The 57,671-nt window shown below is 35.0% G+C and carries 56 protein-coding genes (1 of these 56 running past the window's edge); 23 read left to right on the forward strand and 33 right to left on the reverse strand.

Features of this window, described 5'->3' with window-relative positions; translation table 11 throughout:
• Positions 1 to 172 precede the first annotated feature (172 nt).
• From HNS38_RS05065 to HNS38_RS05100, 8 genes are all read right to left on the reverse strand, one after another.
• Positions 173 to 2,182 (reverse strand): PAS domain-containing hybrid sensor histidine kinase/response regulator, encoded by a 2,010-nt coding sequence (locus tag HNS38_RS05065; RefSeq protein WP_172282312.1) that lies wholly within the window; start codon positions 2,180 to 2,182, stop codon positions 173 to 175.
• A gap of 300 nt (positions 2,183 to 2,482) precedes the next feature.
• Positions 2,483 to 2,812, reverse strand: a complete 330-nt coding sequence (locus tag HNS38_RS05070; RefSeq protein WP_172282314.1) for a hypothetical protein — start codon at positions 2,810 to 2,812, stop codon at positions 2,483 to 2,485.
• 3 nt (positions 2,813 to 2,815) lie between these two features.
• Positions 2,816 to 4,222 (reverse strand): Gfo/Idh/MocA family protein, encoded by a 1,407-nt coding sequence (locus HNS38_RS05075; RefSeq protein WP_172282316.1) that lies wholly within the window; start codon positions 4,220 to 4,222, stop codon positions 2,816 to 2,818.
• A 100-nt stretch (positions 4,223 to 4,322) separates the two neighbouring features.
• Positions 4,323 to 4,877 (reverse strand): hypothetical protein, encoded by a 555-nt coding sequence (locus tag HNS38_RS05080; RefSeq protein WP_172346104.1) that lies wholly within the window; start codon positions 4,875 to 4,877, stop codon positions 4,323 to 4,325.
• Between the two features lie 13 nt (positions 4,878 to 4,890).
• Entirely contained in the window at positions 4,891 to 5,511 is a 621-nt protein-coding gene (locus HNS38_RS05085; protein WP_172282320.1) for a hypothetical protein, read from the reverse strand.
• Between the two features lie 18 nt (positions 5,512 to 5,529).
• Complete coding sequence (locus HNS38_RS05090) at positions 5,530 to 8,244, reverse strand: DEAD/DEAH box helicase family protein (protein ID WP_172346105.1); 2,715 nt, start codon at positions 8,242 to 8,244, stop codon at positions 5,530 to 5,532.
• A gap of 52 nt (positions 8,245 to 8,296) precedes the next feature.
• Entirely contained in the window at positions 8,297 to 9,097 is an 801-nt protein-coding gene (locus HNS38_RS05095; RefSeq protein ID WP_172282324.1) for a bifunctional 2-polyprenyl-6-hydroxyphenol methylase/3-demethylubiquinol 3-O-methyltransferase UbiG, read from the reverse strand.
• A 52-nt stretch (positions 9,098 to 9,149) separates the two neighbouring features.
• Positions 9,150 to 10,124: a T9SS type A sorting domain-containing protein gene (locus HNS38_RS05100; RefSeq protein WP_172282326.1), complete on the reverse strand. Its 975-nt coding sequence runs from the start codon at positions 10,122 to 10,124 to the stop codon at positions 9,150 to 9,152.
• Positions 10,125 to 10,537: 413 nt separating this feature from the next.
• Between HNS38_RS05100 and HNS38_RS05105 the strand changes: the two genes are divergently transcribed.
• Positions 10,538 to 11,866 carry a trehalase family glycosidase gene (locus HNS38_RS05105; protein ID WP_172346106.1) on the forward strand — a complete coding sequence of 443 codons (1,329 nt, stop codon included), beginning with the start codon at positions 10,538 to 10,540 and terminating at the stop codon, positions 11,864 to 11,866.
• A gap of 229 nt (positions 11,867 to 12,095) precedes the next feature.
• Here HNS38_RS05105 and HNS38_RS05110 read toward each other — a convergent pair whose 3' ends face one another.
• A complete protein-coding gene (locus HNS38_RS05110) occupies positions 12,096 to 12,590 on the reverse strand; it encodes a DUF4149 domain-containing protein (RefSeq protein WP_172282330.1) in 495 nt (164 codons plus the stop codon).
• Positions 12,591 to 12,769: 179 nt separating this feature from the next.
• Between HNS38_RS05110 and HNS38_RS05115 the strand changes: the two genes are divergently transcribed.
• Complete coding sequence (locus HNS38_RS05115; protein ID WP_172282332.1) at positions 12,770 to 14,701, forward strand: M1 family aminopeptidase; 1,932 nt, start codon at positions 12,770 to 12,772, stop codon at positions 14,699 to 14,701.
• Positions 14,702 to 14,707: 6 nt separating this feature from the next.
• On the opposite strand, the gene HNS38_RS05120 is transcribed toward HNS38_RS05115, so the two are convergent.
• A complete protein-coding gene (locus tag HNS38_RS05120; protein WP_172346107.1) occupies positions 14,708 to 15,205 on the reverse strand; it encodes a hypothetical protein in 498 nt (165 codons plus the stop codon).
• A gap of 130 nt (positions 15,206 to 15,335) precedes the next feature.
• On the opposite strand from HNS38_RS05120, the gene HNS38_RS05125 reads away from it, so the two are divergent.
• Positions 15,336 to 17,348, forward strand: a complete 2,013-nt coding sequence (locus tag HNS38_RS05125) for a trehalase family glycosidase (protein ID WP_172282336.1) — start codon at positions 15,336 to 15,338, stop codon at positions 17,346 to 17,348.
• Between the two features lie 86 nt (positions 17,349 to 17,434).
• Here HNS38_RS05125 and HNS38_RS05130 read toward each other — a convergent pair whose 3' ends face one another.
• Positions 17,435 to 17,827, reverse strand: coding sequence for a hypothetical protein (locus HNS38_RS05130; protein ID WP_172346108.1), 393 nt, complete (start codon positions 17,825 to 17,827; stop codon positions 17,435 to 17,437).
• A gap of 485 nt (positions 17,828 to 18,312) precedes the next feature.
• Positions 18,313 to 19,308 (reverse strand): aminodeoxychorismate synthase component I, encoded by a 996-nt coding sequence (locus HNS38_RS05135; protein ID WP_172282340.1) that lies wholly within the window; start codon positions 19,306 to 19,308, stop codon positions 18,313 to 18,315.
• 93 nt (positions 19,309 to 19,401) lie between these two features.
• Here HNS38_RS05135 and HNS38_RS05140 point away from each other — a divergent pair, with 93 nt between their 5' ends.
• Positions 19,402 to 20,022, forward strand: a complete 621-nt coding sequence (locus HNS38_RS05140) for an aminodeoxychorismate/anthranilate synthase component II (RefSeq protein WP_172282342.1) — start codon at positions 19,402 to 19,404, stop codon at positions 20,020 to 20,022.
• Between the two features lie 2 nt (positions 20,023 to 20,024).
• On the forward strand, positions 20,025 to 20,573 hold the full coding sequence (locus HNS38_RS05145; protein ID WP_216663637.1) for a GNAT family N-acetyltransferase: 549 nt from the start codon (positions 20,025 to 20,027) through the stop codon (positions 20,571 to 20,573).
• Positions 20,574 to 20,600: 27 nt separating this feature from the next.
• Here the strand turns inward: HNS38_RS05145 and rfaE2 are convergent, their stop codons facing one another.
• The 3 genes from rfaE2 to panD are packed head-to-tail and all read right to left on the reverse strand — an operon-like array spanning position 20,601 to position 22,456.
• The gene (gene rfaE2 / locus HNS38_RS05150; protein WP_172346109.1) at positions 20,601 to 21,098 is read right to left on the reverse strand and encodes a D-glycero-beta-D-manno-heptose 1-phosphate adenylyltransferase; all 498 of its coding nucleotides are present in this window, start codon (positions 21,096 to 21,098) and stop codon (positions 20,601 to 20,603) included.
• On the reverse strand, positions 21,070 to 22,068 hold the full coding sequence (locus HNS38_RS05155; RefSeq protein ID WP_172282348.1) for a lysylphosphatidylglycerol synthase transmembrane domain-containing protein: 999 nt from the start codon (positions 22,066 to 22,068) through the stop codon (positions 21,070 to 21,072). Before HNS38_RS05155 ends, rfaE2 begins: the two co-directional genes overlap by 29 nt.
• 37 nt (positions 22,069 to 22,105) lie before the next feature.
• Positions 22,106 to 22,456: an aspartate 1-decarboxylase gene (gene panD / locus HNS38_RS05160; RefSeq protein ID WP_172282350.1), complete on the reverse strand. Its 351-nt coding sequence runs from the start codon at positions 22,454 to 22,456 to the stop codon at positions 22,106 to 22,108.
• A gap of 163 nt (positions 22,457 to 22,619) precedes the next feature.
• Between panD and HNS38_RS05165 the strand changes: the two genes are divergently transcribed.
• From HNS38_RS05165 to HNS38_RS05175, 3 genes are all read left to right on the forward strand, one after another.
• The gene (locus HNS38_RS05165) at positions 22,620 to 23,993 is read left to right on the forward strand and encodes an MFS transporter (RefSeq protein ID WP_216663638.1); all 1,374 of its coding nucleotides are present in this window, start codon (positions 22,620 to 22,622) and stop codon (positions 23,991 to 23,993) included.
• Positions 23,994 to 24,045: 52 nt separating this feature from the next.
• A complete protein-coding gene (locus HNS38_RS05170) occupies positions 24,046 to 24,744 on the forward strand; it encodes a type 1 glutamine amidotransferase (RefSeq protein WP_172282356.1) in 699 nt (232 codons plus the stop codon).
• Positions 24,745 to 25,111: 367 nt separating this feature from the next.
• Positions 25,112 to 25,303: a cold-shock protein gene (locus HNS38_RS05175; RefSeq protein ID WP_172282358.1), complete on the forward strand. Its 192-nt coding sequence runs from the start codon at positions 25,112 to 25,114 to the stop codon at positions 25,301 to 25,303.
• 76 nt (positions 25,304 to 25,379) lie between these two features.
• Here HNS38_RS05175 and HNS38_RS05180 read toward each other — a convergent pair whose 3' ends face one another.
• From HNS38_RS05180 to HNS38_RS05205, 6 genes are all read right to left on the reverse strand, one after another.
• Positions 25,380 to 26,255, reverse strand: a complete 876-nt coding sequence (locus tag HNS38_RS05180; RefSeq protein ID WP_172282361.1) for a radical SAM protein — start codon at positions 26,253 to 26,255, stop codon at positions 25,380 to 25,382.
• Between the two features lie 239 nt (positions 26,256 to 26,494).
• Positions 26,495 to 27,292, reverse strand: coding sequence for an SDR family NAD(P)-dependent oxidoreductase (locus tag HNS38_RS05185; protein ID WP_172282363.1), 798 nt, complete (start codon positions 27,290 to 27,292; stop codon positions 26,495 to 26,497).
• An 89-nt stretch (positions 27,293 to 27,381) separates the two neighbouring features.
• Positions 27,382 to 28,044: an oxygen-insensitive NAD(P)H nitroreductase gene (gene nfsB / locus HNS38_RS05190; RefSeq protein ID WP_172282365.1), complete on the reverse strand. Its 663-nt coding sequence runs from the start codon at positions 28,042 to 28,044 to the stop codon at positions 27,382 to 27,384.
• A gap of 31 nt (positions 28,045 to 28,075) precedes the next feature.
• Positions 28,076 to 28,735, reverse strand: coding sequence for a peroxidase-related enzyme (locus HNS38_RS05195; protein WP_216663639.1), 660 nt, complete (start codon positions 28,733 to 28,735; stop codon positions 28,076 to 28,078).
• Between the two features lie 21 nt (positions 28,736 to 28,756).
• Positions 28,757 to 29,620 (reverse strand): DUF4437 domain-containing protein, encoded by an 864-nt coding sequence (locus HNS38_RS05200; protein ID WP_172282369.1) that lies wholly within the window; start codon positions 29,618 to 29,620, stop codon positions 28,757 to 28,759.
• A 26-nt stretch (positions 29,621 to 29,646) separates the two neighbouring features.
• On the reverse strand, positions 29,647 to 29,943 hold the full coding sequence (locus tag HNS38_RS05205; RefSeq protein ID WP_172282371.1) for a putative quinol monooxygenase: 297 nt from the start codon (positions 29,941 to 29,943) through the stop codon (positions 29,647 to 29,649).
• 262 nt (positions 29,944 to 30,205) lie between these two features.
• Here HNS38_RS05205 and HNS38_RS05210 point away from each other — a divergent pair, with 262 nt between their 5' ends.
• From HNS38_RS05210 to HNS38_RS05230, 5 genes are all read left to right on the forward strand, one after another.
• Positions 30,206 to 31,060 (forward strand): AraC family transcriptional regulator, encoded by an 855-nt coding sequence (locus HNS38_RS05210; protein ID WP_172282373.1) that lies wholly within the window; start codon positions 30,206 to 30,208, stop codon positions 31,058 to 31,060.
• A 443-nt stretch (positions 31,061 to 31,503) separates the two neighbouring features.
• Positions 31,504 to 33,027: a carbon-nitrogen hydrolase family protein gene (locus HNS38_RS05215; protein ID WP_172282375.1), complete on the forward strand. Its 1,524-nt coding sequence runs from the start codon at positions 31,504 to 31,506 to the stop codon at positions 33,025 to 33,027.
• 31 nt (positions 33,028 to 33,058) lie between these two features.
• Positions 33,059 to 34,465, forward strand: a complete 1,407-nt coding sequence (locus HNS38_RS05220; RefSeq protein WP_172282377.1) for an arginine decarboxylase — start codon at positions 33,059 to 33,061, stop codon at positions 34,463 to 34,465.
• Position 34,466: 1 nt separating this feature from the next.
• A complete protein-coding gene (gene speB / locus HNS38_RS05225; RefSeq protein ID WP_216663640.1) occupies positions 34,467 to 35,324 on the forward strand; it encodes an agmatinase in 858 nt (285 codons plus the stop codon).
• Positions 35,317 to 36,291 (forward strand): deoxyhypusine synthase family protein, encoded by a 975-nt coding sequence (locus HNS38_RS05230; protein ID WP_172282379.1) that lies wholly within the window; start codon positions 35,317 to 35,319, stop codon positions 36,289 to 36,291. The genes speB and HNS38_RS05230 overlap by 8 nt, the downstream gene beginning before the upstream one ends.
• 76 nt (positions 36,292 to 36,367) lie before the next feature.
• Here HNS38_RS05230 and HNS38_RS05235 read toward each other — a convergent pair whose 3' ends face one another.
• The 3 genes from HNS38_RS05235 to HNS38_RS05245 all read right to left on the reverse strand — a co-directional run bounded on the left by HNS38_RS05235 (position 36,368) and on the right by HNS38_RS05245 (position 41,286).
• On the reverse strand, positions 36,368 to 39,385 hold the full coding sequence (locus HNS38_RS05235; RefSeq protein WP_172346111.1) for a PAS domain S-box protein: 3,018 nt from the start codon (positions 39,383 to 39,385) through the stop codon (positions 36,368 to 36,370).
• Positions 39,386 to 39,395: 10 nt separating this feature from the next.
• Positions 39,396 to 40,166: a molybdate ABC transporter substrate-binding protein gene (modA, locus tag HNS38_RS05240; protein WP_172275927.1), complete on the reverse strand. Its 771-nt coding sequence runs from the start codon at positions 40,164 to 40,166 to the stop codon at positions 39,396 to 39,398.
• A gap of 205 nt (positions 40,167 to 40,371) precedes the next feature.
• Positions 40,372 to 41,286 carry a glutaminase gene (locus HNS38_RS05245; RefSeq protein WP_172346112.1) on the reverse strand — a complete coding sequence of 305 codons (915 nt, stop codon included), beginning with the start codon at positions 41,284 to 41,286 and terminating at the stop codon, positions 40,372 to 40,374.
• A gap of 393 nt (positions 41,287 to 41,679) precedes the next feature.
• On the opposite strand from HNS38_RS05245, the gene HNS38_RS05250 reads away from it, so the two are divergent.
• Positions 41,680 to 42,054, forward strand: a complete 375-nt coding sequence (locus tag HNS38_RS05250; RefSeq protein ID WP_172275931.1) for a T9SS type A sorting domain-containing protein — start codon at positions 41,680 to 41,682, stop codon at positions 42,052 to 42,054.
• A 245-nt stretch (positions 42,055 to 42,299) separates the two neighbouring features.
• On the opposite strand, the gene HNS38_RS05255 is transcribed toward HNS38_RS05250, so the two are convergent.
• The 3 genes from HNS38_RS05255 to HNS38_RS05265 form a co-directional block, all read right to left on the reverse strand.
• Positions 42,300 to 42,902 (reverse strand): hypothetical protein, encoded by a 603-nt coding sequence (locus HNS38_RS05255; protein ID WP_172275921.1) that lies wholly within the window; start codon positions 42,900 to 42,902, stop codon positions 42,300 to 42,302.
• A 219-nt stretch (positions 42,903 to 43,121) separates the two neighbouring features.
• Positions 43,122 to 44,357: an S-adenosylmethionine:tRNA ribosyltransferase-isomerase gene (locus HNS38_RS05260; protein WP_172346113.1), complete on the reverse strand. Its 1,236-nt coding sequence runs from the start codon at positions 44,355 to 44,357 to the stop codon at positions 43,122 to 43,124.
• Between the two features lie 20 nt (positions 44,358 to 44,377).
• Positions 44,378 to 44,629 (reverse strand): hypothetical protein, encoded by a 252-nt coding sequence (locus tag HNS38_RS05265; RefSeq protein ID WP_172275935.1) that lies wholly within the window; start codon positions 44,627 to 44,629, stop codon positions 44,378 to 44,380.
• Between the two features lie 253 nt (positions 44,630 to 44,882).
• Here HNS38_RS05265 and HNS38_RS05270 point away from each other — a divergent pair, with 253 nt between their 5' ends.
• Positions 44,883 to 45,812, forward strand: coding sequence for a riboflavin kinase (locus tag HNS38_RS05270; RefSeq protein WP_172275937.1), 930 nt, complete (start codon positions 44,883 to 44,885; stop codon positions 45,810 to 45,812).
• Complete coding sequence (locus tag HNS38_RS05275) at positions 45,805 to 46,599, forward strand: MBL fold metallo-hydrolase (protein ID WP_216663641.1); 795 nt, start codon at positions 45,805 to 45,807, stop codon at positions 46,597 to 46,599. The genes HNS38_RS05270 and HNS38_RS05275 overlap by 8 nt, the downstream gene beginning before the upstream one ends.
• Here the strand turns inward: HNS38_RS05275 and HNS38_RS05280 are convergent.
• From HNS38_RS05280 to HNS38_RS05290, 3 genes are read right to left on the reverse strand one after another with little or no spacing between them, the layout of a single operon-like run.
• Positions 46,596 to 47,693, reverse strand: coding sequence for a cytochrome-c peroxidase (locus HNS38_RS05280; RefSeq protein ID WP_172275939.1), 1,098 nt, complete (start codon positions 47,691 to 47,693; stop codon positions 46,596 to 46,598). The two genes, HNS38_RS05275 and HNS38_RS05280, sit on opposite strands and share 4 nt — an antisense overlap.
• Positions 47,690 to 48,715 carry a cytochrome c peroxidase gene (locus tag HNS38_RS05285; protein WP_216663642.1) on the reverse strand — a complete coding sequence of 342 codons (1,026 nt, stop codon included), beginning with the start codon at positions 48,713 to 48,715 and terminating at the stop codon, positions 47,690 to 47,692. Before HNS38_RS05285 ends, HNS38_RS05280 begins: the two co-directional genes overlap by 4 nt.
• Positions 48,716 to 48,722: 7 nt before the next feature.
• On the reverse strand, positions 48,723 to 49,688 hold the full coding sequence (locus tag HNS38_RS05290; RefSeq protein ID WP_172275941.1) for an MbnP family protein: 966 nt from the start codon (positions 49,686 to 49,688) through the stop codon (positions 48,723 to 48,725).
• A gap of 385 nt (positions 49,689 to 50,073) precedes the next feature.
• On the opposite strand from HNS38_RS05290, the gene HNS38_RS05295 reads away from it, so the two are divergent.
• Positions 50,074 to 50,562: a dihydrofolate reductase gene (locus HNS38_RS05295; RefSeq protein ID WP_172275943.1), complete on the forward strand. Its 489-nt coding sequence runs from the start codon at positions 50,074 to 50,076 to the stop codon at positions 50,560 to 50,562.
• A 106-nt stretch (positions 50,563 to 50,668) separates the two neighbouring features.
• On the opposite strand, the gene HNS38_RS05300 is transcribed toward HNS38_RS05295, so the two are convergent.
• Positions 50,669 to 50,911: a hypothetical protein gene (locus tag HNS38_RS05300; protein ID WP_371742896.1), complete on the reverse strand. Its 243-nt coding sequence runs from the start codon at positions 50,909 to 50,911 to the stop codon at positions 50,669 to 50,671.
• Between the two features lie 143 nt (positions 50,912 to 51,054).
• Here HNS38_RS05300 and HNS38_RS05305 point away from each other — a divergent pair, with 143 nt between their 5' ends.
• Positions 51,055 to 51,723 (forward strand): hypothetical protein, encoded by a 669-nt coding sequence (locus tag HNS38_RS05305; RefSeq protein ID WP_172275947.1) that lies wholly within the window; start codon positions 51,055 to 51,057, stop codon positions 51,721 to 51,723.
• Entirely contained in the window at positions 51,723 to 52,595 is an 873-nt protein-coding gene (locus HNS38_RS05310) for a nucleotidyl transferase AbiEii/AbiGii toxin family protein (RefSeq protein WP_253916188.1), read from the forward strand. The genes HNS38_RS05305 and HNS38_RS05310 overlap by 1 nt, the downstream gene beginning before the upstream one ends.
• Positions 52,596 to 52,613: 18 nt before the next feature.
• Here HNS38_RS05310 and HNS38_RS05315 read toward each other — a convergent pair whose 3' ends face one another.
• Complete coding sequence (locus tag HNS38_RS05315; protein ID WP_172275949.1) at positions 52,614 to 53,045, reverse strand: NUDIX hydrolase; 432 nt, start codon at positions 53,043 to 53,045, stop codon at positions 52,614 to 52,616.
• A 243-nt stretch (positions 53,046 to 53,288) separates the two neighbouring features.
• Here HNS38_RS05315 and HNS38_RS05320 point away from each other — a divergent pair, with 243 nt between their 5' ends.
• From HNS38_RS05320 to HNS38_RS05335, 4 genes are all read left to right on the forward strand, one after another.
• The gene (locus HNS38_RS05320; RefSeq protein WP_172275951.1) at positions 53,289 to 55,358 is read left to right on the forward strand and encodes a prolyl oligopeptidase family serine peptidase; all 2,070 of its coding nucleotides are present in this window, start codon (positions 53,289 to 53,291) and stop codon (positions 55,356 to 55,358) included.
• Between the two features lie 294 nt (positions 55,359 to 55,652).
• A complete protein-coding gene (gene gap / locus HNS38_RS05325; protein WP_172346114.1) occupies positions 55,653 to 56,666 on the forward strand; it encodes a type I glyceraldehyde-3-phosphate dehydrogenase in 1,014 nt (337 codons plus the stop codon).
• A gap of 54 nt (positions 56,667 to 56,720) precedes the next feature.
• Entirely contained in the window at positions 56,721 to 56,942 is a 222-nt protein-coding gene (locus HNS38_RS05330; protein WP_172275955.1) for a hypothetical protein, read from the forward strand.
• Positions 56,935 to 57,225: a type II toxin-antitoxin system RelE/ParE family toxin gene (locus HNS38_RS05335; protein WP_172275957.1), complete on the forward strand. Its 291-nt coding sequence runs from the start codon at positions 56,935 to 56,937 to the stop codon at positions 57,223 to 57,225. Before HNS38_RS05330 ends, HNS38_RS05335 begins: the two co-directional genes overlap by 8 nt.
• 42 nt (positions 57,226 to 57,267) lie before the next feature.
• Here HNS38_RS05335 and HNS38_RS05340 read toward each other — a convergent pair whose 3' ends face one another.
• Positions 57,268 to 57,671, reverse strand: the end of a protein-coding gene (locus HNS38_RS05340) for a tetratricopeptide repeat protein (RefSeq protein WP_172346115.1). 1,261 nt of this gene lie beyond the right edge of the window; the window shows 404 of its 1,665 coding nt (coding positions 1,262–1,665); its start codon lies beyond the right edge, outside the window — the gene reads right to left on this strand; it ends in the stop codon at positions 57,268 to 57,270.

A 57,671-nucleotide genomic window follows, 5' to 3' on the forward strand; every position in this document is an offset into this window, starting at 1 on the left:
AAATTTTGAGCAACAAATTGAAAGAGCTTTTTGCTTAAGTTAACGCTAATGCCCAAAGGTGCTCAGGTGAACGAGTATTCTTTGATTATCAGTGGTTTTTGTTCAGGATGTATAATACGCTTGAAAGAATATTAAAACGATTTCATTTTGAAGGAAACTGATTTTGTAATACTTATTTCTTCATGTGTTTTATAATCATTTGTCTTAAATCATTAGCTTTTATGGGTTTTGAAATATAATCGTTGCAACCAATAGAGATGAACTTTTCTTTATCACCTTGTATAGCATATGCCGTTTGTGCGATGATGATAATTTCTTTATTAAATTCCCGAATTTGTTTAGTGGCTTCATAGCCGTTAATCTCTGGAAGCTGAATATCCATTAAAACCAAATCAATTTCTGAATTTTTAACACAAGCCATAACTGCTTCGGTTCCTGTTCTTGCATAATAGATATTTTTTGCTAATTTCCTCACACTTATTGTAATAAGTTCTTCAGATTCTTTGTCGTCCTCAACTATTAAAATGTTCAAGCGCTTGTTAATATTTAAATGTTTTGCTGTAGTAGTTTCATTTTTGTCAGACTCTTCTATTATTTGGCTTTTTTGAATTGGAAGAGTAAAATAAAAGGTGCTTCCTTTTTTTGCATGTTCTCCATCAGATTCCACCCATATTTCTCCACCTAACAATTCCACATAAGCTTTAGAGATGGATAAGCCTAAACCTGCACCTTGAATGGCAAATCGATTGCTAATATCTGCTTGTATGAATCTTTCGAATATTGCTTTTTGTCTCTCTTTAGGGATCCCAATTCCCGTGTCTTTAACATAAAACTCCATTTTAGAAATCGCTTTATCTTTTTTTACTTTATAACCAAATTCTATGGAGCCTTCTTCGCTATATTTAATAGCATTTTTAACTAAGTTGGTTAAAATAGCAAATACTTTTTCTCGGTCGGTATTTATTATAGATTCACTGTTTTCTAATTCATTTTTAAACGAAAGGTGCAAGCCTTTTTCTTCTACCTCAGGTTTAAAGAAAGTATAAATATATTCTATTTGCTCATTGATGTTGGATTGATGGTTCTCTACTTCCATTAATCCAGCTTCAAGCTTTGAAATATTGACAATATCGTTGATGATATTAAGCATGCGCCCTCCACTTTTCTCTATAATGCCAATATACTTTTTTTGCTCTTCTCCACTTAGGTTAGGTTCTTTAAGTAATTCTGCAAAACCAAGAATACCATTCATTGGAGTACGTATTTCATGGCTCATATTGGCCAAAAATGCTGATTTTAACCTTTCGCTTTCTTCCGCTTTTTCTTTTGCTTTTTTAAGCTGGTCCATATTTTGGGCTAATAAAACATCTGCATTTTTCTTTTCAGTAATGTCCTTAGCCATAGAAATAACAAGCCTTCTGCCATCATTAAATATTCCTAAAGGTGAAGAACTAAAATCCCATACAATTTTATTTCCTTTGGTGGTCAAGATTTCATACTCCCCCTCCTCCACTTTTTTATTTAGATGGTATAGATTGTCAATATAATCTTTAATGTTTTTGCTTTTTTGCCCATAGGCTTTTTTTGTCCAATCATAAATCGTTGGGATTTCAGCATGTGAATATCCTGTTAATTCCGTCCAAGCTTCGTTTATGGTAATCACCTCGCCATCGTCTGCATGAATCATAATTGGAAAGGGTGATGCCATAATAGCTCGCTTTAATTTTCTTTCCCCTTCTTCGGCATCTTCTTTAGCTTCTATCAATTTTTTATTATTTCTGACGAGTTCTGCGTTTTGTGAATTCACCAAATCATTGATGTCATTTTTTTGAGCGATTTCAGTTTTTAGCCATTTTCTAATTAATAACATGAGAATAACCAAAGCGGTGATTAAATTAATGATTTTTGGGAAAAAAACATTTTGAGGTTGGGCTAAATAATTGAAAACACCAATAGGTATAAGACCTGAGAGTGAAGTATACCAAGCACCAAAGTAAAGGCTTTCAAAAAGAGACCGAAATGCATCTAGTGCTAAAATAATCAACAATAGCCTCAGTAATTTATCTGATGACGCTAGGGCTCTAGTTTTCTTAAAATAGAACACAAATATATATGCCCAAACCAATATGAGCGCCCAATAAATAATAGGTGTTAGATATTTGAAAAAGTCGGCTGTGCTCATATTTGTATTTTTGTCTATTATATATAATGACTGATTTTATAATATGCCAATTGGGTGCAAATAAAATTTAGCCAGAGAGAATAAGAAAAAGATATTATTCTAAATTATTGCATTATCAACCATTGCTATCAAAGATAATGAAAAGCTATCGTTTTACCAAATTTACATATGTATCAGTAAAACAGGCAGATAAAATCATGATATTATGTAGGCAAGAGTTTTCAATATGATAAAACTATAATTAGCATTTCCTCTCCTATAGGGGTGTTTTTAAATGGAGGAGGCCATCTAGATAATATATCAGCATGGTTTTTTCCATGAGGCTCCGGGTTTAAGATTTCTCATGACCAAGAAGTAATCAAAAGTAGTTCCATTATGCATATCATATTTTTGATCAGAAGCATTCGCCACCAGAAGCATTGGACTTAGGTATTTATATAGGCCCATTAGGGTATAAAGTGGTGAAGCCAAAAACTGACTTATGGGAAGGACGATAAACAAGCTAAAAAAACCTAAGAAACTCATTTTCATGAGGAGAATCCAAAGAATCATCAAGCCCATCATTAAAGAAAACATGATGAAGGACAATACCCATTGAAGAATGATATTCTGCTGATAAAATGGATTCATAAACTAGAGTTTCACTGGCATCATCTTCTTATTTTTTCGACTCTTTTCAGCCATAAATCCCATGACATGACTTTCCACGGAAGCATCTATGGTGGAGGTGAGTAGATCTGGATTTTGTTCTTTTACCGCTTTTATCCAATCGGTAACCAAAGCCCAGTCGCCACCACCATGACCACTGTTTTTATAATTCTCCACATCTTCCACATGAATATCCCATCTGTTTTTTTCTCCGGTGAGGAAATCGGTATGAACAAACTCATCCATATCACCAACGATATCACCCATAGAACCCATAATTCTTGTCCTACGTCCATGATAAGAAGTGAAAGCTTCCATGGAGAAATTGGCAGTTATACCCTCCTCAAATTCCATGGAACTCACATAATGATCGGGCTGGTCGTTATCCATATGATAAACGCAGCGTCCATAATTGGTGGTTTTCAATTGCTCTAATATAAACTCTTCTTTGTCATGTTCCTCCTCAGGAAAATCGAAGACATGAATATAAGTTCGGTCGCGATAATAAATTTTAAGAGCAGAGTATGGGCATTGACTTTCGACAGCACATCCATCGGTACATCTAGTGGTACTTCCTTCTGGAGCATTAGATTCCTTAAACCATTTTAAATTGCCATAGGCTGCAATACTGGTACAAGGTTGGCCAACCAACCAACGGAGGATATCCAAATCATGACAAGATTTCCCTAAAATGATAGGAGTAGTTTCTTTGGAATTATGCCAATTTCCTCTCACATAGCTATGCGACATATGAATATGTTGAATAGGTTCCAAATGCTGAATACTGATCAACTCACCTAGAACTCCAGAATCCACCATCTCTTTAAGCTTGATGAAATAGGGAGCATATCTGAGCACATGACAAACTGCTACGATTCTCCCTGTTTTATTGGCCAAAGCCAAAATATCTCGACATTCTTTCTCGGTGGGTGCAATGGGTTTTTCTAGAAGTATATCATAACCCATTTCCAAGGCTTTCATGCAAGGGCCATAATGCAAATCATCGGGAGTGGTGATGATGATGGCATCTGCGAATTTGGGTCTTTCGAAAACATGTTCCCAGGTTATGAATCTATTATTATCTGGAATATTGTGTTTTTTAGCATAACGCTCATTTCTAATGGGAATAGGTTCTGCCACTCCAATAATATCTAATTCTTTAGGAAAGGCTGTTGCATAATTCCCATAAACATTGCCACGAGCTCCTGCACCTAGGGTAATGGCAGTGATAGGATCTGTTGCCTCTGCATCGCCAAAAGGACGAATAGAAAGGGTTTTTTCATTGAATTCGTTTGCAGCAATAGCGCTTAAAGATGTTGCCATCAAAGGTAAGGCACCAGCACCTAATAGCATATTTTTAAGGGCTTGTCTTCTGTTGAGCTTGTTTTTCATTTGGCGCGATTTAGTATCCCAGTAGCAGGGAGATTAGGATGGTAAATATAGGAAATTTGAAGGTGTGGTGGATAAGTGATTTTACTATTATTGAAGACTATTATTGTCTTTTTTCATAAAGCTTAATAGCTTTTAGGTAGTTTTTGGCTCCTTTGGGACTTAGGTCGTAAATAAACCCATTGAGTCCTGGATAGACTCTGCCAACCCAGGCTACAAGACTATCCCGCCTAGGTTCCCATTTTTCAATATTGAAGTATATATATTCCAGAGTGTGAATTTTTGATATCTTATTTTTGTCGAATTCAAACCATACTTTGCATATTACTGCGGAATCTTGTAAAAAATCAATGCGTTTGCCTATTTTTGATTGTATGGTGAAAATGGAATCTTTATGATTTTGTATCTCCATCAGCTTATGTTTTGCATTAAACACAGAATCCCATTGAAATTGCTCATGAAAACCTTGTATTCCTTTTGTTAAAACAAAATCCATTTCCATGGTGATTAGACTATCGGATAAGAGACAAGAAATGCGATTGAAATCCCCAGAATTTAGGGCTTGGTAATAGGCTTTAATCAGGTCCTCCTCAGATGATTTCTTGTTTTTAATGGAGCAAGAAAAGGACATAAAAACGACAGCTAGTAATAATAGCATTTGTTTCATAGTTTTAGTTCTCCATATAATAAACAGTTTCCAAAAACTTTCCAAGGGGCTTTTCTTCTTCGGAGCTCATTTCTTTAATAACACCTCCCACAGTGATTTTTTCAGCGGGTAATTGTTCCGAGCCTCTCGCATGGGCAATAAAAAAGGATTCTAAGGAGGATTCATCTCTAAGTTCATAAACATCGTATTGATCGATGAGAGGAATCATAGAGAAAGTAGTGACTTCTCCAGTGCTGATGGGCATCATGATAAAACCCATGAAATCAGTTTTTGAATCGGTGAGTTTAGGAATGCCAGTAATGATAGCGTTGGACGAGAGTTGAGCCTTTTTATTGGCTTCAGAAGCTTGCAGATGCTGAGCTTTGTGTTTCTGATATTGTTTCTGTAGTCCGTCATCTAATTGAGACAAAACTCCTGCTTCCTCCTTTTCACTCAAAGCACTAATCGACATCTCTAGAAAAAGAATACTCTGCTGCTTGGATCCAAATATCCCTCCTACTTTTCCGAGCTCCGCCTGACTAATAATGCCATCCTCTGCTTTTGTTAGAATATTATAGAATCTCCCTCCATTATCTAAGGATTTGAGGGCGGTATTTATGTTTTGATATGGGATTAGTTTTTTCATGGTTTTGTTATTTACTATTTACCTCCACTTGTTAATTCGCTCTGTTTTATCTTCAAATTCCGAGGATAAAGAATTTATTCTGGATTGAAGCAAGATTTTTCTGCCTTCAATGGTTCTGGAGTAGATGAGTTCACAGGAACCCACAAGCCGCTTCCATTGTCTCTCAAAATACTCAGCTGTTTTTTTATTTCTGCCTATAATTTCAGGAACAGCATGATAGTCTTTTTGAGAAATGATCTTCAGGAATAAGCTTTTTCTGATGATTAAATACCTCGGATTGTCCACCGCAGCAATAATTTCGTGAAGCGATTTTATAAAAGTAGATTTTTCATAGCTTGTTCCTCCTTTGAGATGGCAATATATGGAGCCAAAGTCATTTAACGAAGCTATCACCTCTAATTTGGAGTATTCCGTATTTATTGTACCTGTTTTAATAAGTGATTCCAAAAGAGCCTCCCCAATTTGCTGTATATCTTTGGAGATATCTCTGTATTTAAAATATAAGCGAATGGTTTTATAGGTCTGTCTACCAAATATTATCACTCCCAAAATGCCAATATACATTAGGTATTGAAGCAAATCTTCTCGAGATTTAATATATCTAATCGATCGTCCTAAGCCATTAAATATGCTTTCTAGAAATCCGAAGATCGCAGAAACCAGCATAGCAATCATATTCGCTATTGTTTTATGATAATACAAAGACATGGTTTTTTTATACTCTTTACCTTCGGGGAATGGAACTTTTATTTGTTCTATTAATGAACTTCCATTTAAGAGCGCATCCTTCCATTTTTGCTTGAGTTGGTCTCTCTGTCCTGCTTTTTTAATGATTTCCTTATTGAAAGATTGAAGCTCAGCTGACCCAAATACTTCGGGTAAATGGATTCTATTTATTCCATTCTCTATGGTGGTTTCGGTTTCATTTGAAATGCCAACAAAAGATTTAAATCGCCTTTTGAGTAATTGAATATCATCACCACCATCTGATGCAGTATGATCTATACAGGCCAAATGCCAGATATTTCCAGTTTTATCAGTATTGTTTCTTTCAGATCTGATTGCTCTTCCTCGCATTTGATTTGAAAGCACATAGGAGCCCACAAAACTCGCCAGTATTAATGAGTTGATTGTTGGTGCGTCCCATCCTTCTCCAAGAAGGGATTTCGTTCCGATGAGTACCTCAATTTCGCCCTGCTCAAATATTTGCGTTATCAGTTGTACAATGTTTTGTTTGAGTTTCTCATTGGTATTGATGATTAAATATTGATCATCAAATGGAAGTTTAGAATGTGTTATTGGATCAATATTTAAATCTTTTGCAGCTGTATGTAAAGAGTCTAATGCAGATATTGGAATGATAATTAATGAACCAGATAAAACACCAATTTTCATATGCCTATCATTAGTTCTTCTGAGCTGTTCAAAGATTGGAAGCACACCAATCTTGTTTAATTCTAATTGGTTTATAGATCCATCAACAAGAAATTCCTTTCTAATATAATCTGTTAAAATAACCATCCTTAGGTCTTTACCTAAAGTATTATGTTCAACATCTACAATGCTTTCAATACTTTTAAGCTTGCTTAAGGAGCTACTGAGGAATTTATTTATTTTTTTGTTTTGCCTGAAGCTGATGGTTTTTCTATCAATTAAACCATTTCTTTTGAGCTTATTTATTAATCTCTCTTTCTCTTCTTCGAAACCTTGAAAGTGTTCATGAGCACCAAATAAATAGAAGCCCAAGAGGATTTCTATCCATTTAAAACTCAGTGGTGGAATTGTGATTTTCTTATCACCAATTATTTCTAGGTGTTTTTCAGGTATCTTTATTCCATTAGCATGAAGGAAAATCAAAATCGATGAATAGCATTCTAGATTGGTATAAATCCAATCCAGATGTTTCATAGGTTCTGAAAAAACAGGATGAGAGCTCATGATATTGATTAAAAACTCATCCTTTCGTAATTCATTAAATACTCTTAATGCTTTTTCTCTTTGCTCTTGTATCGATTTGGTTTCATCATGGGTAGGTTCCGACAGATAGATATAATCTTGATGTGGACATAAATCATTTTCTACTACCAATTCAGGAACGGAGATTTCGCTGTCTATTGGGCCATTTAAATCTAGATATCTATGCCATTCAGAAAATGACACATCATAAGGAGGAGTGGCTGTTAATCCAACTATTGTGGGTTTAATGGCATCTTTAATAGCATTTAATGATTTCCACCATTCGTTTTTTAAGTGATGGGCTTCATCAACAATTATAGTTCCTATGTTTATTGACTTTAAAGCTATAATTATTGGTTCAGCATTAAATATTTTAGTTTTACGCTGATCATGATTCTTTTTCTCTAGCTCTTCAGAAATAGGATTTTTATTTGATTTTGTGCATGCTGAGTGTAGGGCTTGATAGGTGACTACTGTCAAAAAATTCGGATTTTTAATATCTCTTGAAATCCAGTTTGGTTCATCACCGACTAGAAGAAACAATTCGCAAAATCTTTGTATCCACTGATTCCGAATAGAGATAGTAGGAGCAAATATAAGCGTTGGTTTATTTAAACGAATAGCTACTTCGAGTCCAAGTACAGTTTTTCCAGAACCTGGAGGAGCAATAATATGCAGATGATTATCATCTAGCTGCTCCTCAAGATCATCAAGAACTCGTTGCTGATATCTTCTCCATTCATATTTGAATTTTATATCTTTTGGAAACTCTTTCAATTTTCTTTGATTTATTTGAATCGAATAAACATTAAACTACTCTTTGTTTTTTTTAGATTTTAGTGCTTTCCCGAGCTCTCACAGAATACATATATGGAATTTTATCTCCATGTTTTTGATTTACCCATTTTCCTTTCTCTATTTCAACTAAATTGGGGAAACAATCATAGACTTGATATGGGAATTCATGGAGGAATTCTATGGAGAGGCCATTTGAAATTAAGCTATTCATTACTTCCCCCAGGCTATGATGCCATTCGATATGCTTTAGGTTATTACCGGAAACTTCTGATTTGTCGGTATAGGAACTCTCCACTTGAGTTTCGATGGGTTTTGATTTGAAATAGCCATTTTCAATTTCTGAATCCTCATTTAGGGTATAGATAAAGGGATGGAATTCCACCAGATGAAATACGCCATTGGGCTTTAAAAAACGATGGATAAGTTTTGCCCATTTGTCAAGATCATCCAACCAGTTTATGGCTCCATAAGAAGTATAAACAATATCAAACTTTTCGTTTAATACTTCTTCAATATCGTATATATTGGAACGAATAAATTGAGCAGTAAGGCCTAAATAATTAGACAATTCCTTGGCTTTTTGTATGGAGGTATCTGAAATATCTATACCTGTGACTTCAGCTCCCATTCTAGCAAGAGATAAGCTGTCCATACCAAAATGGCATTGAAGATGAAGGATTTTCTTTCCTCTGATATCTCCTAATTCTTCTAGCTCAATATGATTTAATGAGGATTTACCTTTCAGAAAACCTTCTATATCATAAAACCTCGAATCTGCATGCAGATTGGTTAACTCGTTCCAACTTTGTCTGTTCTCTTCGAAATTATTCATTTTTAGTACTTATATGATTTTAATTAAACCTTCGCCAAAGAGTGTGAATTATTTATTGAATAATTAATTTTCCTTTTTGAAAATAGTTTGAAGATTCTATATTTATAATATAGATACCAGGTTCTAAAGTTGAAATATTCAGTGATTTTGTTATGTTTTCTTGTGAAAATGAAAGTTGTCCCAATTGATTAAAAATCTGAATATTTTTAGATTTATCATGGCTGAAAACAATCTCACATTGTGCTGGATTGGGATAAAAACTAAAGAAATCAGGCTCTATATCGGTACTTATAGATTGACTACAGGAGCTCTCAATTTCTTCAATAGTATTACAACCATTCAGGTTGTTTTCTATAGTAAATGATATTGTTTCTTGTTCTAGAGCTAAACAAATACTATTGATATGACAACTTGATAGCTGCGGGTTTTCTTTAATTGTTAAAGAGCTTAATTCACTCAAATCAATATTTTGTAATGGACTAATATCGGATAAAAGTGTATTGTATTTTATGCTAAGTAAGGTGGTGATTGACTGAAGATTGCGTGCTCCTTCAATATCTGTTAAACTAGGATTGGACCAAAGTAATAAGTGAGTAGGTGATGAAACAATATTTTCTAAGCCATTCAAATTAGTAATTAAAGGCATATTCATAACATCAAGAGCTCCCCCCACAAAGGTAACATTGCTCAGTTCATCAATATTTTCAACAAGAGGAAGGCTGGCTACTTCTAAATAATCCCCAACATAACTTACATTTTCAATCCCACTTAAATTTTCTAATAATGGGCAAGTATCTATCCAAAATCCAGATTCAAAGGTGCTAATGTTTTGAAGACCATTTAAATTAGTGATATCATCTCCCATGATCATTAGATTACCTTCTATTGTTGTGCAATCAGGGTGATTTATTAAAAAATTATCAATATCAGCTTGTGTGCTAAAATAGTTGTCACCTGGGAGACAGGATTGAGAAAATGCAGAAATGGAAAATACTAGAAATGAGAGATAAAGGAATGCTTTTTTCATGTTTTGTTTGTTTTGATGTTATGATTTAAATTATGGCTTTTATTGGCAATATCTGCTATTTGTTTATACCAAACGAAATTACAAATAATATATTAAACACTTAAGCAGTTTGTTAAGTTTGTCATGTAATATGAGATTTTTTAAATTTCTACAGGGATCTGTTTTGCTAAAAAGGCAAACACGTCTTCATTGTTTTGTGACCTTTGTGCCTCCTCTGTGTCTTTTGTGTAACAGCTATTACACAGCGTTTTTCAAAGATTTCTCAAAGAATCACAAAGTTGAGAATTCTTGTTGCTTAAACATTTCATATTCTCAATATGCAAACATCTAGTGGAGCTTGATCTGATTTTGCTTAGATAATTCAATTGATTATTATAATTTTCACTAATATTACATCCTCAATAAACGCATCTATGAAATCCATAATCAATTATTCAGCTGCCCTTCTATTGTCCATTATTCTAATGGGATGCTGTGAACAAAAAGAAACTGAAGAAATAAGCCAAGAAATGGCAAAAACAGTCATAGACTTGAGGAAAGTGGAAAGTATCTACGAGGATATTAAAGTAGAATATGCCAAGCTTCGCCCTAAGGTGATTATGCCTGCCGAAGGTTATTTGAAATACCCTTACCTCATTCCAGCGGGTTTTTATAAACAAATGTGGGATTGGGATGGTTTTTTTATGGGCAATCATTTTATCAGTCAGAATCAGCCAGAGTATATGAAGTATTGGGCTCTGAATTTAATAGAAGGCGTAGATGAGGAGGGTTATGTTTCGGGATGTGCCACCACAAAAGGCCCCCGTCCTATCTTTGGGAAATTCTCCATGAAACCTTTTCTGTCACAGGGTGTTTTCCTCGCCTCACAGAAAATGGATGATTTTAAATGGGTTGAAGAGCATTATGAAGCTTTGATGAAGGTCTTAGAATATAGAGATCAAACCCAATTCGATACGGTGTACGGTTTATATTATTGGGATAATGCCATGCAAAGTGGCGCCGATAATAATCCTGCCATGAATTATTTCTGGAAGGAAGATCATCGCTCTTTCCTTTCTTGTGATGCCAGTACTTTTAGCTTAAGAGAAATAGAAGCACAAGCATTAATAGCAAAGAAATTAGGTCATGATGAAGATGCAGAAATGCTTAAGGCTAAAGCTCAAAAACTAAAGAAAGCCATCAATGAGCAGCTCTGGTGTGATGAGGATAAGATGTTTTATAATATCGATAGAGAGACCGGTGATTTCTATAAAAGGGTGAGCTATTCTTGCTTTGTGCCTTTGCTACATAAGATTCCTTCGAAAGAAAATGGTAGGGCCATGATTGAGAAGTATCTTATTTCGGAGGATCACATGAAAGCAGCTTATGGCTTTAGAACCTTATCTAAGCAAGATCCGGATTATAATAACAAAAATATTATTGTTCCTTTTTCCAATTGGCAAGGTCCTGTTTGGCCCATTGCCAACTATATTTACTCGGTAGGCTTGAAACATTATGGCTTCGAAAACGAGTTGGTTTGGCAAGCCCAAACACTCGGTCAACTCATGCTTACTGATTTAAAAGAATGGGGAAGTCTGCACGAAAATTATCATGCCGACACTGGAGCTCCTTTAGCCCCCTCCTCCGATCATGTGGATAAAGATGGGAAATTTGTAGGCTTTATCAGCTGGAATCTATGTGTTGAGAATATGCTCGCTGGTGTTGTGGATGCTCAATGGATGCTTTTGGAAATTGATAAATAGATCAGATTTATTGGTCTCATTCGTTTTTAAAAGAATGCCCTTTAGTGTTTCAGTTTCTGCAAATTTTGTGGTTCGAAGTCGGGAGTATGAAGCTAGAAGTAAATCTGCTTCGGGCTTCCAACGTCTAACTTCCAACCATATTTAGGTAATTATTATATCGAATTTTATTCGTAAAACACAACCTATGATAATTCAGTCCATAGTGGCTTTTTAGCTATCTGAAAACATGCTATAAATAATTCATCATAGCTGAAAGGAAGATCACGATGATTCCAAAAAGGAAGGATATTCCTGCCAGTTTCATTTGTTTGCCTTTCAAAGACATCAACTCTGGTGATGGTCCATTCACAGCCAATTTAGCTGCTTTTGGGCTTATGATTTCAAAATTAATAATGGCAAAAAGAGCCAATAGACCCACAAAAACATGCTTAATAAAGCCTACTGTTTCCCAAGAGGTATCAAAATTGATAATGGCTACATAATATTCGCTGGCAATCTTCATGGGGATTCCAGTGATAAAGAGAATCGCTAAAGAAACATAAACTAAGACTCTCACCCTTTTAAAAAGAACAGCCATAAACTTTCCAGCAGTAACGGGATCCAGAGTTTTTGATACGGTAGGCATCAAAATTAAAACATTGAAAAACATTCCACCTATCCATGCAATGGTAGCCATTAAATGGAAAAAATCTAAGATAATTTGTAAAACTGGGTGATCTATCATAATCAGGTTTTTTTAAGGCTGAAATATACAAAATTCATCTTTACATAGAGCCTGATTTTTAAATTTCTAATCACTAATTGAAATATTTGTCAGATGAATTTGAACAGCTTTTCTGTTTAAGAAACTTTTTCCTTGATAAGTATATTTTATCATTACTTTTATACACCAATTCACAAGCCATGAAGAAAATTTTCTTTCTCTCTTTTTTAGTACTAAATATCATTGCTTCCGCCCAGCTTCAGCGTCATAATCCTCATGGATTTGAAACACCTATCAAAGATGTTAATACCGATTGGTATCCTGTGGAAGATCCAAATTACGATGTACTTTTCTATCATATTGATGTGGAAATAGCTGTGGATTCTATTTATATAAGTGGGGAGGTTAAATTCCTGATATCTTCTAATATTGATAATTTGAATAGCCTAATGGTGGATTTAGATCAAACTTTCGATGTGGAATCTATCTCTTTTCCAGTATCTAATTATACTTTTGAGGATAATGTGTTATATCTTCAACTCGAGAACACTTATCAAACTGGTGATACGCTGTCTTTTCGTATTCAATATTCTGGTCATCCCGAAATGCCCGGAGGATATAAAGGTTTGAGATACGAAACCCATGATGGAAACCAACCTATTATTGCCAGTCTTTCCACTCCATATTTAGCACATTCTTGGTGGCCTTGTAAAGATGGAACCAGTGATAAATGTGATTCTCTGTATATGGATATCACAGTAAAAGATACCATTATCGACGATTTACAACTGATAGCTTTATCCAATGGTTTACTGGTGGATGAGTATACAGATGGAGTGATGAGAACCTTTAAGTGGCAGCATAAATATCCCATTATTCCTTATTATATCATGGTGGCTATTTCTAATTATGAGCACTTTCAGCAAGATTTTGAAATGGATGACATGAGCTTTCCTTTGGATTATTATGTTTTTGAATCGCATTTAGCTAATGCCCAAAATGGGGTGAGTGAGATGCCTGATGCCATGGCTTTTTTTAGTGAAATATTTGGACCCTATCCTTTTTCCGATGAGAAGTATGGAATGACACAATTGGGTTATTATGGTGCTATAGAAAACCAGACCAATACCATTACCAATAATATGTCGCAAGATTGGTTAGATGTATCGGTTCATGAGTTGGCTCATCAATGGTTTGCAGATTATATCACTTGCGAAAACTGGCATCATGGCTGGGTAAATGAAGGTTTTGCCAGCTATGCCGAAGCTTTGTATTTTGAACATAGAGATGGATTCGAAGCCTATCAAAGTTATGTCATAGACTTTGAGTTTTATAATTCGGGCACTTTATATATTGATGATATTAGCGACCCCTTTAGTGGTGTTTTTCGTCCCATCATTTATAATAAAGGAGCCTATGTTTTACACATGCTGCGAGGAGTTTTAGGTGATGAAATGTTCTTCAATGTCATCTACGAATATGCCACCAACGATAATTTCAAATATGGCTGGGCCAATACCGAAGATTTTCAAAGCGTATGTGAGGAGGTCTCCGGAGAAGATTTAGACTATTTCTTTGAGCAATGGATTTATGATGAGCGCTATCCCAAATACAGATATAATTATTTGAGTTCCACGAACCTAACAGAAGTGATCATTCAGCAATCACAAGGGCTTTTGGGCTGGAGAGAAATATTCACTATGCCCTTAGAAATTTACTTTCAATTTGAGGATGGTAGCGATACCATAGTCAGCGTTTTTAATGATGAAATAGAGCAGCATTTTGCTTTCAACTTTGAGCAAGAAGTCATAGATATGGAAATAGACCCGGGTTCTTGGGTATTATGTACTAAGGTTTTTGATTCTAATATTATTGTGGGAAATCAAGAGTTTGAAGAGCTTGTTTTCCGGGTATTTCCAAATCCCAGCGAAGGAAGTTTTACAATTCAGTTGGACGGATCATTTAGGGGTAAAAAGGTATCTTTAGTTATCTTTGATCTTAATGGAAGTGAAGTTCAAAATCAAGAAGTGAATTCAGCAAGTATTTCTGTTCAAGGACTTAAAAAGGGGATTTATCTTTTAAAAATATCAAGCAGCAATATAAACCATTCTAAAAAGCTAATAGTCTATTAGAGTTTTTTAAAACTTCATAACAAGCCCAATGCCAGAATTGGTATTTTCCAGATGAAAAGAAACTTTAGCTTCTTCCGTAGTTTCAAGTAAATCATTATTGTAAATGTCTACTGCATTAAGCGCTCGTTTCTTAAAAGCAGAGCCCAGTGGTATTGCAATAATCACTAATCCTGCTCCTATTCCGGCTAATGCCCAATTGGGTTCTCCTCCTCCTAAGGACGTTCCTAATGGCCAGCCTATTAAGAAACCGCCAGCATAACCCAATATCATACTCATATCGCGGTTTCCCCTTGCGGCTTTAAATTCGAGCCTGGCCTCGGGATGACTAGCAAATATCTGGTCTAGTTGAGGAACGGTTAAGACTTCGCCATGTTTCTTTAAAGGAAATCCTCTCAAGGAGTCTTTAACAATAGGTTCATTAGCTGTTTGGGCTTTTATTTGATCAGGATTGATTAGAATCAAGCAAATAAGGATAAATAGAAAATAAGATAGTGTTTTCATCATTGATTAAGTTAATATATGCAATGCAAATATAATATTTATAGATGTATAAGCAAATTTTAAAGAAAGTGATCTAATCACTAGCCTGATACCTTTTGTTTTCTATATTTACCCTCGAATTAATGGTCTTATTATGAAAGCAAAATGGATACTTTATATTTTAGGAATTTCTATTCTATTACTGGCTTGCGAACCAGAACAGAAAAAGTCAGAAACCTATTACCCTGAAAATATTTTAGATTATTCAGCCAATCCACTGGACGCAAAAGATAGAAACCATTTGGCATTTTCTGATCAAGGAGCTTGGTTTGCTTATGGCTTTCCAACTGTTTCGCAGAATTATGGTGGGTTTTCTGGGCCATTTCTAATGACACAAGAAAATGGAGTTTGGAGCAGTTCTGTTTTGGGTCAGTTGACACTTCTTGAAGTAAAAAGCAATCAAGTTTTAGATTGGAGTAAATTTGTGGCCAAGCAGCAAAGCTATCCAAGTCATTTAGAGCAGATATATGAAAACGAGCAATTGAGCATAGAACAAAAACTCGTCTTCTCATCTGCTCATACCGCTATCATTACCAGTAAAATCACCAATATGGGAGAAAGACATTATGCTTTTCAAGCCATGTTCTCTGGTGAAACCTATCTCTCTTCTCTTCGTTTTTCGGAGGAAGGTTCTATAATAAAAGCCTCCTCCGATTTATCAGAAGCCAAGGGATATATTGAATCCTGGAATAGTGAAATCAGTCATCGGGTGGTCAATGATTCCTCTTTTATTTTAATGCTAGAAAGCGTAGAATTATCTCCTGGGGAGTCTGCTGAAATAGTGATGTCCCAATCTTTTATATTTCCAGAGTATGATTGGAAAGTAGAGCATGAGAAAATTGCCGAACAAGTTAAAGAGGTGAATGGAGTTTTCCAAGTCAGAATAAATGAGAAGCAAGAGCAATTGCAATGTATCTATGATAAACTAGATACTTCTTATCAAAAAGATGCCTTTAAAAACCTCGTCGCTAAAACTCATTTGACTCTACAAAACAATTGGAGAGTTCCAGCTGGGGAGTTAAAACATAGCGGACTTTTTCCGAGCTATCATTATGAATGGTTTCATGGGTTTTGGGCTTGGGACAGTTGGAAACATGCAGTAGCATTGGCGAAATATGATCCAGAACTTGCGAAAGAACAAATCAAAGCCATATACGATTATATGGATGAAGCCGGTTTTATTGTAGATTGTATTTATCGAGATACCAGTATAGAAAAGCACAATTATAGAAACACTAAAGCCCCGCTTTCTGCATGGGCCGTTTGGAAAGTTTATGAGCAAGATGGGGACTCGAGTTTTCTAAAAGAAATGTATCCTCAACTTAAAAAGCAGCATGAGTGGTGGTATAAAAACCGTGATCATGACCAAGATGGATTATGTGAATATGGCTCAACAGATGGGACTTTAATAGCTGCCAAATGGGAAAGCGGAATGGATAATGCGGTTCGTTTTGACGACAGTGAGATTCTGAAGAACTCCGAAACGGCCTATTCTCTTAATCAAGAAAGCGTGGATTTAAATGCTTATCTCTATGCTGAGAAAGTCTATTTGTCTCGAATGGCCCGTGAACTGAGTTTTATTGAAGATGCTCATAAGCTAAATGCTCAGGCCGAATTACTAAAATTACAAGTTCAGAATCAATTCTACGATCCTCAAACGGGTTGGTTTTACGATACTTCTATCGATGGTAAAGAATTTGTAAAAGTGATGGGTTGTGAAGGATGGATTCCACTTTGGGCTACTATAGCAACGGAATCACAAGCTGCTGCTATAAAAGAAAATATGATGAATGAGGACTATTTTAATATGAAGGTTCCGCTGCAAACCTTAAGTGCGGCTCATGCCAAATTCAAACCCGAAGGTGGCTATTGGAGAGGTCCGGTTTGGCTCGATCAAAGCTATTTTGGAATTAAGGCGCTTAAGAATTATGGTTTTCATGAAGAAGCTTTGGAGCTCACACATAAACTCATTTATAATGCTGATGGGGTTTTTACCAAAGGAGCTTCTATCAGAGAAAATTATCAACCTATCACAGGGAAAGGATTAGAGTCCGAAAGCTTTAGCTGGTCGGCTGCACATTATATTTTGATGATGCTTGAGGAATAAAATGATATGATGAATAAAGAAAATAGCCAGTAGAATACTATTCCACTGACTATCCATCATTACAAAAATCAATTCAAATCACTTTATTACTTACGCTTTGGCTTTCTATGCTCTTGCTTCTTAATATACGTTTTATATTTTGATTGTTGCTCTTCACTCAAAAGTGCTTTTACCTCCTTTTCAAAAGAAGATTTAAGGGCATCCATTTCTTCTTTTTTTGGCTTTTCCTTACCCGAAGTTTTATCTTTTACCTCATTGAAATGGCTTTGATAAACAGCCAAAATTTCTGTTTCTTGTTTGTCGGATAATTCCAACTCTTCAGCAAGCTCATTTACCATTTTCTTGACTTGTTTCTCATTTGGAACAGGTGGTTTTTGCGGCCCATCTCCTTTTGGTGCTTGAGCAAAGGTGATTCCTGAAAATAACAATACAATACTGAGTGCTAAAACGCTTAATATATTCTTCTTCGATTGTTTCATTTTTCTGTTTTTTAGATGTTTATTTCTTGTTTTCATTGCAAATATAAAGCAGGAGCTCAGGGAATAAAAAGATAATCGACCGTTTGATGTTTTTCATCTATAGAAAGCCATATTTAGAAGATGAGTAAGAGATGTGATGTGAGTTATATAGGGTCTTAAAAGATATAAATTAATAATCCATACTATTGTTTCCTGTATTTAATTACTTTTGAGGAAATTTTAAAACATACGATTATGGCAAAGAGTCAAGATGCAAAGAAGAATGTAAAGAAAGAAGCTGCTAAAACTCCAAAGGAAAAGAAAGCAGAAAAGAGACTTAAGAAATCTCAGCAATTTTAATCAGGATTTTATTATTTTAAATATAAGGCATCATTTTTTGATGCCTTTTTTTGATTACGAAATTTGCCAATGGAATTATACTTGATCCCCTGTTTTTAAAAGATGGGAATTTAGATGTGAAAGCCTTAAAATGAGGACTATGAATGTTATTGGTATTGATTAATAATAGGCAAGTAAACCTTATCTTTTAGCTCCTCATATTCCTTTTTGCACTGACTAAAAGTTGTTATTCCTCCTCCGCTTTTAAAGACAACTTGTTCATCCTGTTGTTCCAAGTATCGAATCATAACTGCGCTGTCTAAGCTTTTCCCATCGAAATAACCAAATACACCAGTATAGAAACCTCTATCATAGTTCTCAGCCTCACTAATCACTTCTAATGTTTTCTTTTTAGGTGCTCCACAAATACTTCCGGCAGGTAGAAGCTTAAAAAAGTGATGGCCTAGTTGATCAAAAAAGTCAATATCAATATCACCTCTAATCTCACTGCTCACTTGTAATAGGTTTTTATGGGAAGTCTTCACCTCTGTAAGGAATCTGAATTTTTCTACTCTCACATTTTTACTCACCATACTCAAATCATTCCTAATCAAATCAACAATGGTGTGATGTTCCGCTGTTTCTTTTTCATCCTCTAAAATGCTCTGCTGAGCATTAGGAATAGCAGCATCTATGGTTCCTTTCATGGGGTATGATGAAATTTCGCCATCCTCTATCTTTACAAAAATCTCAGGAGAAAAAACCACGAGTTTATCTTTAATCCAAAGCTTATATGGGGCCTGAGCATGCTGAAATATCTGTTGAAAAGATAAGTTGGTATTTATCTTTGAAGGCTTAGTTAAATTGATCAGATAAGTATTGCCAAAGTCTAAATGGGATTTTGCAATATTAAAGGATTCACTAAACTCAGAAAAGGCAATACATTTTTTTTCAAAGACTATGGATTCAGGCAATTCGATTTCTTTTGGAAATAAAAATGATTTCAAGGGAGTTTGAAAATGAATACCAGAAGAAGTTAAGTCTTCCTTAGCAATCAATATGTTTTCTCTATGATCGAAGGACAATACAAAAAGAAATGGTTTCCTTTTTCTACCCCATTCATTCATCTGCAATATTGCTTTTTCTTTACTATAAAGCTTCATCCTCATTAATTTTGCCCTACACTATTCAGCTGCGAAGATATTCAAATAACTTATGAAAAAGCTGATTCTTATTTATCTTTTCTCAGTCTTTTAATGCATGATAGGTCTATATATTTCCTAATATTGCAAATAAATAAATGCTCGGTGAAGAAACTTTTGATATTAGATAATTATGATTCCTTTACCTATAATTTGGTACAATTGGTTGAGCAACACCAAGGGTGGGATTTTGATGTTATTAAAAATGATAAGATTAAACTAGAAGAAGTGCTAGACTATGACAAGATTTTGCTTTCTCCTGGTCCTGGATTACCTTCAGATGCAGGTATCATGCCCCAATTAATAAAAGAATATGCGGCATATAAATCTATTTTAGGAGTATGTTTAGGTCATCATGCTATTGCCGAAACTTTTGGAGGTTCTCTTTTTAATTTCGATCAACCTATACATGGTATCAAACGAAAAGTAGATTTACTTATAGAGGATGGTATCTTTGAAAACATCCCCAAAATTTTTGAGGTAGGACTTTATCACAGCTGGGCCGTCAATAAAAATGATTTCCCAGAAGATCTAGAATTAGTCGCCCTAAGTGAAAAAGGAGTCATTATGGCCTTAAGACATAAAACTTACGATGTGAAAGGAGTTCAATTTCATCCAGAAAGCATTATGACGCCCTTGGGTAAAGAGATGCTCTGGAATTGGTTAAATCAATAATGATGCATAAGAGAATAGAAATCCATAGTTCTAGACTCCTCCTTCGAGAAATTGAATCATCGGATACTTCAGCGATTTTTATGTATAGATCTGATGCACAAACCAATCAATATCAAGGATGGATTCCTGAAAAGCTGGAGGAGGTTAATGATTTTATTGAGCATAAAATTGCGAAAGAATTCAATCGATTAGGTACTTGGTTTCAGTTGGCAATAGTTTTAAAAGAGTCAAATAAGTTGATTGGTGATCTTGGAATGCACTTTTTGGAGAATGACGCAGTTGAATTGGGTGCTACCATTGCTCAAGACTATCATGGTAAAGGATATGCTACAGAAGCACTAAAAGGGGTAATAAATTATCTGTTTAACAAAGTTGATAAACAAAAGATAAAAGCATCGGTAGATCCTCGGAATTTAGCCTCTATTGCCATGATAGAAAAGTTAGGCTTTAAGAAAGAAGCCCATTATAGGAAAAGCTTTTTCTTGAGAGAAGAATGGGTGGATGATGTGATTTATGGATTAACTAAACAGCTCCATTTCGAGCAGAAATAATAATGCAAATCGATAAGTTTTCAACACTTAATCCGCCAATTTAATTTTGGCTTCAATGGCAGATGTAGAATGGCCAGGAAGGAATTTTAAGGTTTTTACTTGACCACCTTTTGCCATTACAATATCATAACCCACTATATCTTCAGCATTATAATCGGCGCCTTTGACTAATACATCGGGTTGTACTTGTTTGATTAAATCGTAGGGAGTATCTTCGTTAAAGTAAATGACTAAGTCCACAAACTCTAATGCAGCCATTATATGGGCTCGTCCAACCTCATCCTGAATAGGACGATGTGGCCCTTTTATTCTACTTACCGAATCATCTGTATTTAAACCAATGACTAATACATCGCCATAATCTGCAGCCTTTGACAAATACTCAATATGCCCACGATGAATGATATCAAAACAACCATTGGTAAAAACAATTTTCTTGTTCTCACTAGCCCATTTTTCTATAACCTTCTCCAGTTGTTTCTGGTCTTGGATGATTTTATTTCTTATTTTGCTTAGGTAAATCATTAAGTGGTTTTCTTTTATTCAAAAGTAATAAAACATAGCTCACTCCACCAGCCAATAAAATAATGAGGGTTTGTGCTGCATGATTTGCCGTAGCATAGGCAGCAGCAGCATAGGAAGGAATATCGTATAATTGAGTGAATAATTCAGTAACAATGAAATGGTAAGAACCAATTCCTCCAGGAGTTGGAGCCACTATTCCTAGGCTTCCGATAGCTAGTACAGTGAACCCATCAATAATATTTAATAGTGAGGTTTCTTCGAAAGAATAAAAAGGTAATATGATCATTCCTAAGTAAAGCAACCAAATCATAAAAGTATTGAATAGAAATATCATTTTATTTTCTAATTTGGCAATACTTTTCATCCCTGACCATATTCCGTTTAAGAAAGCTTCTATCTTACTATACAGCATAGTCGTTTTAAAATATGGTCGTAACTTTCTAAATATCAATACCCCAACTCCTATGATAATAATAATAATCCCACTTAGAATAAGAATAGCATTCAAATCTCCAGCGTAGCTTCCCATCATAGGGCTAATGATGACTTTATTAATAAAACCACCAATTAAATTAATTTGAAACAATACGATTCCCGCAATGATAAGAAGCAAAACAATCATATCGAATACTCTTTCTGTGATTACCGTACCAAATAAGGTGTTGAAGGGAATATTGTCTTTCTTACTCAAAACTACACAACGCGAGACTTCTCCCATTCTAGGTAAAGCAAGGTTGGCTAAATAACCAGTCATTACTGCATAAAAAGTTGTACTAGCTTTAGTTTGATAGCCTACAGAATTAATCAATTGATTCCATCTTAAGGCTCTAAAAAAATGACTCGCCAAGGCTAAAAACATGGAATAAATCAACCAAGAATAATCGGCTTTTTTTAACTCTGACCAAATATCCTCTATATTTATATTGCGAAATGCAAGATATAAAAGGACAATACCCAATACTAGAAACATTAGATATTTAAATATTGAGAAAAGCTTATCTTTCAAACTAGTGGGGGATTTTATTGTTATCATCGGGGAAAATGATAAGAGGCTGATGTTTTTTTGCTTCTTCAAATTCCATACTGGCATAGGAAACAATAATAATTTTATCATTAACGGCCACCAAACGGGCTGCAGCACCATTGATACCAATAATACCACTTCCTCTTTCACCTTTTATCACATAAGTATCTAAACGATTACCATTGGTGATATTATAAATGTGTACTCTCTCATTTTCGATGAGGTTTACAGCATCCATCATATTTTCGTCAATGGTAATACTACCAATGTAATTGAGGTTGGCCTGTGTGATGCCAACGCTGTGAATTTTCGATTTTAAAACATCTATACGCATAGTGGCGCAAAATTACAAAATTTTTATTTGTATTCAACACCATGTGTAAATTGTATATGCCTGAAAATTAAATAGTAAGAAGCTTTTAACAAAAACTATAGTTCTAAATGGACTCTGTATTCTCTTGAATAGCCTCCTCAGAGAGAATATAAAAAGTCTATTTTTGCTAAAAAAACAAATGGAGGAATTTAAAAGAAAGATTAGTGAATCTCCTGGAATGCGTTGGGGAATTTTAATCCTAGTGGGTTTTATACTCTCGGCTAATTATTATTTCTACGATGCCTTTTCTACACTTAAAGATCAGTTGATGTCAGAGTTTGGCTATAGCAATACGCATTATGGTTTATTTGTTTCCTTCTATTCCATTCCCAATACTTTCCTATTGATGGCAGTGATTGGAGGTGTGGTTTTAGATAAACTCGGAATTAGAAGAACGGGATTCATCTTTATCTTCTTTATGGCTTTTGGTGCCATGCTTACCGCCTACGGTGCTTCCGATTATTATAGAGAGGGTGGATTTACTCATGGTCTTTTCTCTTCTATTCTTCCAAACTATTCTCCCGAATTAAAAATGATGTTATTGGGCCGATTCTTCTATGGCTTGGGTGCCGAAACTAGTATTGTAGTGATCAGTAAGATATTAGTGAAATGGTTTAAAGGTAAAGATTTAGCCCTGGCCTTTGGATTGAAAGTAGGTTTTGGTCGTCTAGGAACATTCGCAGCTTTGCAATTATCTCCACGTATTTCTGATGGTGGAGCCCATTTAAGTACCGCCATTTGGTTTGCTGCCGTTCTTGTTTTGGCGGGATTATTAGCCTTTATGGTTTATATGCTGCTTGATACTAGGTATGATAAGGAAGTCCAAAGTGCTCAGGTAAAAGAATCTAAGGAAGGGTTTAAAATGTCTGATATAGGCAAAATATTGACCAATCCTGCCTTTATCTATATTGCACTAATATGTGTCACTTTTTACTCAGCAGTATTTCCGTTTTTAGCTTTTGCTCCCGATTTATTTCTTAATAAATTTGGTTTATCCAGTATTGAAAGTGGAGAGATCACCTCATTATTGCCTCTTGGTACCCTGATTTTTACTCCTGCTTTTGGCTTTTTAATTGATAGATATGGAAAAGCTGCTACCGCAATGATTTTTGGAGCCTCACTCCTTGTACTCATTCATCTAAATTTTGCTTTCACCGATTTTGCGCCTCATTTTCCCATGATATTATTAGGGATTTCATTCTCTTTAGTTCCGGCAGCCATGTGGCCCACTATGGTGAGATTGGTTGACGAGAAACAAATAGGAACGGCTTATGGATTGATGTATTCCATTCAGAATTTGGGACTATTTGCCTTCCCAATACTTTCTGGACTTATATTGGATTATACCAATCCTGGAAATCCAGAAACCCTTAACTATACTCCTACTATGCTCATGTTTGCAGGCCTTGGTTTATTGGGTTTATTCTTTGCTGTTTTATTGAAAGTAGAAGATAAAAGAAAAGGTTTTGGAGTTGATTTGGCATTGAATAAAAAATAATAGCTTTGCAGCTTCCATATTCTGAGTTTTGCAAAATATTGAACCGAAAAAAATGAAAAGTCCTAAAATTTTAATCCTCGATTATTCTATTGATCAATTTGAAACACCTTTAATAGAAAGCTGTTTTGAAGAAAACATAGAAACTCAAACTTTCCATATTCAAACAGAGGATTCTTTTCCGGAGAATTGGGAAGAGATGAGTTTTACTCATATCATCCATTCTGGTTCTACACTTTCTATAAATGATGTTTCCCCATTTACTGAGAATGCTGTGGCTTTAGTCCAAAAGGCATCCGAAATGAAAATTTGGCAGATGGGTATCTGTTATGGTCATCAACTTTTGGCATTGGCTATGGTGGGTAGGCATGCAATTCGTCCAGCTTCTAAAGGTTTTGAAGCAGGTTGGGAAAAAGTTTATTTTCTAGATTCTGCGGCGAGTCTATTAGGAGTAAAAGGAGAAGAGGATGTTTGGCAACACCATTTCGATGAAGTTGTGGAGCTTCCCATTTGGTCGGAGCTTTTGGCCACCAATGGACATACACATATTCAAGCATATATCAATTATGAATCTTGTGTTTTAGGAACACAGTTTCATCCAGAATTTGATTTGGAAAAAGGAAACGCATTTTTTAGATCAGATCGTAAAAACTTGGTGAAACTTGGAGTTGATGTGGATGAAATTCTGAGAGGAGAACCAAGTTTTAATTCTAAATTAGTTATCTTTAATTTCTTCATGAAGGTAGGTTTATGAAGAATCTGAGTATCTAAAAGGCATAACAAGTCCTGAAAAGAGTTGATATAAAATTTATTTATTATTGTTACTGGTAAAGAAAGCAAGTAATAGTGATGGGATTTTCTATAACAGTAGTATGTAAAGATCCTAACGTAGTAGAACTTTGATGTGCCTTGTAGGTTCACAATCCCCGACTACTAATTTAGGCTATGAGCAGTCAATACTCGCAAAACAATTTGGATAATAACAAACACGTTTCAAAATTAAGTACTGGAAGAAATATCTATATGAAGTGCATTTAAACCAATATTTATGTATAATTAAAACGTCATTATGTACAGTCATAATAATAGCCTACATTTGCAGTTCATATAAAAAAAATAAGATGAGTAACGGAACAGTAAAGTTTTTCAATAATTCTAAAGGATTTGGGTTTATTACTCCTGAATCAGGTGAAAAAGATGTATTTGTACATGTTAATGGCCTAATTGATGAAATAAATGAAGGTGACAAAGTAAGCTACGATGTAGAAGAAGGTCCAAAAGGAATGAACGCAGTTAAAGTTAGAGTAGTTTAATCTACCCCTTTAAGCATATTAAAAAAAGCCTGTCAATCATGACAGGCTTTTTTATTTCTCTGGATTTTCTGTTTAATTATATGGAATGTCGCTCCGGAATACTATTTAAATAATTATGGTCGAGTCTTTCAATCATTGCATCTACTCTTTGTATTGATTTTTCTTTATCTCTGGGTAGCAAAGAATCAAAAGGCACTGTATTAATGCCATGAATACCTAGATATTCAGTTTCTATTTCAATTAAATCAATGAGTTTTTTCTGTTCTTCTAGTACTTCGAGTTCTGTTGCAAGCTGATAAACTCCTTTCTCTATATCATGAGCAAGTGGACTACCACCATTAGCTCCTAAGGTAGTAGGAACTATTCCTATGGGCTTGGTTTCGTTAATGAGTTTTGCTGTAGCTATGGCATTTTCCATACCTTTTCCACTGCCAGCAGCTCCAAACATAAATCCAAAGAAAAAATCGATTCCTGCTTTATTTAGTCTTTTTAATTGCTCTTGTGAATCCTCTAGAGAAGCTCCTTTATTGAGATATTTTAAGGTCTCAGCATGTCCTGTTTCTGCACCTACCCAAAGGTCATTAATTCTCAAATCTCTTAATTCTTGTAATTCTACGTTTGTTTTTCCTTTGATATTGCTGACAGAGGCGTACATGGTAATGGTTTCTACTTTGGGCAAGTATTTATGGATTAATTCAGCAATGGGTTTGAGTCTTCTAGCAGACAAAACAAAAGCATCACCATTTACTAAAAATACTCTCCTTACATTTGGGTGCTGCTGTTTTGCTTCTTGTAAATCTCTTTCTATTTGGTCCAGTTTTTCCATGGAAAATTGAACATCGCGGTACATGGTACAAAAAGTACATTTATTATGTGCACATCCTACAGTAACCTGAAGCAAAAGGGTGTTGGCTTCGTAAGGTGGGCGGTATATTGGTCCTGTATATTTCATTTTTAAATTGATTTTTATTTAATGGTGATACTTGAATATTATAATTATTGTGCAGAATTGAATGATAATTAGCATTTCAGAGGCATATTATTCTTATTCAAGATCAAATTAAGGTATTTACTTTCGTAAATGATACTGATTGAAAAATAGATGCTCTTTATGGCGAAGAAATTCAGTTCTTTAAGGCTTTATGTAGTTTGTGTTAAGCCAGCATGATTATAGGATGAACACCTTTGAAATTACTCCTGAATCAGTTTCTCCGTCTCGCTAATTAAGCTCGTAATAGCCGCTTCATCATAAGCAACGGGATGTGCTTGAGCAAACATGGCATTGTCATTATCGTAGTATTTACCCGTAAGGCCTTTATGCTCCTCCGAAAGGGCAAGATCATATAAGATATCTGTGCCTTTTTCTGCAGGTGACCAATATTGCCCATAAGCTTCATTGGCCATTTTGGTATTGAGTAAAGAGCCTGGGTTTACAGCTATGACGCTGATGGCTTTTTGTTCTTTTGCCAAGCGCATGCTCCACATGGTAAGGGCTAATTTACTCTGTGCATAGGCCTCGTTTACTGAGATACTTGTGTGGCCTTTTAAAGCTTCTAAAGAAACTGGAGCTTGAGCGGCTGAACTTAGGTTGATGATACGTGCTTCGGTCCCTTTCTCTAATAGAGGAATCAATTCCTTGGTGAGTAGGTAGGGAGCGAGATAATTCACTACAAATCTCAAATCGAAGCCCTCCTCATTTTTTGCGATAGGGCTTTTAAAAACTCCAGCATTATTAATGAGAATATCGATTTTGCTGACTTTATTTTTTATCTGCTCGACCATATTTCGTAGCGAAGATAAATCAGAGAAATCGGCAACAAACTCCAATAAGTTGGTATTATTGGTTTTGGCTTTTATTTCAGTGCTAAGTGTTGTAAGTTTTTGGGCACTTCTACCATGTAAAAGCAAGGTATGACCTTCTTGAGCTAGTTTAAAAGCTAGTAGTTTTCCTATGCCATCTGTGGCGCCAGTGATAAAAATATTTTTCATGTTTTCTTTAATTAAGAATAAATTAAAAGGTAAAATTGCACGGATTTTTAAATCCGTGCTAGCCATTTTTTTATGCTATAATTATACAATTACTTTAAAAGAGTAAAAATTTCCTCCTGAGATAATCTTGATTTTGGTGTTTTATCAGTAGTATTAAAATCGGTTTCGGTTCTATATCCTAAAGAAACTACGGCAACAGCAGTAAATCCTTTTTCACGTAGGCTAAACTCTTCATCAATTACTTTTAAATCTACACCTTCCATCGGTAGGGCATCAATACCTAAAGTAGCCACACCTAAAAGTAGGTTTCCGATATTCAAATAGACTTGTTTTTCCATCCAATGTTGTAGATCCTTAAAATCGTAGCGATGCATATTGGCAAAGATATTACGTCCTCCGTTGGTCATTTGTTTGATTTCCTCATTGGGGAAACGTCCATCTTTGTCCTCAGTGTCTAGTAGATGTTGCATATACTTTTCATCGGCATCGGTTCTGGAACAGAATACAATCACATGAGAAGCATCTTTTACTTTAGGCTCGTTAAACTGATAAAAACCTTGAGTTCCTTTGGCAATACGTTCTTTCCCTTCTTCAGTACTGGCAATTACAAAATGCCAAGGTTGTATATTGGTACTCGATGGACTCATTTGTAATAGCGTCTTCACTTGCTCAAAATCCTCGGTAGAGATTTTTTTATTAGAATCAAATTCTTTGGTGGAATAGCGCCAGTTTAAAATTTCTTTTAAATTCATTTTTGTATGTTTTAAATATTTAATTGATTTATTATTTACGACCCATCATATAAAACTCTTCATCAGGGCGGACTTTAGCAAAATTCATCATTCGATTTGAAAGTCCATAAAAAGCGATGATGGCATTGATATCCCAGATATCTTCATCAGAAAATCCATGCTGATGTAAGGTTTCAAAGTCATTATGATTAATGCTTTTTGAATCATTAGATACTTTCATGGCAAAATTGATCATGGCTTTTTGACGTGGGCTGATATCGGCTTCACGATAGTTTACTGCAATTTGATCGGATAGGGTAGGCTGTTTGCTAATGACTCGTAGGCTGGCCCCATGAGACATCACGCAATACATGCAGCCATTTGCGTTTGATGTTGCGATAATGATCATTTCCTTTTCAGCAGGGCTTAAACCGCTTTCTTTTTTCATGATCGCATTATTGTATTTAATAAAAGCTCGGAATTCTTCGGGTCGATGCGCCAAGGCGAACAGTACATTGGGAACAAATCCTCTGGCTTCTTGAACTTTTAACATCGTTTCTTTAATATCCTCTGGTAAATCATTTACTGTGGGAATGGGGAATCTGCTGATGTTTTTGTCTGGTTGCTCTATATTATTTGGGTTCTGAGCAAATGCTGAGTGATTAAATAACATTAGTAGGGCACTCAAACTTATAAATATTAATTTCTTCATCTTCCTTTTTATTTATGATTATTAATCTAAAACAACTTTGTATTTTCCAGTGCTTCGAACATATATTAAACTCTCTTTATCTTTAGGAGAAGCAAGCTGATGATTTGAGCTTCCATTAGAACTAAAATAGCTACCAGCATCTAAAATTTGTAGATCTGATGTTCCAGGTTCTAGGTAATCAATTGGTCCTTGAATGACTACAGCTCGGAAATTATTGCTTTCACTTTGGATTTCACCTTTAAAACCTGCTGGTAATTTGATTAAACTTCCATTTAGTTTTTCTTGTTTTGTTTCTCCCCAAAGCATTGCGATTTGTACAGGTTTGTCGAAACTAGAGGAGCTTTTTTGCTCAATCCATACCATATCTGATGCATCTAACCAAACCATATTCGATTCATCTAAATTGAGAGCTGTTTCTTCAGTATGAAATGCATCTTCTGTAGAATGTACCAGATAAGGACCTTCTTCAATTTCAATATATGCGAAAGTATTAGCCCCTTTTGCTGCTGTTATATGAATTTCGCCTTTGGGCTGTGTCCAAAAAGAGCCGCTTGGAAGCCACATGTTTTCAGCATTTGGGTCGTCATTATGAATGAAACCATTAATAACGATACCACGGTAGGAAACATTATGGATATGTGGAGGAGATTTAAAACCATCTGATGGTTTCAAAAGAAAGCCCGTAGCTTCAGTTCCATTGCGATCTCCCCAAAGAGTTCCTGCCATTGGGGCTTTATCTCCACGAGCTGGATTTAAATAAGTCCACTCTACTTCAGAAGCCAGTATGACTTCATTATTTTCTTTTGTTCCAGTTGGAAGCTGAGCATAATTTTGAGTAAAAGTAGCAAGCAGGATAGCTAGTATAAGTATATTAAAATGCTTCATCTTGATTTGTATTTAATGATTATAGATTACGCGATATGGCTCATCTCATGAACAATAAATTCCTCTACCGCGCCTTCGGTGGCTTTTAAATAATCAGCTAGATGTTGATTATTCATATGGACCTGCCATAATGCTCTGGTTTCCCAGTTCTCATGGAATAGAAAGAGATTCGGGTTTTTTTGATCTTGATGTAAGTCATAATTAATACATCCTTCTTCTGCTCTAGTAATATCTATTAGCTTTAGTAATTCTGTTTTTACTAAATCTCTTTTCTCTTCTTTAGCTGTTATTCTAGCTATGATGGTTAGCTTTTGATTGTTCATGTTATTGTATTTTTTTAAGTGATTAATGATTTAAGCTTTTTTAATGGAGTTCATTTGTTTTCCTAATCCTAAGACTCCATATTCTTTTTCATTATTGATGTGGCAAAATTAGGGAATCCATATTGTCTAATTATTGTAAGGATAGGGGTATAAATGGTATATATATTGGTTTATTAGATAAAATATATGGTTTTTCGGTGTTTTATGTGATTTATATATTTCAATATACCTATATTTGCACAATATAACCAATATTAATACAATGAAAAGAGAGTCCGTGCATCATATTTTTGAAATTCATATCGAAGAAATGTCTTCTTGGGGAAAAAGACCACATCAGCATAACTTTTTTGAAATAGTATATGTGGAGAAAGGCTCAGGTTTTCAATGTATCAATCAGCATGAGTTTGAGTTTAAAGAAGGGAATGTTTTCTTACTCCCTCCTCTCGATTGTCATTCTTTTAAGTTAGCAGAACCAACGAGGTTTTATTTTATTCGGTTTACCGATCATTATTTTTTAAAGGACCATGGACTTACAGATTATAATGCTTGGTTTGATAAGATAGCTTATATACTAGCTAATTATAATAAGGTACCTGGTGATATTATTTCTTCTGATGGCGAAAGACAGTTTATTATTAATAATATCAAATCCATATATCAAGAATATCAGGTAGCCGATTCTTATTCTGAATCGATTATTGCGGGCACGGTGGCTTCTATTTTAAATATATTGGCTCGAAGCATAGAAAAAAAATATGTGGATCAGGGCAATGAAAAAGACAATCGTTTTGGGGAGGTCTTACGATATGTTAATACCCATATTATTGATAGTGAAAAACTTCGTATTCCAATATTGGCGGAGAAGTTTGGGGTGTCCAAGTCTTATTTCTCGGAGTATTTCAAGAAAAAAGCAGGAATGAGTTTGGCAGAGTATATTCTAAAGTCGAAGCTCAGAATAGTAGAGACCAAAGTCTTGCATACCGACCTCAGCCTAAAAGAAATTGCCTATCAGCTGAACTTCACCGACAGTAGTCATTTGGCACGTTCCTTTAAAAAAGCCAATGGAGTTACTGTAAAAGAATTTAAAAATGGCACTCAACTTTGTCGGGCATAGTATTGTGTTTTCTTGTTTTGAATACCATTTTTATGGATTCTTATAGGAAGGATTTAGTTTCATAACCAGATGGTATTGAATGTAATTTGTGTCTAGAGAACCATAACACACAGTATGTTTTGTTTCATTTTGCTCTGAACCTAAATATATGAGAATATAATTGCATGTATATAATAGTATATCAATCATATACGTGTTATGGAATTGTTTTTAGAATTGTGACACTCTTATGACAAAAAGATTATATTTGCCGCGGTTTTTTTTATCAATGAGAAGCTATTATTATAGCTGCAATGGTTTGGTTATCAGTGTGGCTTAGTGTTTTAGTAGCGTCTCATTTTATTTTTGTTTTTTAGAAAACCCGTAGAACTATAAAGAAATATTTTTGATACTGAAGTTTTTGAATAGAAACTTTAGTAATTTTAAACACTGTTTTATGCCTAATGAAAAGAGAAATACATAACGTTGAACTGGTCTATTTAGGTCTTGCTGATTATGCTGAATTAAAAGAAGTAATGATCAGTGCTTACCATACTATGACTGATTCCTATTGGCGTGAGGATAGTATCCGTACGCTTATAGATATCTTTCCTGAAGGTCAAATTGTAATCAAAGTAAATGGTGATATTGCTGGTTGCGCCTTATCTATCATCATCGATTCGAAGAGCATTGACGAACAGCATACTTATAAAGATATTACAGATAATTTTACCTTTGAAACACATACCGAAAGTGGTGATTTTGTATATGGTATTGATGTTTTTATAAAGCCACAATACAGAGGGTTGAGACTAGGACGTAGGCTTTACGATTATAGGAAGGAGCTCTGCGAAAGATTAAACTTGAAAGGTATTTTGTTTGGCGGTAGAATTCCAAACTATTATAAATACAAAGACAGCATCAGTCCAAAACAATATCTAGAGAAGGTAAGATCCAAGGAAATCCATGATCCGGTATTAAACTTCCAATTATCCAATGATTTTCATCCACTTCGGGTTTTGAAAAACTATTTGGAAGGAGACAAAGCTTCTGATGATTATGCTGTTTTGTTAAGGTGGAATAATATTTTCTATGAAAAGCCGAAAACCAAAGCCGAAACCATCAAAAAGATAGTTCGTTTAGGAGTGGTACAGTGGCAGATGAGGTCATATAAGTCTCCAATAGAATTAATGCAGCAAGCAGAGTATTTTGTTGATGCTTTAAGTGGATATAAAAGTGATTTCGCTTTGTTTCCTGAGTTTTTTAATGCGCCTATGATGGCTGCATATAATCATATGAGCGAGGCGGATGCGATTAGAGAATTAGCAAAGTATACCAAAGAGTTGACTCAAGAATTTTCCAAGTTGGCTGTTAGTTATAATATAAATATTATCACTGGAAGTATGCCTGAGATGGTAGGTAATGACCTGTATAATGTAGGTTACCTTTGTCGTAGAGATGGTTCCATCGAGCGTTTCGAGAAAATCCATGTCACCCCAGATGAAGAAAAAGTGTGGGCCTTAAAAGGGGGGGATCAAATTAAAACATTTGATACTGATTGTGGTAAAATTGGTATTTTGATTTGCTACGATGTAGAATTTCCTGAGTTATCTCGGATATTGGCTAATGAAGGTATGAGCATTCTATTTGTTCCATTCCTAACCGATACTCAGAACGGGTATTCTAGAATAAGAAATTGTGCTCAAGCTCGTGCCATAGAGAATGAATGCTATGTGGTGATTGCAGGTAGTGTTGGGAACTTACCAAATGTGCATAATATGGATATCCAATATGCACAATCTATGGTTTTAACTCCTTGCGACTTTCATTTCCCAACAAATGGAATAAAAGCGGAAGCCACACCGAATACCGAAATGATATTGATAGCAGATGTGGATGTGGATTTATTGAGAGAATTGCATAATTATGGGTCTGTTAAGAATCTAAAAGACAGACGCACAGATTTATACGAGATATTAAAGAAATAAACAAAATAATAACTACTTTATGAATACGTAAATGAAGAATACATATTTTGATTTGATTGAGCAATCTTACTACTTTCCTCAGGAAGGTTTCGATTTGCGTGACGACTATTTAACTTTTCATGGTGTTTCTTTAAAGCACTTAATTGAAAAACACGGAACACCCTTTCGTTTTATCTATTTGCCTAAAATTGGTGACCAGATAAAGAAAACCAGGAATCTATTTAATAGAGCCATCAAGAATAATGCTTATAAAGGGAAGTATCATTTTTGTTATTGTACCAAGTGCAACCATTTTTATCACGTCATTAATGAGGCACTTAAGCATAAAGTCAATTTGGAGACCTCCTCAGAGTTTGATATTGATTTAATCATTAATCTGGCTGGTAAAGGGAAGATTTCAAAAGACAGAATCATTGTTCATAATGGATTCAAAACAGAGGAATATTTAGCAAAAATCGTTAGACTCCAAGAGGCTGGGTTTGGCAATTCTATTATTATTTTAGATAGTATCGCTGAGTTTGATCGCTTACAGAAAATCAAAACAAAACAAGTTCTTCGAATCGGATTACGTATGGCTATTAATGAGGAAGCTCAATCTGCCTACTATACTTCGAGATTAGGAATTGCACCTTCAGAAATTATTAAATTCTTTAAAACAAAACTTCGCGATAATGATAAGTTTGAACTTAAAATGTTGCACTTTTTTGTGGATTCCGGTATTAAAGATACACTCTATTATTGGGGTGAATTTCAAAAAGCCCTTAAATTATACATTGAACTAAAAAAAGAAAGCAAGAATCTAGATTCCTTCAATTTAGGAGGAGGATTCCCTATCCGTAACCACTTAGGCTTTGAGTATAATTATGAATATATGATCAATGAGATCATTAAAAATATTAAAGAAGCTTGTACTAAAGATGCTGTTTTAGAACCTGATCTTTTTACGGAATTCGGAAAATATACTGTTGGGGAGTCTGGAGCAATTATCTTTAAAGTATTGGAACAAAAGCAACAGAATGATGCTGAAACTTGGTATATCATTAATAATAGTTTAATGAATACCATTCCTGATGCTTGGAGTATACACGAAAAATTTATTCTATTACCCATTAATAAATGGGATAATGAATACGGAAGAGTTAATATTGGTGGAATCAGTTGTGACCATTCTGACTATTATAACTCTGAGGATTTAAATCAGGAAGTATTATTGCCAAAGTATAATTCAAAAGATAAAGAACCATTATATCTTGGTTTTTTCCATACCGGAGCCTACCAAGATTCGATAAGTGGTTACGGAGGAATCAAACATTGTTTAATCCCTTCGCCAAAACATGTAATTATAGATAGAGATAGCAAAGGAAATATAGTTGATTATGTGTATAGAGAAGAGCAATCAGCTAATGATATGTTTAATATTTTAGGGTATAATAAGTAAGATGAAGAATTTTGGAGGTATAGAGGATAAATATGCTGACTTTAAAAGTTCAGCCATTTTATTACAATCCATTCCTTATGATGGAACCAGTACATGGGGCAAAGGAGCGGACAAGGGTTTTGCGGCTTTTTTAGATGCTGCAGAAAATATGGAGTTATACGACATGGAAACCGATTCTGAGGTTTATGAAAAGGGAATCCATATTCTGCCTGAGATTATTGAAAATCGATCTCCCGAAGCTAGCTATGAAGCTATTTATGAGCAAGCAAAGAAATGGGTGGAGACCGATAAGTTTTTGACTTTTTTTGGCGGTGAACATTCAATAAGCATTGGTATTATTAAAGCATTATATGAGAAATATCCTGATCTTACGGTGGTTCATTTGGACGCTCATGCCGATTTAAGGGAATCCTATATGGGCTCCCCTTATAATCATGCTTGTGCTTTACATGATGCTTCAAAAAACACCAATTTGATTCAAGTGGGTATCCGAAGTATGGATGTTAGTGAAATGCAATTTATAAACGCAGACAAATGCTTTTTTGCACAAGATATTGTGGGTAATCGCAATGATTGGATGGAGGAGGCTCTTGAGCTCATTAATACCAAGCATGTTTATATTACCATTGATTTAGATGCTTTTGATCCTTCCATTTTACCAGCAACAGGAACTCCAGAACCTGGTGGCTTGGAATGGTATCCTACCTTAGAATTTTTAAGAGGAGTTTTTGAGAACAATAATGTGGTTGGTTTCGATTTGGTTGAGCTGGCACCCATTGAGAATCATAAAGCATCAGAGTTTTTAGCTGCAAAATTATATTACAAATTACTTTCTTATAAATTTAAATACGATGAATAAAGGCCCTATTTCACAGTTTATGCTCGAGCATTACAAACATTTTAATGCTGCTGCATTGGTAGATGCCGCTAAAGGATACGAGCTTCAGTTAAGCCAAGGAAATAAAATGATGATGACTTTAGCAGGTGCTATGAGTACTGCAGAGTTAGGAAAATCATTAGCAGAGATGATACGTCAAGATAAAGTTCAAATTATATCTTGCACTGGTGCTAACTTAGAAGAGGATTTGATGAACTTGGTGGCTCATTCGCATTATGAAAGAGTGCCTCATTATCGCGATTTATCAGCCATTCAAGAAAGAGAATTACTCGATAGAGGTTTAAATAGAGTAACAGATACTTGTATTCCCGAGGAGGAGGCTTTTAGAAGATTGCAGGAGCATATTTTTGAGATTTGGCAAAAGGCCGAAGCTGAAGGGAAAAGATATTTTCCCCACGAATATATGTATAAGCTTTTGCTTTCTGGCGTATTGGAACAGTATTATGAAATTGATCCTAAAAACAGTTGGATGCTGGCCGCCGCAGAGAAGAACTTACCTATAGTGGTTCCTGGTTGGGAAGATTCTACCATGGGAAATATTTTTGCATCTTATTGTATAAAAGGTGAATTGAAGCCTAGTACAGTAAAGTCAGGAATTGAATATATGACTTGGTTGGCCGATTGGTATACTGAGAACACTAAAGATAATGGAATAGGATTTTTTCAAATCGGAGGAGGAATTGCAGGAGATTTCCCAATATGTGTAGTACCAATGCTCTATCAAGATTTGGAAAGAGTGGATACCCCATTTTGGAGCTATTTCTGTCAGATTTCGGATTCAACCACCAGCTACGGTTCCTACTCAGGTGCTGTTCCTAACGAAAAAATTACTTGGGGAAAACTGGATGAGAATACGCCAAAATTTATTGTAGAATCAGATGCTACTATAGTGGCTCCTCTCATTTTTTCTTATCTTTTGGGTTGGTAGAATGCCTTTCTGGTTTTGAAATTAATATTCCATCAATTCATTATAAAATGAATTGATGGATAGCTTAGAAATTACCCTAATAAGATTCAGATAAAACACGAATCAAATCCTGAAGCTTAAATGGCTTACTTAAGTAATCATTCATTCCGGCGGCAATATATTTGTCTTTATCGGTTTTTAAGGCATTTGCTGTTAATGCAATGATTGGTGTTTTCCTTATTTTCTTAGATCTTATTTCATGAACCCTAATCAAACCTGTTGCTTCTAAGCCACTCATTTCTGGCATTTGAATATCCATTAAAACCAAATCGTAATGATTTTCCTTAAATAGCTCTAATGCTTCTCTACCATTATTGGCAATTTCTACTTGATGGCCCAGTTTTTCAAGATTGATGATGGCTATTTTTTGATTGATTTTATTGTCTTCGGCAAGTAGAATATTCAAATTATCCTTAATAATGAAGTCATTATTTTTGCTGGAGTGGGTATCTTGAAGGTCTTGATGAGCCTCCTGAGTTGGTATTTCTACCCAGAAGGTACTTCCTTCGCCAAATTGACTATCAACTCCTATATTTCCACCAAACAGTTGACTCAAATCTTTGCTAATTAATAAGCCTAATCCGGTTCCTCCGTGGGTTCGGGTTGTTGAACTATCGGTTTGAGAAAAGGCCATGAAGAGCTTTTTCTTACCTTCCTCTGAAATCCCAATGCCAGTATCTATTACATTGATTCCTAGCGTAAAATTAGGAGATTTTAAATTTTGTCTTTTCTTTTCTAGGAATATGGTTATACCACCTTCCTCAGTAAAGTTGATGGCATTGTTTACCAAATTGATAATGATTTGTTTCACTCTGGTAGGGTCGCCAAGAACAGATGTAGGGAGTTGATCGGAGATTCTGGTCTTTAGATATAATTGCTTCGCTTTTGCTTTAATCATCAGTAATTCCTCAACCTCGGTAAGCATTTTCTTTAAGTTAAAAGGAATCTTCTCTAATTCAACTTGTCCAGCTTCTATTTTACTAAAGTCAAGAATTTCATTGATAATGGTTAATAGGTTTTCAGCTGAAACACTAATGACTTTTAGTTTTTCTTGAAGGTCAGCATCTTCTGTTCCTTGCATGATAATATCAGTCATTCCCATAATCCCATTCATTGGAGTTCTGATTTCGTGACTCATTTTTGCAAGGAAGAAGCTCTTGGCTTTATTGGCCTTGTCTGCATTTTCTTTAGCTATGGTTAATTGTGATTCAGATTTTTTTCTGTTGGTGATATCATCTTTAATGGCAATATAGTGGGTGATGATTCCTTTGGAGTTTTTTACTGGAGAAATGCTGGCCAATTCCCAAAAGACATTTCCATTCTTCTTTTTATTACAGAACTCACCTCGCCAAACTTGACCATTTTCTATGGTTTTCCACATCTCCTTATAGTCGATTTTGTTTTCCTCATTTCTGGCATTTAAAATTCTAGGATTTTGGCCAATAACCTCCTCCGAACTATATCCTGTTACTAATTCAAAAGCAGGATTTACATATTCTATTTCTCCATTGGTTTTGGTAATAACAATGGAATTTGGAGATTCCTGAACCACCATACTCAATTTTTTTAATTCTTGTTCCGCTTTTGTTCTTTCAGAAATATCTATAAAGCTTTCTACATATACATCACGACCATTTATTACCGCTTTTTTTACGCTTTTAAGAATCTGTTTTTCTTTCTTATCAGCAGTGATTAGTGTTTTTCGTTGATTGTGTATTTGTTCGTCAAAATCCGAAATAGGACAGCTGCCTTTGTCGGTAGGGCAGATGAAATGATTACACACACTACCAATAATATGAGCATTATCTGTACCGATCATCTCTTTTGCTTTATCATTAACGCTTAGTATATTGTGGCTAATAGCATCTATAACAATAATCCCAACTAAAGCAGAGTTTAAAACGGCATCATTAAATTGTTTTTGCTCTAGTAGCTCTTGTTCAACACTTTTTTGTTTGCTGATATCCATAAATGCTTCCAAAATCATATCCTGATTGTGGAGCCTAATGGGAATGGCACTTTTAACAACGGTACTTACTTTTCCATCTTTGCCTTTTAATCCCAATTCAATATCATGTACAGCCAAATCATTAGAAGTAATGGGGCATTTCTCCTCATCATCTAGGCAAAAGACATTGCCACAGTGTTCGTTTATATAGTCAGCCTCATTGGCATCATTCATCCATTTTAATGCGGTTTTGTTGATTTGCTGAATCTCTTGTTTGCGGTTGGCTAAAGCTATTCCTACTGGCAGTGCATCTAAAATTTTCTGAATGGTTTGATTGTTTTCTTCTAGGTCTTTCTTCGATTGCTCATGTCTGTCAATCAAATGATAGATTTGTTTGAGCATTTGTGTGATTAGAATAATTATAGCTATAACCATCAAAAACAAAAACAGATAGCGATATAAATTATATCTCTGAATTCTATTGTCCATGTTTTGATGGAGTTGAGTTTTTCTTTCTTGAACCTGAAGATAAGCTCTATTGGCTGTTTCTATTGCTCTGCTAATTAAACTCTCCAGTTGTTTGTAATGAGAATTTACTTCTCGGTATTGTTGCTCATTTTCTGATTCATAATACTCCTTCATAACGATAACCAAATGATTTGAAAGATCATTTATCATACTTAATCTAGGAGATAATTCTACAATCTCGCTGCTAAATTCTTTATTAAAGGCCTGATATATTATTTTATCGGTAAATAGGTCTTGATTATAAATGTTGATTTTTATATTATTCTCATATTCACCACCAGATATTAAAACATCAGTTAATAGATCAATATCTGCTAAAAGGCTTTTGATTTCCTTTTCTTGTTTAGTGAATAAGCGAATGTCTTCCAAGCGGTTTAATCGATAAGATATCTGATGTAACTCGTTCAGTTTATTCTGTAATATTTTAATAAGGTTGATATGTTGCTGTTCATTGAAGATGATTCTCTCATCTTTGGCTTTAGCGTTTACTATCAGATTATTAATGGTCATTAAAAGGAGGATGGAAAACAAGAAACTCACCATCATCAAAATAATTTTTCTTGAAATTGATTTTTTCATAGCTTCTAATTTAATTCAGTCCGTGTTTTTTAAAGATGGCTTGGCCCTCTGGAGAAATTGCATAAGTCATAATCTTTTGCGCAATATCAGGATGTTGACTACTTTCTAATTGTGCCAAAATCAATCTCTTTTTTGTGTTTTCAAGGCATGGAATATCCAATATATCCATATAATCGCTATTTCGATCCCAAGTATAGGTGGCATACCAATTTATCACAATATCGGCTTCATCATTTATAATAGCCATGCTTAAGTCTTTTGAGTCTGTGGTAAACCGAATAGCATTTTGTTCCACTTCTTCAAATACACCTTCTGAAACCAATAGCTTTTTGGTTGCTTTTCCCACGCTTCCGCTACTTGGATTACCAATAACAACATAATAATCTTTAGAAGTGAGGCTTTGAATTTCAGCTTTGATATTTAATGGGTTTCCTTTTTGAACGATGACGGCTAATTTGTTGTGACCAACTTTGGCCGTATCTGTTATTATTCCTTTTTTAAATGCCGTGTAAATATAGGATTCGGAACCAGGCAAATACAAGTCTCCAACACCATTTTGCTCAATGGCATTCAGTAAATTACCAGAGCCTCCCTTTGATATTTCAATATGACAGTTTTCTTGTTTTTCGATGATCTGTTTTATTTCCGTCATCGGACGAATCATAGTTATGCCACAATATATTAATAGTTCTTTCTTTTCTTCTTGCTGATTCACTTTGCAGCTAGTAAAAATAAAATGAAGCACAATAAGGCCTAGGAATAGTATGTATTTCTTCCCCATTTTTATAAATCTTGATTTTTAATAAATTATTCGAATACTAAGTTAATCAAAATTATTTGGAATGGCAATTTGGATGTGCTAAGCTAGTACTTGAGGAGTCAATAGGAAATATAATAGCATAGGCTATAAATGAAATGTATGGAATGTAGATTTTAGTCTCTACTGTAATGAGTTTGACAAGTTAGATAAATGCAACAAGAAGTTTCTAAAAAACCGAAATGCCAGTATAAGTGGTAAACAGTTCTAAAGCCCTTAATCCAATCTTGGAATTTCCAGATGGGTTTAAACCCGGAGACCATACCGTAACCACCAATTGACCTGGGATGATAGCGACTATGCCTCCACCCACACCGCTTTTGCCCGGTAATCCAACACGATAGGCAAAATCGCCGGCAGCATCGTAGAGCCCGCTAGTGAGTAGGAGGGAGTTCATTCTTTTGCTTTGGCGTAGACTCAATACTTCTTGTTTACAAAATGGAGAGAATCCTTTGTTCGCAAGGAAAATAAATGCTCGGCTTAAATCGGCGCATGACATTTGAATGGCCGATTGGTGGTAGTAAACATCTAAAACCTCTTTAGGTTCGTTATTCAGGTTTTTATAGCTCTTTAGGAAGTTGGCTAAAGCCACATTTCTATATCCTGCTTCTTTTTCTGAATGAGCTACCTCGAAGTCATAGGAAACTTGAGGATTTCCAGCCAAATTTCTAACAAAGGAAAGGAGTTCCTTTTTCATCTTGCCAGGGTTTTGTGTAATCATATCGGTAATCACCAAAGCTCCGGCATTCATAAATGGATTTCTCGGAATGCCTTCTTCGAATTCTAATTGTACCAAAGAATTGAATCTTGTTCCCGATGGTTCTTTGCCTACTCTTTCCCATACCTTTTCATCGAACTGCTGCATAGCCATACTCAAACTGAATACTTTGGCTATACTTTGTATGCTAAAAAACTCATCGGCTTGTCCTACTTTAAATTCTTGTCCATCAACGGTATGAACTGCCATACCAAACTTATTTAGGTCGATATTAGATAAGGCAGGAATATAGTCTGCTGCTATTCCTCTAGAAGTTTCTGCTTGCACTTCTTGTTCTATTTGAAGAAGGATTTCTTGTAAATTCATGGGGCGAAATTACTTAATTCCATCAATATTCATGGATTAGTTTCACTAAATCACTTGGAATGAAATCATCGTAACTTTGTTTTACGAATGTATTTTATTCTATTAATCACCAAATATGGCTGGGAGCCTGAAGCTGGAAGTCTGAAGTAAATTTACTTTTAGCTTCGAACTTCCGGCTTCGAAGCACAAAAATTACAAAAAAGAAACACTAAAGTGCATAATTTTAAAAAGGAATGAGACAATAAACGAGAAAAGAACTACACTTACGATTTAAATATCTACGGATACAAATGGTGAGCTGTAATGGCTTGATATCCCGTTTTATAGAGCTTATCTTTGTATCAACAAGTTTAAGGAATAAGTGTTAAGAACGAACAATTAGGAGGACCAACCATGAAAAAAGTATTACAAATTACCACCAGTATTATTATCATACTCAGCTTAAGCTTTTTTAGTCCTTTAAAAGCTCAAAATTCACAAATAGAACAAGAAACACAATTTAATATATATCCTAACCCTGTGATTAGTGGACAAGTGGTAAAGATAGAAGTAGAGGTAGATGAGAATAAAATCGTTCATTATTATGTGTTCGATTTTGCGGGAAGAATGATAGAGGAGTCCACTGGTCATAGTTTAGGCCTAGGAGAAGTAAGTTTGGAGAAAGAGTTCACCATAGAGATGAAGGGAATGTATTTTGTTAAGGTGATTATGGAAGATGTTAGAACGAATACTAAGAAATCTATGGTGAAAAAGCTCTCCGTTAATTAGTCTTTGGAAGAAAATGTCAAATACTGCGTTACTCTAGATTTGAAATCAGTCATTTACAAAAGTAAACTCCTTAATTTCAAAACTTCGAAAGCCTTGTCTTTGACCTCATCTTATCAAAGACCTAAAAAAAAGGTGTTTTTTTGAAGGCACATTTAAAAAAGACATAAAGATATTTGTTAATAAAACCCGAATTGATTTTGATTTCAGAAAAGCCCCGGATCGCGAGATTAGGGGCTTTTATATTTTCAAAATAGATGTTTACATTTTTCTGCATAAACAGCTGCCTTTTCTTTATCATGAAGTAGTAAATACAAATCATGAATTTCTTTATAAATATAATCGTTTGATACACCATTTTTATCAGAAATTAGAAACGCATCCAAAGCTTCTTGGTACCTGTTTTCATCACGATATATATATCCTAAATCTTCTGCTATGACAGAAGGAGTCTTTGATATTTCTAGACCTCTTTTTAAAACCTCAATACCTATACTGGGTTTCATCTGTGAATAATACATTTCGTAATCACCAGTGGCCTCACATGCAATCATTGGAATAACTTCCTTTTCCTCTAACTCATAAGTTTGAACATAATTTAAGCCGCCTTCAGTCTGAAAAATGACATAATCACTGATTCTTTCAGGTAGTGAAACATCCATAAAACAATCATTTTCATTATGTTTGGAGTCAATCAAAATTGCTCTGACTATACAATGGGCTTCTTCATCAGGAATAATCATTTCTAGCTTAGGTGACAAAATCCACTCTCTAGGATCCTCAGAGTTTTCTTCAATGATATCAAATAATAAGGATTGTTGCTTTTGATGGTATATATCTTTCAATTTCATATTTATAAGTTATTGGTAATGAAAAATAAAGATACAAATATTCATCTAGATAGGTAGTGAAACTAAACAGGAATCTATTGAAACTTTAGGTATAGCGATAAATAAAATATACGAGTGTAAAACTAAGATTCTAATTATGACTTCTTCTATATGTATATCGCCATTAACCATTGTAAAATTCAAAGTGTGCTTAAGGCCTACTTTAAATAGGAAGTGGTATTAATCTTCAGCATACAAAAACAAACAACTATCTCCATAACTTAAAAAGCGGAAATCATTGTCCATAGCGTATTGGTAAATTTCTTTCCATTGCTCTCCCAAATAGGCCGATATGAGGAGGAGTAATGTGCTTTTTGGCTGGTGGAAGTTGGTAATAATGCCATCAATCATTTGATAGTCGTAGCCTGGACCAATGAGTATTTGGGTTTCGGAGCGCAGCTCCTGGAGTTTGTGCAGAATTAGAAAGTCGAATATAGCTTGTAATGATTGCTCTACCGAGGGTAAAGACGCTATATGCTCGTCCAACTCATAAGCCTCCCATTGACTGATTTTATATTCTTCTAGATTGGGTTGATGAATCATTTTTACGCCGATCCAATATAAACTCTCTAAGGTTCTAATACTTGTAGTTCCTACTGCTATTAGCTTTTGGTCTTTTTTATTAATCAATGATTCAATTAATTCCTTCTTCACCAAAATTTGCTCAGTATGCATGATATGATTGCCCACTTCCTCATCAGAAACTGGTTTAAAAGTTCCAGCACCCACATGCAAGGTCACATAATGAGTTTCTATTTTTTTATGAGACAATTTCTCCATTACCGCATCCGTAAAGTGCAATCCTGCTGTTGGAGCAGCAACCGAACCCTCATTACGTGCATAAATGGTTTGGTATCTAATTTTATCGTTCTCTTCGGCATTGCGATCCATATATGGAGGCAATGGAATTTTGCCAGTCTCTTCCAATACAGTAGCAAAATCAAGCTCCTCAGGTGTCCAAGTCAAACGGATATAGCTATATTCTCTTTCGTCTTTAAGTTTTTCTGCTTTCAGCACATTCTTTTGACCAGTTAACTCAAAGGGCATTTCCAGTTCACCGCTTTTCCATTTCTTTCTATTGCCAATAAGGCATTTCCAAACCACTCCACTTTTTTGCTGAAATGCATCTTGAATTTCGCGAGTAGGTTCCACTGGTTCTAGGCAAAATATTTCGATTCTAGCGCCTGTATTTTTTGCAAATATCAACCGAGCTTGAACCACTTTGGTATCATTAAAAACCAAAAGGCTATTTTCTGGTAAGAAACTTGAAAGCGTTTTAAACTGACTTTCCTGAATTTTCCCATTAAAATACAATAGCTTAGAAGCATCCCTTTCTTCTAAAGGATACTGTGCAATTCGATGTGATTCTAGAGGGTAATCGTATTCTTGGATTTGTATATTTGAGGGTCTTTGCATAGTAAATCCGATATGTTTGATTAGAGGTTCAGGATGTCATCAATATTTAAAACATCGAGGTATTCATCTACTATATAACCTAATTCTGGGGTGTCTATTTTGCGAATTTTGTTTAGGTCGAGATCGTAGATGACTTCCACATAAAACTGCTTGTAAATATAGAGTTTCATGATACTTTCTTCTTCTTTCTTTTCCATAATCAATCGCCCAGACTCCATAATGAGTAGCAGTTTCTGAACTTGTGTAAGACTATTAAAGCGTGCTTTTTCCATAAGTGGTATTCCTGCTGCAAAGATACTGGAAATTGCTTTTGCTTAGAAAATTTAAGAATCTTTCAGAATTAGTCTAAACATCATTCTTATAATTATTGCTCATGTCATTTACTTGATATAGCCAAAACTTACCAGCTTGCATTAATTAAGCTTCGGTTTCAAATCGAAACTATCAGGAGAGCATTAAATAATACGCATCTCAAACGAACCAAAAAATCTCTTATCTTCGCATGTATTCTAAAACATTTAGTCAGTGAAAATATATTACGGTTTCGACGAAGTGAAACACATCAAGAATGCAGTGGTAACTGTAGGTTCTTTTGATGGTGTTCACATGGGGCATCAAGTCATTATCAATAAATTAAAGGAATTAGCCAGAATTGAAGAGGGCGAATCGGTGGTGATCACCTTTTATCCTCATCCAAGAAAAGTTCTTTATCCAGAAACTACTGGTAGAGATTTATTGATGATCAATACACGCAAAGAAAAGATTCATCTTTTGGAAAGAGCAGGAATCGATCATCTGATTTTTGTGGAATTCACAAGAGAATTTTCCAATACTACATCGGCACAGTTTGTGGAGGATTATCTCATTAAAAAGCTGAATACTAAAGTATATGTTACTGGTCAAAATCACCATTTTGGTAAAAATAGAGATGGAGATATTGATGAGCTTTCTAAGCTTGGAAAAGAACACAACTTTCAAGTTGAACTGATTCATTTGCAAGATATTCAAAATGTAGATGTAAGCTCCACATTGATTAGAGAGTCTATTATTAGAGGGAAATTGAATACTGCCAACTTGTATTTAACTCATCCTTATTTTGTGATTGGACATCTTTCTTCCGGAAGTCAATTGTATAAACGGATGGGATATAATACATTCCGTATGGATATTGGCGATAAGTATAAATTGATTCCTCCTTGCGGTTCTTATAAAGTGAGAATTAATTATAATGGTCATATTGACGATGGAATTGCTTTGATTAGTACTTGCACCAATGCACTAAACGAAAGTGTTCTAGATATTTATACTAAGAATATGGATGTTCATAACCTTCCAGGTAAAGATGTGATTATATATTTCTTGGAGGAGCTTAATGTTCAAGACGACGAGAAAAAAGGCAGCCTTCTCAATTCCATCATGATGAAGGATTTGATTAGATTCGATAGCAATGGCTGATGCCGAAGCCATGCATATTGAGTTTCTAGGGACTGGAACATCATTGGGAGTTCCTATGATTGGTTGCAAATGTCATGTTTGTAAATCAAGCGATACTAAGGACAATAGAATGCGTGCTTCTTTGTTGATTAAATACCAAGGAAAAAATGTAGTGATTGACTGTGGACCAGATTTCAGGACCCAGTTACTACGTGCTGGTGTTGACGATTTAGAAAGCGTAATTATCACCCACGAACATCGCGATCATATTGCAGGTTTAGACGATGTGAGAAGCATCAATTATATCCTTAGGAAAAGTGTGGAGCTTCGCTTATCGGAGGAGTCTTTAAAAGCAGTAAAAGTTGAGTTTCCCTATATATTTAACCCTGGCGATTATCAAGGTGCTCCCCAAATAGATTTAGTACATTTAGATGATGAGCCTTTTGAGTTAAATGGGTTGAAATTTATTCCATTAAAGGTGATGCATCGCCATATGAAAGTATATGGTTTTAGAATAGGCGATTTTAGTTATATCACCGATGCCAATTATATTCCAGATGAAACCATGGCGATTCTAAAAGGCACCAAAATAATGGTATTAAATGCCTTAAGGTTAAAAAAACACCCGTCACATTTTAGTTTAGAAGAGGCTATAGAAATTGCTCAAGAAATTGGAGCTGAGAAAACCTATTTCACCCACCTCGGCCATTTAATTGGCAAGCATGAGTATGTAAATCCCAAGCTCCCAAAAAATATGGAATTGGCTTATGATGGTTTAAGCTTTTCTATTCCTTATTCTCAAAATTAATTCTGAAAAGGATTGGCATATTCTGTGTTATTCAAGAATGTTTCATCGGTAAGCGTCATCAAAAAAGCTTTTAAATCTGCTATATCTTGTTCATTCAACTGCAATCCTGGTTCTAAATTATATTGCATTGCATCATCAATGGTTGTAGAGGCTTTTACATGTCTGTTATAATGCTCCAAAACTTGATTTAGGGTTTCAAAACGACCATCGTGCATATAAGGTCCTGTTGCCGCAATATTCCTAAGTGATGGGACTTTAAATTTAGCTCGGTCTGCGGGGTTTTCTGTGACAGAAAAATAGCCATCATCAGCAAAATCGACATCAGTGTCCAAACCATTATTCATATATTGGTTATTGGTGAAATTTACTCCTGCATGACAGTGAAAACACTCTCCTCCTTTTTGCTGACCATTGGGATCGTATTCTGTAAAAAACAAGTCTTTACCACGTGCTTCACTTTCACTAAATGTTGCAATTCCTAATAGCACTTGGTCGTATTTGCTATTCATTGACAAAATGGTCATCATAAACTGTTCCATGGCCAATCCCATTCTCTCGCTACTAATTTTATCATCACCAAAAGCTCTTATGAATTGATCTTTGTAAACCTTAGATTCCTCCAGTTTTGCTACTACATTTTCTAATGTCTCATTCATCTCTAGGGGGTCTTGAATAGGCATGAGTGATTGTTCTCTCAATGTTTTTGCTCTTCCATCCCAGAAAAAACTATTATTATGCCAAGCCATATTAAAAATGGCCATCGCCTGACGTTTCCCTTCCAAGCCTTCTACACCTTCGCTAAATCTCCTGGTATCGCTAAAGCCATCTAATTGTAAGTGACAATCTGCACAACTTTGAGAGGCATCTTTCGAAAGCATGGGTTCATAGAACAACATTTTGCCGAGCTCCACTTTTTGCTGAGTCAGCTGATTGTCTTCAGGAATAGGTGGTTTTGGGAAGTAACTGGTATTCAATACATAAGAACTTGTATCATAAACAGCGACCTCCTCAGGTTCGGTGTTTTGGTTTTCATTTTTATCGCAACTAATGAGCAATATGCTAATTAATGCCAATAGACTTAGAAATTTATTCATGGTTTTTGGAAGTGTTTATTATTAATAAAAGACTCATCTGTAAGGCTTTGTAAAAAGGCGATGAGGTTTTCTTGGTCTTGTTTACTTAAGTTCAAGGGTTTAATCAATTGGTTTTTGTGGGGATGGTTTTTTCCTCCACTGTTATAGTGGGCCACTACTTCTTGCAGATTCTTTAAGGAACCATCATGCATATAAGGAGCTGTTATGGCTATATTCCTTAAAGAAGGAGTTTTGAATAAGGCCAAATCAGCTTCGTCATAGGTTAGTCTATAGCGACCCTGATCCTCATATTCCTCGTATAATCCATTATTCTCAAAGGCATAATTAGAGAAATTAAAGCCAGAATGACATTGGAAACAATTGGTTTTTTCACTATTAAATAATTCTAATCCCGCTTTTTGTTGTGGATTTAATGCTTCATTATTATTTTGAAAGGAAAAGGCATCATATGTACTATTTCCACTCAATAAACTTCTTTCAAAAGTGGCTATGGCTCTAGTAATAACAAATGGATCTATTTCCCTTTGGTATGCTTCTTGGCTTAAGGAAAGGTAGAACTCATCTTCTCTTAACCTTTCAGTTATTTCTAAAAGATTAAAATCAAACTCTACATGTTCTTGCACTGGAACCAATACTTGCATTTCAAGAGTATTTACTCCGCCTTCACGAGTAAAATAAGGTTGATAGGCCACATTGGCCAAAGAAGGAGAATTCCTTATTCCAGGGCTGTTTTCTACACCTAAACTGACTCTGGTGGTATCGCTAAAAGCAAAAGAGGGCAGATGGCAACTGGCACAACTGATACTTTGATCTCGCGATAATGATTTCTCGAAAAATAGGTTTTTTCCAAGTTCCCACCTGGCATGAGAATATTCATTATCCTCGGGATATTCCACGGCAGGAAAACCCTCAGGAATTTCCATAGAAAATGGAATTTCCTGAATAGTTTCTGAATCCTCTACCTTTGAACAAGCAAAAGCTCCAAATAAGAGGATAAAAAATATGAAAAAAGGAGTTCTCACTAATTTCTTATTGACTGATCACTAATTTTTGTGTTTCAATAACCTGAGACTGATTTATTAAGCTTAAGAAGTAAATTCCTGCTTCATCAATATCTATATCAAGTTTGGTCTGATTGGCTTCTATAAATTGTTCTTTAATAATACGGCCACTTAAATCGGTGATCTGTAGTTTAGAATTTGTAGGATAATCTTTATAGAGAAGAATATGGGTTTGATGAATGGTCGCAGGATTAGGTGCAATTACAAAACTAGCTTGTGGCTCTAAATCATCAAGCCCAGTAAATACCATTTGCGAAAATACTTTAGTGGAGAAATTAGACAATAAGACTGCAGATTCGCCAGTTTCAGCATGTGAAAATAAACCTGCAGAAACATCAATATTTTCAAGTAAACCCATATAATCAGCTTTTATACTGATGATTCTTTCATCACCATTGACCAAGTTGGCAGTAGGAAGATTTACCATTAAATAATTAATATCACCTAAACTATGTATCTGATAGTCGATTAATAATGCAGTACCAGTCTTTCCTTCTAGTGCAGCAAATCTATAGCCCGAAGCCCAGCCCCAATGCATATCAGGATTTTGTAGTGCCAATGGATGGCCTTCAGGATAAGTAGTAGGATCTAGATGGTTTATCTCAGGTTCAACACCTATTCCAAATCGAATTTCTTCAATAACATCAATGTCATGATTTCCAAGATTGAAAGACATTTCCTCTTCCACATTTACTAATAGCCAAGTGTCTTCTATGTCTGTAACTATTCCGCCGTCATGAACAATTTTAATTTGCGACACATAGTATTGTAATCTTGTGATGGAATACTCATAATCAAGATCATGTGTATAGGATTGTTCCATTTCTAGAACTTGGTCTCCCATATAATTATTAATATTAAGGATTATAGCGTTTTGAGCAAAAGAGCCAAAACCTAATAATACCAATAGGGAAAAGAGTACAGTTTTCTTCATAAGAATAGTTTTTAATTTAAAAATACATAAAAGCAAAGCCAGGGTATTGGCTTAATTGTTTGTGCTTCTTCCGGTATACCTTCTATGTATAAATGGAGAAAAAAGGCTTTAAAATCACTTCGTAAAACCCTATATTATAGTCAAATATATGAAAACAATCTTCAATTCAAACATAGTGGTTTTGTATTTAGGTATTTTAATGTCTTAATTATTTGTTTTTGCACTAAGACTCATTTGTAGAACTCAGAAAATGAGTAGGCTAGAAAGGTGAATGACAAAACAATATACTTTGTTAAATATTTTATAAAGTTTTAAATAGAAAATGTGCCTAGGATAAATAGGCGATGATGAGTGATTATTTCTAAATTTGCAAAAAAACAAAGATATGCTCTCTATCATAGTTGCCGTTGCTGAAAATAATGCCATTGGAAAAGATAATGATCTCATTTGGTATATCTCAGACGATTTAAAACGTTTTAAGCGCTTAACTACAGGTCATACCATTTTAATGGGAAGAAAGACTTACGAATCTTTACCAAACGGAGCCCTCCCCAAAAGAGAAAATGTGGTGATTACTAGAGACAAAGACTTGAAATTAGACAAATGTACCATGCTACATTCTGTTGACGAGGCCATAGAAAAATATGCCAAGTCAGAAGAAGAAGTATTCGTGATTGGAGGAGGGAGCATTTATGAGAAACTACTTCCATATGCACATAAAATCTTCTTGACTAAAGTTCACTCTAGCTTTGAAGCAGATGTGTTCTTCCCAGAAATCGACATACAAAACTGGAAAGTTATAGCAGAAGAGCATCATGAGAAAGGGGAGAAGAATGAGTTTAATTTTAGTTTTATTGATCTTGTGAAGGTTTAACCAACGGAGGCCCTGAGACATAAGGGATTTTAATAGTGGAGTGAGAGAATGATAGGATCTATGGAGCCTCTAATGCTATTAACTCATTCACTGGGGTGTTCACTCATCATAGCCATACTTCCAAAGATTCTTGTACTATCAAATCATGGTCAAAAGCCAATTCAGGTAATTCATCAATAAAGAACCATTCTGTTTCACTGGCATCATCACCCGCTTGTGCTTCTTGTTCTTCTTCTAAAAAAGCTCCAAAAACTACACTTACCGTTCTTCCTCTTGGGTCTCTTCTGGGTTTGCCATAGGTTTTTAATTGTTGAAGTTTCACATTTGTAAAATGAGCCTCCTCCTCCAATTCTTTAAATCCTCTTAGAGAAGTTCTAAGGATTTTTTAAAGAGATTGTTGGTTTTTTATGAAGCAGAATATTATGTTGGTATCTTTATATTTAATGATAAACCTAATTAATTTACTATATTTGCGTATATAATCCATGGTATATGGATTATATACGCAAATATAGTATTATGATAGGTGAGATAGAAAGAGAATTATCAAAAATAAAAACCCATATCATTGACCATTCGAGTATATCAAGTATACTTATGAATTTGGGGTATTTTAAGGTAAATGATAAGATAAATCATTTAAAACAAAAGGGTGTTTTAAAACCAATCAAAAAAGGTTTATACTACCACTCATCTATTATTACAAAAAATATTATTTCAAAAGAATTATTAGCCAATACTATTTTAGGGCCTTCTTATATTTCTTTGGAATATGCTTTATCATATCATGGTCTTATTCCCGAAAGTGTTTTTCAGTTGACATCAGTTTGTACTAAACGGAGCAAACAATATGATACAGAATTAGGTGTTTTTAGTTATAAACATATTAAAAAGGAATTGTTTTCTATTGGACTTAAAATAGAGCATGCCAAAAATGGTTTTTTTATGATAGCCACAAAAGAAAAAGCATTATGTGATATGATTTATTTAAAAAACACTTCTTTTTTTTCTAAAAAGGAACTCATTGCTTTTTTAGAAGATGATTTAAGAATCGATATAGTTGATTTAAACAATTTGAATATTGAAATAATAAATGACTATTACCAAAAGAGTAAATCGAAACGAATTGCTATTTTTCTCAAATTACTAAAAAACAATTGATGAATATTTTAGAACAGATGCTTTCTAAATATGAAATAGAAAGTGAAAATGATATGATAAATGCCCTGAAAGAGATATTTCAGGAAATCGTATTATTGGGATTGTATAGAGGTGGTTTTTTTGAGAAAGCGGCATTTTACGGAGGTACTGCATTAAGGATTTTATATGGCTTAGATCGTTTTTCGGAGGATTTAGATTTTACTTTGCTAGAAAAGAATAAAAATTTTAAATTGGAACCCTATTTCCCTGTCATTATTGAGGAGTTTAACTCCTTAGGAATTAGTATCAATATACATACCAAAAAGAAAAGTAGTAACATCAGCCATATTGAATCAGCTTTTTTAAAAAATGATACTTCTCTACATTCTTTGCATATCTCTTCTGAGAATATTAGTTCCATTTTGGGAGGTATATATTCCGGCAGAAAAATTAAAATTAAGTTTGAAATTGACACAAATCCCCCATTAAAATTTCAAACAGAATCAAAAACCTTATTAATGCCTATAACTTTTAATATTTTAAGCATGAGTTTACCCAATCTTTATGCGGGAAAAATGCATGCTGTATTGTTTAGAAATTGGAAAACAAGGGTTAAAGGAAGAGATTGGTACGACTTTGAATGGTATGTAAAGCAAGGTGTAAAATTAAACCTGGAACATTTACAGCATCGAATAATTGAGAGTGAAAATCTTGACAGTGCGTTTGTATTAACTAAAGAAGTATTTATCGAATTCATGTATAAAAAAGTTGACCAATTAAACATTAAAAATGCGGTAACAGAAGTTAGTCCATTTTTAAAAGATACTTCAGTATTAGGTGCGTGGACAAAAGATTACTTTAGATTTTTAACTGGAAAAATTATCTACTGCTAATCAGCTTAAGCCTTCTTATTAAAGAAATAAGCTTTCCAATGATTCTCGTACTATCAAATCATGGTCAAAAGCCAATTCAGGTAATTCATCAATAAAGAACCATTCCGCTTCGCTAGCATCATCGCCAGCTTGTGCTTCCTGTACTTCTTCTAAAAAACCGCCAAAAACCACACTTATCGTTCTTCCCCTTGGATCTCTTCCGGGTTTACCATAGGTTTTTAATTGTTGAAGCTTCACATTTGTGATATTGGTTTCCTCCTCCAATTCTCTATAAGCTGATTCTATTAAATCTTCCTCCATCTCAATAAATCCACCTGGCAAAGCCCAATGATCTTGATATGGCTCATGCCCTCTTTTTATGAGAAGAATTTCGGTTTGCTCTTCAAGTTTTCTTAGTATTACCATATCTACACAAAGCATGGGACGTGGGTATTCGTATGTATATGCCATAGTTTCGAATATTTTTTTCAAAGGTAATATAGATTCTCAAATGATGGGAAATACTTCATATCTCATTCCAAAGAATCAGGTCAAGAACTTTACTATTTAACAAAAAGCGGATTAACTGTGCAGTCCATAAATATTTAGGTGGATGTTTTGATTTCTTTCCAAAATCTATTTCAATCCATTTTGGCAGAAGCAATACATTTTCTATCTTCGGCACCAGTTTTATCTATTATTAAAAATGATATCATGAAAAAATATTTCAAATTTATTGCCGCTTTAGTGTTGTTTATGTCCTTGCCTTTAAGTCAGTTGGCTTTTTCTCAATCTGTAATGTCTCCCAGCGATTTACTCAGTTTGGAACGATGTGGAATTAGTGAATTAAGTCCTGATGGTTCAGAGTTGATTTACAGTATTTCAACACCAAGAACAGCAAATGAGGAAGCTGGTGGCTCACATTATAAGTATTATAAAATGAATATGACCACTCAAGAATCTACACTTCTTTTTGAGGAGGGTTTTAAAGGTGGTTCTCCTCATTATAGTCCCGATGGTTCTCATTTAGCTTTCACTTATACCGAAGAAGGTGGAAAGAGTCAAGTTTGGGTAATGCCAGTTGAAGGAGGAGAGAAAATACAAGTGACCCATGCCGAAAATGGAGTGAGTTCTTATCAATGGCAGCCTGATGGTTTGGGAATGGCCTATCTTTCTATGCAGGTCAAATCAGAAAAAGAAATGGAACTTGATGATCGCGGTTATGGCTTTATCTTTTATGAAGAAAATCTTAAAATAAAAGAATTATATTTGGTACAATTTGATGCCAATTATCAAACTCAAGAGGAAAAGAAACTACTAGAGAACACTCATGTTTGGGAGATGATTTTTAGTCCAAGTAGCGAATATTTAGCTTTTACTACCACCGAGAAAAACCTTACAGATCAAAAATATATGTTCCGTAAAATTAAAATTATGGATTTGGCTTCGGGAAAGCTCATCAATGAAGTAGGAAATATTGGTAAACTCGGAAACTATGCCTTTAATGAGGAGGGTACTCAATTGGCTTTTGCCTCAGCTTTAAATATCAACGACCATGCCGTAAGTCAGGCCTTTGTTTATTCACTTAAAAAAGAAGAAATAACAAATCTCACTCCTGAGAATTTCAAAGGCCATGTGAGTTGGATAGCATGGAAAAGTAATAAAGAAATCTTCTTCTATTCTGGAGAAGGTGTTTATCCTAAACTCTCTAGTGTATCCATTAAAAAAGGAAAACGTGATGTATTATTAGACGCTGAGGATTCAGGTATCATTTTCGGAAAACCCATATTTACTGCTGACCTCAAAACCTTTGTTTTCACAGGAAATACACCCAGTGATTATTCCAATATTTATTCGTGGAGTGGAAAAGGAAAACTCAATAAACTGACCAATGTGAATCCTCAATTAGCCGATATGGAACTGGGAGAGCAAGAAGTGATTCAGTTTATAGCTAGAGATGGCAAAGAAATAGAAGGATTATTGATGAAACCTGTGGGTTATAAAAAGAACAAGAAATACCCTTTGGTATTATATGTTCACGGTGGACCTGAATCTCATCATAGCAATGGTTGGTTGAGTAGGTATTCCACCCCGGGACAGGTGATGGCCGGAAAAGGATATTTGGTGGCTTATTTGAACTATAGAGCCAGTACTGGCTATGGTATTGATTTTGCCATGGAAGGTTTTATGGATCCTGCAGGAAAAGAATTTGACGACTTAGCCGATGGTATTGAGTATCTCATTGCCGAAAAAGGCGCTGATAAAGAAAGAGTTGGAATGGCTGGTGGGTCTTATGGTGGATATGCTTCGGGTTGGTTCGCGACCTATTATACCGAATATGTAAAAGCCGTTTGTATGTTCGTAGGAATTAGTAATGTGAGCAGCAAGCGCGGAACTACAGATATTTCTTATGAAGAGTTGTATGTACACAGTGGCAAACCATTAGAAGAACAGTGGCAGATGAATTTGGAACGCAGTCCGGTTTATTGGGCGCACCAAAGTAAAACTGCTACCTTAATTTATGGTGGTGCCGATGATCCACGTGTACATCCAGAGCAAAGTTTGCAATTATACCGCCGTATGAAAATGAATAACCATCCTGCCGTTCGTTTGGTACAATATCCAGGTGAAGGACATGGTAACAGAAAGCAAGTGGGACAGATAGATGTTATTTATCGTCAGATTGACTGGCTAGATTGGTATGTGAAAGATTTAAAACCTTTAGATGGACCCATGCCAGCGCTTGATATCAGTGAGAAATATGGTTTGGATTGGGAGTTTTAAGAGGTCTGAAACCACACAGACTGATCACATCATGACTCTGATAAACAATGAGTTTCGTTGTATTAATTGAGTGAGATAGCTTGAAGTCTAAAGTTGGAAGCCCGATTTGATTTACCTCTAGCTTCGTGCTCCGAGCTTCGAACCACAAAACTTGTAGAAACTGAAATGCTAAAGGGTATCGTTTTAATAGCAGAAATATAATTCCAACATCATCATAGTTTCACTGATTTTGAATTCTAGCAATGATACTGCCTAAAAAACCCGTAATTTTGTATCCTTAAAAACTCACAGATCATGTCAAAAATAAGATTGGCTATCAACGGATTTGGAAGAATAGGTAGAGCTACTTTTCGCCTACTTATTAACCATCCCAATATTAGTGTTATTGCCATTAATGATTTAACAGATACCTACACCCTTTCACACCTTTTGAAATACGATACGGTTCACAGAGCCGTGAAGGCGAAGGTAGATTATGATGAGAATCATTTGATAGTTAATGATCAATCAACGTTGGTTTTAAAGGAAAAGAATCCTCAGAATTTACCATGGGCTGATTTGGATATTGATGTGGTGATTGAGTCTACAGGTTTGTTTGCCACTAAAGATAAAGCAGGCATGCATTTGCAGGCAGGAGCGAAAAAGGTAATCATTTCAGCACCAGCCAAAGATGATGAGGAACAGGAAATTCCGTTTATAGTTTTGGGTGTAAATGATAAAGATATTGACAAGAATCTAAAGATTATTTCCAATGCCAGTTGTACCACCAATAATGTGGCTCCACTGATAAAGATATTAGACGAAAACTGGGGAATAGAAAAAGGGTTTATCACCACCGTTCACTCTTACACTAAAGATCAGAATATTTTAGATGGACCTCATAAAGATTTGAGGAGGGGAAGAACGGCAGCTGAGAATATAGTGCCTACTACAACCGGAGCGGCAAAGGCAGTTACCCGTATTTTTCCTCATTTAGACCAGAATCTAGGTGGGGCAGGTATACGAGTTCCTGTTCCCGATGGCTCATTAACCGATTTAACTTGTACACTTGCTAAACCCGCTACCATTGAAGAGATCAACGAAGCCTTTAAAGTAGCCAGCGAAACCACTATGAAAGGCATCCTCGAATATACCGAAGATCCAATAGTATCGCGCGATGTGATTGGCAATTCCCATTCCGCTGTTTTTGATGCTCAACTCACGGCGGTTCTTGGTGATAAAAACAAATTGGTGAAAGTAATCGCTTGGTATGATAATGAGATGGGTTATTCTAATCGTTTGGTGGACTTGGTGGAGCGTTTTGTTTAATTATAGAGAACTTTTAATCTAGATATTGAACTGAAAATTAACTATTTTTGTTTCATGACAACAATTACTATTAAAAATGGAGCTAAACTCAGTAGAGATACTTTTGAAAATTGGGATGATTTTCAGAGAGAATTAATATTGATGCAGGAATCATTTGAACTCACAGAAAAGCATAAGGAGATTTTATTGTCACGCGAAAAAGAAGCCAATACTGCTCAAGAGCCTGGTTTGACTTGGGAACAAGTGAAAAAATCTATCAAGAGGAAAGATGTATAATCTAACTTTTCGACCTCCTGCTAAAAATGACTTGCAAGAAATTATAGAATATTATGATTCAATTAATCCAAAACTTGCTGATGTATTCTTGCAGCAATTAGATAAAGCTGTATATCATATTCAAAACTACCCATTGTCTTGTCAAAAGAAATTTAGTAGTATTAGAGTTGTTTTCTTAAAGCGGTTCAGCTATGGGATTTATTTTATAATTAATCAACAAGAAATAGCTGTTATAGCCATACTTCACAGCAGTAGGAACCCAAAAATCTGGAGAACTCGATAAAAGAATAGTCTTTTTCTATCTAATATTACAATATAAGATAGACTAATACCCAGCCAAAAAAGAAGTAATACTCTGTTGTTCGGTCTCAATACCTAATTTTTTTCTCATTCTAGATCTAGCTACCACAATGCTTCTATAGCTTTGATTGGTAATGGCCGAGATTTCTTTGGAAGATAAGTTCATTTTTAGAAAGGCACACAATCGCAATTCGTTTTTAGTAAGGTTTGGGAAATCTGATAATAGATTGGTATAGAAATCCTGATGCGTTTCAACAAAAAGCTTTTCGAATTCTTCCCAATTGAAACTAAAATGCTCTTGTTTTATACTAGTGAGAATAGAGGTGAGATTCTTTCTCATTTCATCGGAGCCATCTTCCCTAATCGACAATATTCTATTGTGAGTGTCATTTAGTAATTCGGTAATCTGTAAGGTGTGCAATAACTTAG

The organism is Lentimicrobium sp. L6, assembly GCF_013166655.1.
In the GTDB taxonomy this organism is placed as follows: Bacteria; Bacteroidota; Bacteroidia; order Bacteroidales; family UBA12170; genus UBA12170.

What these genes read in the sequence shown, in the direction of transcription:
- HNS38_RS05125 (WP_172282336.1), top strand. Translation starts at nt 15,336, where the DNA reads ATGAAAGCAAAATGGATACTTTATATTTTAGGAATTTCTATTCTATTA.
- nfsB (WP_172282365.1), bottom strand. Translation starts at nt 28,044, where the DNA reads ATGAATTTAAAAGAAATTTTAAACTGGCGCTATTCCACCAAAGAATTT.
- HNS38_RS05095 (WP_172282324.1), bottom strand. Translation starts at nt 9,097, where the DNA reads ATGAATAATTTCGAAGAGAACAGACAAAGTTGGAACGAGTTAACCAAT.
- HNS38_RS05280 (WP_172275939.1), bottom strand. Translation starts at nt 47,693, where the DNA reads ATGAATAAATTTCTAAGTCTATTGGCATTAATTAGCATATTGCTCATT.
- HNS38_RS05260 (WP_172346113.1), bottom strand. Translation starts at nt 44,357, where the DNA reads ATGCAAAGACCCTCAAATATACAAATCCAAGAATACGATTACCCTCTA.
- HNS38_RS05085 (WP_172282320.1), bottom strand. Translation starts at nt 5,511, where the DNA reads ATGAAAAAACTAATCCCATATCAAAACATAAATACCGCCCTCAAATCC.
- HNS38_RS05120 (WP_172346107.1), bottom strand. Translation starts at nt 15,205, where the DNA reads ATGATGAAAACACTATCTTATTTTCTATTTATCCTTATTTGCTTGATT.
- HNS38_RS05065 (WP_172282312.1), bottom strand. Translation starts at nt 2,182, where the DNA reads ATGAGCACAGCCGACTTTTTCAAATATCTAACACCTATTATTTATTGG.
- HNS38_RS05185 (WP_172282363.1), bottom strand. Translation starts at nt 27,292, where the DNA reads ATGAAAAATATTTTTATCACTGGCGCCACAGATGGCATAGGAAAACTA.
- HNS38_RS05235 (WP_172346111.1), bottom strand. Translation starts at nt 39,385, where the DNA reads ATGAAAAAATCAATTTCAAGAAAAATTATTTTGATGATGGTGAGTTTC.
- HNS38_RS05250 (WP_172275931.1), top strand. Translation starts at nt 41,680, where the DNA reads ATGAAAAAAGTATTACAAATTACCACCAGTATTATTATCATACTCAGC.
- HNS38_RS05110 (WP_172282330.1), bottom strand. Translation starts at nt 12,590, where the DNA reads ATGATAGATCACCCAGTTTTACAAATTATCTTAGATTTTTTCCATTTA.
- gap (WP_172346114.1), top strand. Translation starts at nt 55,653, where the DNA reads ATGTCAAAAATAAGATTGGCTATCAACGGATTTGGAAGAATAGGTAGA.
- modA (WP_172275927.1), bottom strand. Translation starts at nt 40,166, where the DNA reads ATGGGGAAGAAATACATACTATTCCTAGGCCTTATTGTGCTTCATTTT.
- HNS38_RS05130 (WP_172346108.1), bottom strand. Translation starts at nt 17,827, where the DNA reads ATGAAACAATCGAAGAAGAATATATTAAGCGTTTTAGCACTCAGTATT.
- HNS38_RS05180 (WP_172282361.1), bottom strand. Translation starts at nt 26,255, where the DNA reads ATGAAATATACAGGACCAATATACCGCCCACCTTACGAAGCCAACACC.
- HNS38_RS05115 (WP_172282332.1), top strand. Translation starts at nt 12,770, where the DNA reads ATGAAGAAAATTTTCTTTCTCTCTTTTTTAGTACTAAATATCATTGCT.
- HNS38_RS05275 (WP_216663641.1), top strand. Translation starts at nt 45,805, where the DNA reads ATGGCTGATGCCGAAGCCATGCATATTGAGTTTCTAGGGACTGGAACA.
- HNS38_RS05305 (WP_172275947.1), top strand. Translation starts at nt 51,055, where the DNA reads ATGGATTATATACGCAAATATAGTATTATGATAGGTGAGATAGAAAGA.
- HNS38_RS05245 (WP_172346112.1), bottom strand. Translation starts at nt 41,286, where the DNA reads ATGAATTTACAAGAAATCCTTCTTCAAATAGAACAAGAAGTGCAAGCA.
- HNS38_RS05155 (WP_172282348.1), bottom strand. Translation starts at nt 22,068, where the DNA reads ATGTTTCTAGTATTGGGTATTGTCCTTTTATATCTTGCATTTCGCAAT.
- HNS38_RS05200 (WP_172282369.1), bottom strand. Translation starts at nt 29,620, where the DNA reads ATGAAGCATTTTAATATACTTATACTAGCTATCCTGCTTGCTACTTTT.
- HNS38_RS05315 (WP_172275949.1), bottom strand. Translation starts at nt 53,045, where the DNA reads ATGGCATATACATACGAATACCCACGTCCCATGCTTTGTGTAGATATG.
- rfaE2 (WP_172346109.1), bottom strand. Translation starts at nt 21,098, where the DNA reads ATGATTTACCTAAGCAAAATAAGAAATAAAATCATCCAAGACCAGAAA.
- panD (WP_172282350.1), bottom strand. Translation starts at nt 22,456, where the DNA reads ATGCGTATAGATGTTTTAAAATCGAAAATTCACAGCGTTGGCATCACA.
- HNS38_RS05265 (WP_172275935.1), bottom strand. Translation starts at nt 44,629, where the DNA reads ATGGAAAAAGCACGCTTTAATAGTCTTACACAAGTTCAGAAACTGCTA.
- HNS38_RS05175 (WP_172282358.1), top strand. Translation starts at nt 25,112, where the DNA reads ATGAGTAACGGAACAGTAAAGTTTTTCAATAATTCTAAAGGATTTGGG.
- HNS38_RS05195 (WP_216663639.1), bottom strand. Translation starts at nt 28,735, where the DNA reads ATGAAGAAATTAATATTTATAAGTTTGAGTGCCCTACTAATGTTATTT.
- HNS38_RS05105 (WP_172346106.1), top strand. Translation starts at nt 10,538, where the DNA reads ATGAAATCCATAATCAATTATTCAGCTGCCCTTCTATTGTCCATTATT.
- HNS38_RS05310 (WP_253916188.1), top strand. Translation starts at nt 51,723, where the DNA reads ATGAATATTTTAGAACAGATGCTTTCTAAATATGAAATAGAAAGTGAA.
- HNS38_RS05205 (WP_172282371.1), bottom strand. Translation starts at nt 29,943, where the DNA reads ATGAACAATCAAAAGCTAACCATCATAGCTAGAATAACAGCTAAAGAA.
- HNS38_RS05220 (WP_172282377.1), top strand. Translation starts at nt 33,059, where the DNA reads ATGAAGAATACATATTTTGATTTGATTGAGCAATCTTACTACTTTCCT.
- HNS38_RS05100 (WP_172282326.1), bottom strand. Translation starts at nt 10,124, where the DNA reads ATGAAAAAAGCATTCCTTTATCTCTCATTTCTAGTATTTTCCATTTCT.
- HNS38_RS05140 (WP_172282342.1), top strand. Translation starts at nt 19,402, where the DNA reads ATGCATGATAGGTCTATATATTTCCTAATATTGCAAATAAATAAATGC.
- HNS38_RS05080 (WP_172346104.1), bottom strand. Translation starts at nt 4,877, where the DNA reads ATGCTATTATTACTAGCTGTCGTTTTTATGTCCTTTTCTTGCTCCATT.
- HNS38_RS05145 (WP_216663637.1), top strand. Translation starts at nt 20,025, where the DNA reads ATGCATAAGAGAATAGAAATCCATAGTTCTAGACTCCTCCTTCGAGAA.
- HNS38_RS05335 (WP_172275957.1), top strand. Translation starts at nt 56,935, where the DNA reads ATGTATAATCTAACTTTTCGACCTCCTGCTAAAAATGACTTGCAAGAA.
- HNS38_RS05210 (WP_172282373.1), top strand. Translation starts at nt 30,206, where the DNA reads ATGAAAAGAGAGTCCGTGCATCATATTTTTGAAATTCATATCGAAGAA.
- HNS38_RS05320 (WP_172275951.1), top strand. Translation starts at nt 53,289, where the DNA reads ATGAAAAAATATTTCAAATTTATTGCCGCTTTAGTGTTGTTTATGTCC.
- HNS38_RS05255 (WP_172275921.1), bottom strand. Translation starts at nt 42,902, where the DNA reads ATGAAATTGAAAGATATATACCATCAAAAGCAACAATCCTTATTATTT.
- HNS38_RS05170 (WP_172282356.1), top strand. Translation starts at nt 24,046, where the DNA reads ATGAAAAGTCCTAAAATTTTAATCCTCGATTATTCTATTGATCAATTT.
- HNS38_RS05230 (WP_172282379.1), top strand. Translation starts at nt 35,317, where the DNA reads ATGAATAAAGGCCCTATTTCACAGTTTATGCTCGAGCATTACAAACAT.
- HNS38_RS05295 (WP_172275943.1), top strand. Translation starts at nt 50,074, where the DNA reads ATGCTCTCTATCATAGTTGCCGTTGCTGAAAATAATGCCATTGGAAAA.
- HNS38_RS05135 (WP_172282340.1), bottom strand. Translation starts at nt 19,308, where the DNA reads ATGAAGCTTTATAGTAAAGAAAAAGCAATATTGCAGATGAATGAATGG.
- HNS38_RS05330 (WP_172275955.1), top strand. Translation starts at nt 56,721, where the DNA reads ATGACAACAATTACTATTAAAAATGGAGCTAAACTCAGTAGAGATACT.
- speB (WP_216663640.1), top strand. Translation starts at nt 34,467, where the DNA reads ATGAAGAATTTTGGAGGTATAGAGGATAAATATGCTGACTTTAAAAGT.
- HNS38_RS05290 (WP_172275941.1), bottom strand. Translation starts at nt 49,688, where the DNA reads ATGAAGAAAACTGTACTCTTTTCCCTATTGGTATTATTAGGTTTTGGC.
- HNS38_RS05215 (WP_172282375.1), top strand. Translation starts at nt 31,504, where the DNA reads ATGAAAAGAGAAATACATAACGTTGAACTGGTCTATTTAGGTCTTGCT.
- HNS38_RS05075 (WP_172282316.1), bottom strand. Translation starts at nt 4,222, where the DNA reads ATGAAAAACAAGCTCAACAGAAGACAAGCCCTTAAAAATATGCTATTA.
- HNS38_RS05070 (WP_172282314.1), bottom strand. Translation starts at nt 2,812, where the DNA reads ATGAATCCATTTTATCAGCAGAATATCATTCTTCAATGGGTATTGTCC.